This is a genomic window from Pseudorhodobacter wandonensis (assembly GCF_001202035.1).
GTDB classification, from domain to species: Bacteria; Pseudomonadota; Alphaproteobacteria; order Rhodobacterales; family Rhodobacteraceae; genus Pseudorhodobacter; species Pseudorhodobacter wandonensis.
Genome location: NZ_LGHT01000004.1, coordinates 55,973 through 112,561, shown reverse-complemented (window position 1 = coordinate 112,561; position 56,589 = coordinate 55,973). Strand labels below are relative to the sequence as shown.

The window sequence follows — 56,589 nt, the reverse complement described above, 5'->3', positions numbered from 1 at the left end:
GCTTCGCAGCTTTCCCGCAACAATAGGCGCTAGAACGGCAAGAAAACGCAAGTTTTGCCTGCCCAACGGCCGAATTTGGTCTTTGCGCATGGGCGCAGGTCAATCCTCTGCGGCGCCGTATTGCCCATATTCACCGTAATATCCGCTCTGTCTGCCTTCACGCTCCTCCATGTTCAAAAGCCCGAGGTAAATGGCATCTTTCCTTAGGAATTCACGCAATTGCGTTGCCGCCTCGCGCAGTTCGCCCTGCGTGGTCGAGCCGTAGCGCACAACATGAACCACGGCATCGGCAAAGCGCGCAAGATAGCGTGTATCCACCACCGGCAAAAGCGGTGGGCTGTCGATTATAACGATATCAAAGCCAGCGATTGCCGAGTCCATCAATCCTTGGAATGAGGCGCCATTTAGCAACTGATCAGTCGGCACATTGCTGCGCTGACCGGCACTAATGACTGTCAGCGGGGACAGCGTATCGTCAAAAGTCGCAATCGGCAGAGAAGCCTCTTTGGCCTGCGGGGCAAGAAAATCAATCAGGCCGGTAGTGGATTGATTTCCCAATCTCGCCGCAACTGCGGGGCGCCGCAAATCTGCATCTATCAATAGCGTAGAAACCCCCGACAGTGCGTAGGTCCGCGCCAAAGCGATCGCCGTCGTCGTCTTGCCTTCGGCCGGAATCGCCGATGACACTAGAATTACCTTGCCTTGCTTTAGGGGCGAGGTTGTTGTGTCGGTGTTCATTAGGCCCCGATCGATCACAGCACGCAGCTTGCGAAAGGATTCAGCATAAAAAGACATTGGTGCCGTCAGAATGGATTCAGCCGGATCCTGACCCGATCTGCCCGAGCTAAATGTCGCCAAAGAGACAGGGACTTGGGTTTGCATGACATTCTCTAGCTGACTGGCCGAGACAATGCCCCCAAAGAAGTATTCCTTTAGAAAAGCGCAGAGCGCACCGGCCCCAAGCCCGCCGATCAGCGCAAGCGCTAGGATCAGCTGACGTTTCGGGGCCAGAGGCGTATTGGAGGGCAGGGCCTCGGATACAACACGTGCATCTGCAATTTGCAGGTTTGCCAAAGCGCCCAGATCCTGCTCTCTGGCTAAAAGGGTTTGGTACTGATTGCGGGCGATAGTCGCGCTTTGCTGCAGATTGAAAAGCTTGGCCAACATTTCCGCCGACAGATCGGAACGCAGCAACTGGCTCCGCAAAAGGTCGCGGGTTTCGCGCTCACGATCCTGCATGGCCCCCATATCGGCACGCACAGTTGTCAGCGTCGCATCCGAAGCACGGGCAAGGTCGCCGTCAAGTCGCGCCATTTCTGCTGCAACATCGAAGGCTTCGGTCGACCCTGATATGGTATCGCCAAGCCTGTCCTGTAGCGCTTTGCGCTGCCGGGCAAGTTCGGCGATGGCTTGATCACCCAATGAACTGGCCACAGCGTCCCAGTTCTGGCTTGAAATCGCGGACTCGGCGGAAAGCACTTGCGCACGCGTCCGTGCCTGGGTTTCAACTGCACCGTCCAACCTGCGGCGCAGGTCTGCAATCGCAGGGTCACCGCTTTCCTTTTCCAGACGGGATAGATTGGTTTCGATAAAGTTATTCACGGCCCGCTCTGACGCTGCGAGATCGGCCTCGGCATTGTCGATTTGTCGGCGCAAAACGTCCCGCGCCGAAATCGCTGCTTTGGTTTTGGCCCCTACCTGCCGCTCGATATAGGTTTGTGCATATGTATTGGCGATTTCCGCCGCGCGTTTTGGCGTTTCAGATGCCACCGAAATGCCGATCAGATATGTTAACCCGCGTCGACGGATTTCAACAGCGTCCTGCAGGTTTTTCAGGGTTCCGTTGACCAATGCCTCTTGGTCATCGATGGCAGCTTGCTGCATTCCGACCAAACGCCGTAGGGCGTTGCCATCACATTCCATGCCAATCGCGATGCAGAATTTGTTGATCCAGCTCAGTTTTGGGCCAAATTCCTGGTCGCTTACCAAATTGGCCGCGTATACCACAGCCAAGGCCGTCGCTTGCGAGCTGAGAATCTCAACCTCACTGTCCACGCGCGCGTTAAGGATAGCACTTTGCTCTAGGCCCGTGCCTGATGGGTCCAGCAAGTTCGAACTGCGACCATCAACTTGCAAGAGAACGGTAGATTGGTAAATCGGGATAGCCAAAATGACGTAGCCGAAAGCCAAGCTCAGTACCAAGCTGGCTGTAAGCAGCATCAGGCGCTTTTGACGGCGCAAAATTGCAATGGTTGCTTTTAGGTCTAATTGATCGCCGCCCAAGTTTACACCTTTAGTCAGCCCTAGATTGCATAATCAATCCAGAGTAGTTTTATAAATTTGTCACTCGCTATAACACACAAGCCTTGGTGAACAGCCTGAAACGAGACAGAGTGCAGAAAGTTTGCCTGTTCGCCACGCTCCTGTATCAATTTGGATGCGTTGCCGGGTGGGATCAGGCGTGCGAACGATTTTGTGGCCCTGAACGCAACGAATTCCGAAAGCATCGGGGTTTGAATTGCTTGCGGGTTGGCGGCCCCAAATGACCACCTCTTCCTGCTGCGCATTGTCTGGCAGGCTTAGGTCATATCCCGCGTGGACCAACACAAAATCTTCGGCATTCAAGTGAAAGCGGTATCCGTGCGGTAGGGATGCGATCCAATCGAGATGGGCCTGTGGCACATGGGCGTCCAGCATCTGCATCAGCCGCCGCAGTGGCATGTCTGCTGCGACTTGTGGCATCAGGCTAAGGCCATATGAACGCAGAGTTTCAAACCCGCCCTGTTCAAGCCAAGCCAGATTTCGCTTGGGGGCCGCGAAAAAAGCCTGCATCATCCGTTCGTGGTTGCCAAGAATTGACCGAACAGGTTTTGCGTACTGCTGGTTAGTAAGAAAATCCAGCACGCCTGCGCTATCAGGTCCGCGGTCAACAACATCGCCAAGCAGGACAATCTCGGCAGTGCCGACTAGATTTTTCGCGTCTTGCCGGATCATGTTAATAAGGCCATGCAAGTGCGTCTTGCAGCCGTGAACATCGCCGACAGCGTAAACCGGCCCATTGTGCGCATCAAGCGGCAGGATGCGGCAGGTGCTGCGACCCGAGCTAGGCGCCTTCATACGGCCCAAAAGCTGCGAAAACCCGATCATAGCTGTACTTCTGTGTGTTGGCAGGGCGTTCTTTGTCGCCGCAACCCAAGGCCCAAGCCGATAATCGTGACAAACAGGTAAACATTTGCCGGGATTTCAAGGCTGAAATCACCCAGTGAATGCACAGCCCCAAGTACCAAAACGCCAATTCCGGCCAACGCAAGGCCGGGATAGCCCGCTGTTGCCTTCATTCGCTGCCATAGCACCACAGCCGATGCAGCCAAAAGCAAAGGCGGGATGGACCCTATAACTACGCCAAACTCGGCCCATAGCATCAGATAGCTGTTATGGGCCAAATCAAAATTTCCTACACCGAGAAGAGGCGGCGCACGAAAAGCCTCAAACGCAAAGCCGAAGCTGTCCATGCCAAACCCTGTCAAAGGTCGCTGCGCAATCATCCCAAGGATCTGAGAGTAGAGCGCAAGACGTGTCTGCCCCTCGTAGCTGGAAAACAGGAAGCGTGACATGACGCCATCACCGCCTGCCAGAACCACAATCCCCATTCCGACAATGACCAAAAAGACCAGCGACTCGCCAAGCAGCCGGAATATTGGCGTTCCGGCACGACGTCGGGCCAGCAGAACTGTCGCGATCATGGCGATCACCGTTGAAGCCAACCCCAGCCGCGATTGGGTTTCAAGCAAAGCGGCAAGTTGCAGGGCGATTCCCAAAACGACAAAGGCACCGGTAAAACCCGTTTGTGCCACAAGGGATGGCGGCTGCGATGCGCGGATCTGAAACCGATTGGTACGCTCAACTAAAATTCCAATTCCTAAAATAGCACCGAAGCCCAGAAAGGTTGCCAGCGAGTTGCGGTTGACAAAGCTACCCGTGGCCACACCCTCATAGGCGGTTTTTGCGCCGGCAAAAGAATAATCATCCAGAAAATTCAGGGCAACAATCGCCCAGATCGCCTGCGCCACCACACCGAAAAAGACAATCGTCGCCAGCCGCAAAGCTCTTTCACCGCGCGAAGACACTTCGATAACCAGTGCCAGCAATAGGATGTATCCCATGAACCGCAGAATGCCGACCATTGCAACATCCGGCTGGATTGAAACCCTAGACCCCGCCAGATCGCATATGCCTGCCCGCGCACCTAACCATCCACTCGGCAAGAAATCCCCCAAAGGCAAGGTTTGCATCAGGGCCCACACAGGCAACAGCAAGGCCAGAATAAAGCCCACGCGAAACCGCAGAAAACCAGGCTTATAGCCCCGCTCTCGCCCCGGGCCGCGCAAGAGGTGATAGATAGTCAGTAGTGCAAACAGCATTGTCCAAAGCAACCACCATGTAGCCCTGTTCGAAGCCAAGGGGATAGCGGTCAACGGAACGCAAAGCGCCAAGACCAGAGCAAGCCGGTCATGGGCAAGGCTTGATGGATGACGACGAATGCCCATGCTAGCCATCTAAACCGCACCTGCCAGGGTTTGTCGGACAAGCCGGATAAAGTTTGCCTGCTCGGTTGGTGCGATTGCTGTCAATGCATCCTGAATGACGGGGCGCAGTGCCGGCTTTTCGGAATAGAGTTTGACCATCTCGGTCCGACCCCAAAAAGATTGAAGCGCCCGTGCAAAATCTGTTTTGGCAAGTGCCTCGCTGGCCGCGTCAAGGTTGGCACTTGCGGCAATGGCTGAAAGGCGCGTGGCCAAAGGCCAAGGCTCATACAGGGCAAGCTTTTGTGCATTAGCAAGATCAGCAGCCGAAAATTTGGGGTCCATAAGCAGCGCAAGGGCGCGCGCGCGTGCGTTGGCGGGAGAAGTTGCAAGTATACCTGCCGCCAAATCTGCGCAGCGCCCCTTGATAATCTGTGCCAACGCATGATCGGCCTTTAGAGCTGGTGCCAATAGTGTCAGATTTGCACAGTTGCTGACAAGGTCGCGAAGGGTCCGCGCACTTGCGGCAGACACAGGCACATAATTTGCGTCGCCTAGGTATACGATTTGGTCATTTGTCGTGCCTTGCAAAAAAAATGCCGCCCGGTATTCCTGGACGAACAGGGCTGCGGACGATGTTAGCACCCCAACGCAACAAAGCATGATCAAAGCGCGTAAAAGCATTTTATCCAAAGCGCAGACCGAGCGGCTTCCAAGTTATCTCTAAGGTTGTGTAAGTCAAATCTGGCTAGGTTCCAAGTAAGGAATACGCGAAAAAGTGCGTCTACGCAAAAATTTAAACCACTTCATCTCTAAGTTGTTAACTATTTGTTAGCTAATAGCACGCTAAACGACATTTTGAAAACTGTGTGCAGAGAAAGCTTGATCCTCCAATTTCTGTGCGCCAATAAACTAGGATAATTTAAATGAGCAGTGGTTTTTCAAGATTCTTTGGGCTTTCGGGCGCGGCGTTAATCGTTGCCGTCGCATTGGGTTCTGCACGGGCCCAGGATGTTGCTGTTGATATTGGTCTTGCAGAAATCTTAACTCTTTCAGAAGGTTGCGGGTCTGGCCCTGCCTGCGATCTGGCTTTGAAAGCACTGATCGCAAAAGTTATGGCTGCAAATCCTGGCCTGACATTTGAGAGAGCTTTGGCATCTGTGGTGGCATCAATTTCCGCCGAGTATAACGCAGGCAAGGCGCCAGCTGCCGCTGTTAAGGCCGTTCTCAACGGTGCAACGAAAGAGGCCAATACTCAAGGTTTAACATCCTTGAGTAGATCAATATCGATCGCGGCGAATGGGGTAGAGCGTGGCGAGCCGATTGAGCTCGAGGCGGTTGCTGAAGCGTCTGCAAGCCCGACGTAAAACAACTTTAGGTAGAAGTTATTTCAGTTGGTAATTGGTAAGCCCTGCAAAATGTGGGGCAACAGATTGTTATGGGTAAAATCATATGGCTCACACAGACCGAACCTTTGATCCAAACACGTCTACGCAAAAGCGACACTCTTCGTTTTTGCAAGGCTATTTCGGTGGCACCTCTCGGAATGTCGGCGCGGGTTCACTGTATATGCGGTATGGCAAGCGTGCTTTGGACATTGCATTGGTCACAATATCTTTGCCAGTGCTTATTCCGGTCACTCTGCTGATCGCAGGCTTGGTTGCCTGTGATGGCGGATCGCCAATTTTTGGGCACTCCAGAATTGGCCGCAACGGCAATGCATTCAGGTGCTGGAAGCTTCGGTCTATGGTGGTAGAGGCCGAGGAAAAGCTGCGAGATCATCTTGCAAACGATCCAGCAGCGCGCCGAGAGTGGGAAGCAGGTTTCAAGCTAAAGCAAGACCCTCGCATAACGAGAATCGGAAAAGTCTTGCGCCGTTTGAGTTTGGATGAGTTACCGCAACTTTGGAATGTTCTTTTGGGGGAAATGAGCCTTGTCGGGCCGCGCCCTGTAACCGAAGTGGAACTGGACCGCTATGGCGAGAACCTTCCTATTTACCTGAGGCAAACGCCCGGTCTTACCGGGAAGTGGCAGGTTTACGGGCGAAATGCGGTCAGCTACGAATCCCGGATAAAAATGGATGCGCAATATGCCGAAGAGTGCTCAGTTTTGACCGACATTCGACTGATCGCCGCGACGGTTCTGGTTGTTTTGCGTAAAACCGGGATGTAGCTGGCGAAATGGCCTCAACCGATTGGCCAGTGATTTGTCACCTATGTTTCTGTGCATGGCCTTGCCCCCATCGCGATCGCCTGCGTGCCGGAAATCGTGTAGTAACTGCCGGTTCGCATCCGGGCCTGAGACATAAACCACTTCCGTATTTTGCCGGGGTAATAGGTCGCCATCTGACGCGAAATCCGTTCAAATTCCTGTCGGGGAAGGGGGATGCTTTTGAGTCGGGTGCTCGGGCCGTGAAAGCCAAGCCGCGCCGAGGTTGCTACGCAGGTATTCGGCAAACCGAGGTACAAAGTGCATGCCGAAACGCAAGTTCCCAAAATTCTGACCTGTATACCGGCGGCCCGCAACTGTTCGACCTTGGCGATACGTGAAGAAACGGCCCCGCCCAGATCATTGCGAATATCTAGGGCCGAGGCTGATTTCGGGATGGCGAGGGCGACCACAAAGGCGACAAACAAAACTAGCGTGCAAAGATAGCTTTGCATAATTTTGCGTGTGCAGGTTTGCACATTGATTTTGCTCATGATCAGGTTGCTCCGGTTGGTTCAAACCATACCAAAGCAACGAACTAGCCCGGCATGATTGACCTAATTCATCAAGACAGCCAGCCATGTTTGCGCCCAATTGGCGTCTGGATTTTGGCATAATCCATTACTTTTATTCAATTTTTTGTAAATGCTGCGCGCGCTGCCGCCCAGTGGCACCAATACTTAGGAGCAAAAGACTGGGCCGAAACCGATTTCGTCCGGCGCGACGGCAGCATTTATCGCGGCGCAGCTTGTACCAAATATTTTTTTGGCAAGTCACCGCAGCCAACCACCGAGCTGCGACAGCCGTGCTATGCTAGGATCGGTAAGTCGCAGGGCCGAGGGCCGTTTCAAGAGCAGATTGGCTACCTTGGCCCTGAAATGACCTCTGTCGGCAATTAGGACAAAAGGCCTCTTAAATAGGTGCCGTATTCGTTCTTACGAAACATGTCTGCACGCACAGCCAAGGCCTCAGCATCTATCCAGTGGTTTTTATAGGCGATCTCTTCCAAACAACCTGTCTGCAAGCCCTGCCGACTTTCCAGCGTGCGGACAAAGTTTCCGGCGTCCAGCAAACTGGCATGGGTACCTGTATCAAGCCAGGCAAAACCACGGCCCATTTGCTTTACGTCCAGCAGATCCTCGGAAAGATACATCTCGAGCAGGGTAACAATTTCCAATTCGCCGCGTGCTGAAGGTTGTACCTGGCGCGCACGATTGGGGGCATCGGCATCAAGAAAATACAACCCTGTCACCGCAAAATTCGATTTCGGTTTTTCCGGCTTTTCAATGATGCTTAGGGCACGGTTGTTTTCGTCGAAATCCACCACGCCATAGCGTTCGGGGTCAGCGACATGATAACCGAAAACCGTACCGCCAGAGGTTTTCTTATCGGCATCGGCCAGCAGCTCCGGTAAGCCGTGGCCGAAAAAGATGTTGTCACCCAGTACCATAGCCGAAGGTGCACCTGCCAGAAAATCCTCGGCCAAAAGATAGGCCTGCGCTAGCCCGTCGGGTGATGGCTGAATAATATAGGTTAACGAGATGCCCCACTGGCTGCCATCACCCAAGGTGCGCTTGAACTGGTCTTGGTCTTGGGGGGTGGTAATCATCGCGATCTCGCGGATGCCGGCCAGCATAAGAACCGAAATGGGATAGTAGATCATCGGTTTGTCATAGATTGGCAGCAGTTGCTTTGAGACGCCCATCGTAATGGGGTACAGCCGCGTACCCGAGCCACCGGCCAAAATGATGCCTTTACGCTGTGTCATGCATATGCCCCAGTTCCGTTAGAATTTGTGTCACAGTGTTTGCCCACTCGGGGCGCATAATGCCAAAGACGGTCGTCGTGCTGGTACAGTCCAGACGCGAATTATGCGGCCGTACAGCAGGGGTCGGATATTGCGATGAGGGGATGTCGGACACACTGCATTGTAGGCCTGCACGGACAAAAATAGCGCGGGCAAAATCAGCCCAGCTGCAATCAGGGCCGCCCGAGAAATGGTAGATACCGCTTTTCTTGCTGTCGGCAACAAGTTGCAATGCAATGTTGTGGCAGGCCGCCGCAATGTCACGCGCGCCTGTTGGCCCACCGATTTGGTCGTTGACGACATTCAGGCCGTCACGCTCGGCGCCAAGGCGTAGCATGGTTTTAACGAAGTTATTGCCATGTGCCGAAACAACCCAGGATGTGCGCAGTATGGCATAGGTTCCGCCCGCAGCCTGCACACCCAGTTCGCCCGCCAGCTTTGTACGGCCATAGGCACCGAGAGGGCCGGCTGGCGCATTAGGGACCCAAGGCTTATCGCCGCCGCCATCAAAAACATAATCAGTTGAAATCTGTACGAACGGGATACCAAGTTCGGCACAGGCGCGGGCCATGGCGGCAGGGGAATCACCGTTGACACGCAGTGCCGTGGCCTCGTCTTCTTCGGCGCGATCAACCGCGGTATAAGCGGCAGCGTTTATGACGGCGCTAGGCCTATGGTTGTGGATGGCCGCGGCGCAAGCTGCGGGGGTATTCAGATCTGCCGTCTCACGGCCAATGCAGACAGTGTCTGGCAACAGCGCTAATTCTGTTGCGACTTGACCTGTTTTGCCAAAAACCAGAATTTTCATGCTTTGACACCCAGACGCGTGCCGACACCGCTGCGCGATTGCAACGCGCGCCACCAGCTTTCATTGTCGAGATACCACTGCACCGTACGTTCTAGCCCCTGTTCCAGCGTGACCGAGGGACGCCAGCCCAGTTCTGTCCGAATGCGGGTGGGGTCGATCGCATAGCGCATGTCATGGCCGGGGCGGTCGGTTACAAAGCGGATTTGCGCGGCATAGGGGGTGTTCTTGGGGCGCTTGGTATCAAGAATGTGGCAAATGGTCTGCACAAGGTCGATATTGCGCGCTTCGTTTTCACCGCCAATATTATAGCTGCGGCCCAATGCGCCCTTCTCTAGAACCGTCAGCAACGCTTCGGCATGGTCTTCGACATAAAGCCAATCGCGCACGTTTTCTCCGGCGCCGTAGACAGGAATGTCTTCACCAGCCAAAGCACGCAAAATAACGACAGGCACCAGCTTTTCTGGAAAGTGAAACGGCCCGTAGTTGTTCGAACAATTGGTCATCACCACGGGCAGGCCATAGGTTTCATGCCAAGCCCGCACCAAGTGATCGCTCGACGCCTTGGACGCAGAATAGGGCGAGCGTGGATCATATGGCGTATCTTCGGTAAACAGGCCGGTTTCCCCCAGCGAGCCAAATACCTCATCGGTCGAGATGTGGTGAAAGCGGAAGGTATCCGGCTTGCCCTCGGCCAGCCAATAACTGCGTGCGGCCTCTAGCATATTATAGGTGCCGGTGATGTTGGTCTCAATGAAGTCGCCTGGCCCGTCGATCGAACGGTCGACATGCGATTCGGCTGCCAAATGCATGACAGTATCGGGGCGGTGGCTTTGGAAAACAGTGTCCAATGCCGCGCGATTGCGGATATCTACCTGTTCAAACGCATAGTCAGCATGGTCAGCAACGCTGGCGACATTATCTAGGCACGCCGCATAAGTCAGCGCATCAAGGTTAACCACTGAATGGCCCCGCGCGATGGCCAAACGCACCACAGCCGAACCGATAAAGCCGGCGCCACCTGTTACAAGAATTTTCATGCTGCGCCCTCCCACACAAAGGGGCTAACGAAATCGCGCAAATAGGGGGCTGCTGCGTCCTTGCCGGACAAAGTCGGGGCACCGGTCAGCTGCCAGTCGATCGCGATATCGGGGTCATCAAACCGCACAGCCCCGTCGCATTCGGGTGAATAGTAATCGCTGCATTTGTAAATGATTTCGGTATCAGGCAGGCGGGTGACAAAGCCGTGCAAAAAGCCCGCGGGAATCAGCAATTGCAGACCATTTTCAAAGCTCAGCTCTTGCCCCACCCACTGGCCATAAGTCGGGCTGCCTTTGCGTATATCTACCGCGACGTCAAACAAAGCCCCTTTTCCGCAGCGCACCAGTTTTGCTTGCGCGTGGGGCGGGGATTGAAAATGAAGCCCGCGTACCGTGCCCACAGCTTGCGACAGCGAATGGTTATCCTGCACAAAATCGAGGCTTATGCCGTGGTCTGCAAAGGTTTTACGGTTCCAGCTTTCCGAAAAGAATCCACGGTCGTCGCCAAAGCGATTTGGCTGTAACAACAATACATCGGGTATTTTGGTTTGAGAGACTTTCACATCGGGGCCTTTGTGCTGACAACTCTCATTGCATTATCAGCCCTTAAGAGGATTGTCACGTTTTGCGGCAAGGGCTTTGTGTTGGCTTTGGTACGGTGGCGGGGATGCCAAATTGGGCCAAGCAGAGATACTAACGCAACGTACGCTATGGTCGCTGCCTGTAAACCTTGAACGACAAAGCTAGCCCCCGATACACAACAGTTCGTGAGGGGTAATTCATGTCCATCAACTCGGCCCGGCTTGGGCTGCCTTTTCTTATGCCGGCGCAGGCGCAAAAACACGTCACGCACAACGAGGCGCTGCAACATCTTGATGTTTTGACCCAGTTGGTTGTCGAAGCGCTGGGCGCGACTGTCCCACCAGCATTCCCCGCAAATGGGGCCGTTTACGCCCTTGGCGCGGCCCCTACAAACGCTTGGACCGGTCATACCAATCAACTCGCCTGTTGGGTCGAAGCGGCCTGGCTGTTTTTTGACCCGTCCGAGGGTTGGCAGGCATGGGACAAAGCGACAAATGCGCTCTATGTCTTTCAGGGCGGACAATGGGCCGCGCCGACGCCTTTGTTGCAAAACCTGCCCGGCGTCGGCATTGGCACCTCATCTGATGCCACGAACAAGCTGTCGGTTTCGGCCGATGCCACCTTGCTGAACAACGCAGGGGCAGGGCACCAACTGAAACTGAACAAGGCGGCAACGGGCGATACGGCATCGCTGCTGTATCAATCCGGCTTTGTCGGCCATGCCGAGATGGGTTTGACCGGCGATAACAGCTTTCACGTCAAGGTCTCGGCCGATGGCAGCAGTTGGGCCGATGCGTTGGTTCTGAACTCGGCGACAGGGCTTGCTAGCGGTGCGGCGGTGCAATCTGATGCGCAGGATATGACACCGGGGCGGCTAGCACGGACTGATTTCACCTATGGTCCGGCGTCATTGTTGGGGGCGGTTGGAATGTCCGGTGGTCTGCCAACCGGTGCTGTGATCGAGCATGGCAACAATGCCAATGGTCAGTTTACGCGGTTTGCCGATGGCACCCAGATCTGTTGGTCTGCCGCATCTGTTGGCGGGGTGACAACTGCGGATGGTGCCATGTTCACCACCGCCGCGAACCAAATCTGGACCTTTCCGGCAGCGTTTGCCACGGCACCTCAGGTCATCGGAGCGGGGCAAAGTGGCGGCGGCGCTTGTGGTGTTGCCATGCGCGCCACCCCTACGGCGACCTCGGTCGGTTGGCGGCCATGGGCAACGGTTTCCACATCGGGCGCATATGGAAATGCGCTGGTGGCCATCGGTCGCTGGGTCTAGGGCCGCGCCCATTGTCGAAAAAAGTCGAGGGCGCAGCCTTGTGCCTTCGATCTTGCAACGCGTTCAGCTGCGGGCGTAAATATCCTCATAGCGGATGATGTCGTCTTCGCCCAGATACGCCCCGGTTTGCACTTCAACCAGAACCATCGGCACTTTGCCCGGGTTTTCCAGCCGGTGAACAGCGCCAAGCGGAATATAGACCGATTGGTTTTCGGTGAGAAGTTTGACCTCATGGTCTATCGTCACCTTGGCGGTGCCTGCCACAACAATCCAGTGTTCCGATCTGTGGTGATGCGATTGCAGGCTTAGCGCCGCGCCAGGATGGACGTGAATGCGTTTGACCTGAAAACGTCTGCCCAGCACCAGGCTTTCTGACCACCCCCAAGGCCGGTGATCAATCGGAAATTCGGTTGCCTGTTGCGCGCGCTTGGCCTTAAGCGCCGCTACAGCCAGTTTGACATCTTGCGCGCGGTTGGCATCGGCAACCAGCACCGCGTCAGGCATCGCAACAACGATGATATTATTCAGGCCAATCCCGACGACTTCCAGCGTTTCGTCCTCGGATCGAAGCAAAGAATTGTCACAATCAATCGCCGTGCCATGGCCCGAAATTGCAACGCCGCGTGCGTCTTGTGTGGTTTCGCGCCAAACCGCATCCCAGCCACCCAGATCAGACCACCCCGCCGAGAATGGCACAACCGACAGATTGTCTGCGCGTTCCATCACCGCATAATCGATCGAGATATTCTGCACCTCGGCCCAAGACGCAGGGTCGAGCCGCAAGAACCCCAAGTCAGGCTTGGCCTTGCTGACAGCCTGCGATACCGGGGCGATCAGGTCTGGGGCATGCGTGTGAAAGGCCTCAAGAATCGTTTTTGCAGTGAACAAAAAGATGCCTGCGTTCCACAGATAATTGCCCGATGTGATCATCTTGCTTGCCTGCGCGGCATCAGGTTTTTCGACAAATCGTTTCAGGGGCAATGGCGCCAATGACCCTGCCTCGGGGGCCGAGGGCGATTCAAGATAGCCATAACCGGTTTCGGCATAGCCAGGCGTTATGCCAAAGGTAACAAGTTGGCCCGCCCGCGCGGCCTCAACGCCTGCAGTCACCGCATCACGAAAAGCAGGCCCGTTCGGCACCACATGGTCCGATGGCGCAACCAGCATTAGCGCATCCGGGTCGCTTTGCTCTAGCCACAGGGCCGCCGCCAGAATTGCTGGCGCGGTATTGCGGCCATCTGGTTCAATCAAAATGGCGCCGGGGTCTATTGCCGAAGTTGCCAATTGCTCGGTTACGATAAACCTGAAATCCGAATTGGTCACAACGACAGGGCGTTCAAAATTCGGGCCAAACATCCGTTCGGCCGAGGCCTGAAAGAGGGTCTTTTCCCCCATCAACGGAACAAATTGTTTTGGATAGCTTTTCCGGCTAAGCGGCCAAAGCCGCGTGCCCGAGCCGCCACAAAGCAATACCGGAGTAATCATAATTAGCCTCAAATTCGTTAAGCGTTGTTCGGCGATTGTCTTGTTTTTATCAGGATGTAGCTGGTTCCGCTAACCGATACAAAGGCTTTAAGCCAATTTTATGACCAATTTTCAACTTGGGGTTGAGTGCGGCATAACCCTGATAAACCTAGCCCTATGGACTGCAGGCAAACGGCTGGCCAATGCGTGCGCCAAAGCATCTGCTCTCATGTCTGGCCCTTCGCTTTGACGGGGCTTTTCACTGGTCTCAGGTGCGTCTTATCGTTAAATCAGGTCCAAACGTGATAGGCAAAAAGGTGATTTACAATGTCCAAGCATATAATAGCTGTTGCCGGTATCGGCTATGTCGGTCTGTCAAATGCCGTTTTGTTGTCGCAAAACCATATTGTGCGGGCCTATGACGTGTCGGCTGAGCGAGTAGCCTTGGTTAATGCGCGCAAAAGCCCGATTGGCGACCCGCTGATTGAGGAATACCTAAGTAACAAGGTTTTGGACCTGACCGCCACGAATGACGCCGCCCAAGCCTTTACGGGCGCCGATTTCGTGGTAGTTGCCACACCAACGAACTATGACCCTGACACCAACTCGTTTGACACGTCTTCGGTCGAGGCGGTGATCAAGCAGGTTATCGCGCTTAACCCGACAGCGACGATTGTGATCAAATCCACAATTCCGGTGGGCTATACCGTGGCGCTATGCGCGCAATTGCAGACAAAACAGGTCATCTTCAGCCCCGAATTCCTGCGCGAGGGCCGTGCCCTTTACGACAACTTGCACCCTTCGCGGATCGTTGTGGGCGAGCGTTCAGGCCGTGCAAGGAACTTTGCGCAGTTGCTGGCCCAAGGGGCGCTCGACCAAGACGTGCCAATCTTGTTTACCGACCCGTCCGAGGCCGAGGCGATCAAGCTATTCGCCAATACCTACCTCGCCATGCGCGTCGCGTTTTTTAACGAGCTGGACAGCTATGCGATGAATTTGGGTATGGATACACGCCAAATCATCGATGGTGTCGGGTTAGACCCGCGCATCGGCAAACATTACAACAACCCATCCTTTGGTTATGGCGGTTATTGCCTGCCAAAAGACAGCAAGCAACTGCTGGCCAACTACGCAGATGTGCCCCAAAACCTGATGCGCGCCATCGTTGATGCCAACCGCACCCGCAAAGATGTGATAGCCGACCATATTCTGGCACGCCGGCCCAAGAAAGTTGGCATCTTTCGCTTGGTGATGAAGGCCGGTTCGGACAATTTCCGCCAAAGCTCGATTCAAGGGGTGATGAAACGGATCAAGGCCAAGGGTATTGAGGTTGTCGTCTTTGAACCTGCGATTACCGAAGACAGTTTTTTCGGGTCGAAAGTGATGCGTGATCTGGCAGAGTTCAAAGCCGACTGTGATGTCATCGTCGCCAACCGCGCCACGAACGAGCTGCAAGATGTTGCCGACAAAGTGTTCACCCGTGATCTGTTCGGGTCTGATTAGGCAGGCCCGCCAAACAGCCAGCAGGCTGCCCTTGGCATTGCGCCACGCGCCTGCCTATAAGCGCCGAAACCGCTACCGACGAAAGCAATGCATATGACCATCCACCTTTATCAAAACGATTTGCCCGACGGGCTGGATCTTGGCACCGTCGTGGCGATCGATACCGAGACCATGGGTCTTGACCCGCGCCGCGACAGGCTGTGTGTGGTGCAGCTATCCTCGGGCGATGGCAACGCGCATCTGGTGCAGATTGCCAAAGGCCAAACATCGGCCCCGAATTTGGAACGCCTGCTGACAGATCCCGCAGTGACCAAATTGTTCCACTTTGGCCGCTTTGATATTGCTGCTTTGAAAAACGCGTTTGGCGTGGTCACGGCCCCAGTCTGGTGCACAAAAATTGCATCCCGCTTGGTGCGCACTTTTACTGACCGCCATGGCTTGAAATATCTGCTGTCCGAATTGGTGGGCGTCGATGTGTCGAAACAGCAACAAACGTCGGATTGGGGCGCGGCCACCCTTACCGAGGCGCAAAAGGATTACGCGGCGTCGGACGTGCTGTATCTGCACCGGCTAAAGGCGGCGCTCGAGGTGCGTTTGATCCGTGAAGGCCGGATGGACCTTGCAAACCGTTTGTTCCACTTTCTGCCCACCCGGGCCGAGCTGGACTTGATGGGCTATAACGAGCCGCTGGATATTTACCACCATTGAACGGGCCTCTCGGCGAAACTGCGCCGTGTTTTCGGGCGTGGCTTGGCGATTTCTGCTAAAATGCTTATGTTAAACGAAATTACGACTGGCCCGAATTAACACCGGCCCGAGGGCACAATGAACGAACACGACAATTTCCATTCTACAGCGGTCGCTTGGCTAAAAGTTGCCTTGCCATTGCTGGCGCTTGCGATTTTGTCGACGCTTTTCCTTGTGTCGCGAACCATCGACCCCTCTGATGCCATCCCCTTTGCCGAGGTTGATATTGCCGACCGCCTGCGCGAACCGCGTTTGACTGCCCCCACCTGGGCCGGCGTCACCGATGACGGTGCCGCAATGACCGTCACCGCAGATGAGGCCAGACCCGAGCAAAACGGCCGCACAAGCGCCGACGCATCGGCCCTTGTTGTGGAACTGGATATGCCGAACGGCGGCAGCTCAAAGCTGGTAGCGGCCCAAGGCGTGCTGGATAGCGCAAAGCAGATGCTGACCGTTTCGGGGAACGTGACAATTACCACCTCTACCGGATATGAACTGACATCCGACGCGATGACCGCCGCATTGGACCGCACGTCACTGGTCAGTGAAACGGCGGTTGCAGGGAATGGCCCAGTTGGTACATTGTCAGGCGGCGCGATGGAGCTGCGCAAGGCTGACGACGGCTCAGATAGTTATGTTCTTATTTTGAAAAATGGCGTTAAACTGGTATATCAACCTTCAGGGCAATAAAGAATTCAGGACCGGGCATGTTACAGGTATTTCGGCTTTCCACAGTTATGGCTTTTTTTGCGCTTGCCCCGGCTTTGGGCAATGCACAAGGCGCCAGTGTTGCCTTTGGCGGATTGAAACAAGATACATCCCTTCCGGTCGAAGTGTCTTCTGATCAGCTGAATGTTAATCAAGCTGACGGGACGGCTGTGTTTACCGGCAACGTTCTGGTTGGCCAAGGCGAGATGCGCCTCGCGGCCGAGCGGGTAAAAGTCGAATATACTGCCGATGGTGGTGGCATTTCTAAACTGTTCGCCAGCGGCGGAGTGACCCTGACAAACGCAACCGACGCGGCCGAGTCGCGTGAGGCCGTCTATACGATTGACAGCGGCAATGTGGTGATGACGGGGGATGTCTTGTTAACCCAGAGCGGCAGCGCGCTGTCGGGCCAAAAGCTGGTGATAGACCTGAAGGCCGGAACGGGCGTGATGGAGGGGCGCGTGCAAACCGTCTTTCAGCCTGGGAGCGCAAAAAACTGATGCCAGATCTGAAGGTGACGGCAGGCGATGCAGGGCTGCATATCGAAAACCTGCGCAAAAGTTATAAAAAACGGCCGGTCATTCGTGATGTGTCGATGCGGTTGAACCGCGGCGAAGTGGTGGCACTTCTGGGCCCGAACGGGTCGGGCAAAACCACTTGTTTTTATGCTGTTGCCGGATTGGTGTCGCCCGAGGGCGGTAAGGTCTTGATTGACGGCTTGGACGTTACATCCCTGCCCATGTACCGCCGTGCACGGCTTGGCATTGGCTATTTGCCGCAAGAGGTCAGCATTTTTCGGGGGCTGTCAGTTGAAGATAACATCCTCGCCGTGCTGGAAATCACCCTCGATGATCGCCATAAACGGCGTGAGCGGCTGGAAGAATTGCTGTCCGAATTTTCGATAACCCACTTGCGTCGCGCCCCCGCGCTCGCGCTGTCGGGCGGTGAACGGCGGCGGGTAGAGATTGCGCGCTGTTTGGCCGCTGATCCGAAATATCTGCTGCTGGATGAGCCATTTGCCGGTGTAGACCCTATCGCCGTTGGTGAAATCCGGCACTTGGTCAGCGATCTGAAACGGCGTGGAATCGGCGTTCTGATTACCGATCACAATGTTCGCGAAACGCTGGAAATTGTTGACCGCGCCTATATCTTGCACGACGGCACCGTATTGATGAGCGGCACCACGGATGAGGTTGTGCGCGACGAAAACGTGCGCCGTGTCTATCTTGGGCAGAACTTCCGGATCAGCTAGGCCTTTGCCTGACCTGCCATTAACGGGTTCTAAGTTTTTTCACTGCAACGTGACAGTGTGCGAAGTTTCCGCAAGTAACCATTGACAAGGCGGCCCAGTGTATCGCCAAATACTATTGATGCTAGCACGAACCGAACCAGTCGAACATCTCTGCGTCTTTGGCTTAACCGCTGATGATAAAAAGGTTTTATTGTATCGGTTTGGTGTCTAACACCCATCGGCGGGGCCCCCTGCAGGGTGCGGGGTGCCCTTTGTCGGACCACGAAGGAGGAATTATGCGGTATCAGATCAGCGGGAAGCAAATTGACATTGGTGATGCACTCCAGACCCATGTAAAGTCTGAGCTCGGCGAAACGGTTGAGAAATATGCACTGCGTCCAACCGAAGCTGTCATCATCTTCTCGCGCAGCGGCCATGAAATTGTTTGCGAATCCACGATCCATTTGTCGACCGGCTTGAACGCCCAAGCCAAAGGCCATGCAAATGACATTTACGCCGCGTTCGAATCCTGCCGCGAGAAAATGGATAAGCAGCTGCGCCGCTACAAGCGCCGTTTGCGCGACCATCACCGCGATCGCGTAACCCCGGTTGAATTCGATGGCGGTTCCTCTTATATCCTCGCGGCGAATGAGGAACACGGGGATAACGAGCCCGAGTCACTTCAGCCGATGATTATCGCCGAGATGGAAACCAAGGTTCCCACCGTCTCTGTTGGCGAAGCGGTCATGCAGCTGGAATTGGCAGGGCAGCGTATGCTGGTGTTTCGCAACTCGAAACATGGCGGGGTGAACGTCGTTTATCGTCGTGATGATGGTAACGTCGGCTGGATTGACCCGCGCAACACCAAGTAAAACGCCAGCGGCGTGGGAAAAAGCAGACCATGGAACTTTCCGAACTCTTGGCGCCAGGTGCCGTGCGCATCGTTAGCCATCTGACCAGCAAGAAACGCCTCTTTCAAGAAATTGGCGAGGTTTTCTCCTCGGTCCACGGTTTGAACGCCTCCATCGCCGTTGATGGTTTGCAAGAACGCGAAAGCCTTGGCCCAACCGGTGTGGGCCATGGCATTGCATTGCCGCATGCGCGGTTGCAAGAATTGGAAAAGATCATCGGTGTGTTCTTGCGGCTGGAAAAGCCGTTGGATTACGACTCGGTTGATCGTCAGCCCGTCGATTTGGTCTTTGCCCTTTTCGCACCCAAGGATTCCGGCGTCGATCACCTAAAGGCGCTTGCCCTTGTGTCGCGCACCATGCGGGATACCAATGTCGTAGCCAAGCTGCGCGCCAACGCCGATCCGGCCAAGCTCTACGCAATTCTAACCGAAGCGCGCGCGCCTCAGGCCGCCTGAGGTCGGGCCGGTGGATACCGCTGCCTTTCGTGACGCGCTGAACGCCCGCGCACTGGATGAGGGCTTCTCGGCCATGGGCATCTGCGCACCCGATGCCACGCCACAAACCGCAGGGCGCCTGTCTGAATATGTCGATCTCGGTCGCCACGGCCAGATGGGTTGGATGGCCGAGCGTATGGCGTGGCGCGGATCGGCCGCCGCGCTTTGGCCGCAGGCAAGGTCAGTCATCATGCTGGCCGAGGTTTACACCCCGGAAAACAACCCGCTTGATGTGCTGGACCAGCGTGACCGCGCTGCTGTGTCGGTTTACGCTCAGGGGCGCGATTACCACGATATTGTGAAAAAACGCCTTAAACGGTTGGGGCGCTGGATGGTCGAACAAACCGGCGCTGAGATCAAGGTGTTCGTTGATACCGCCCCCGTGATGGAAAAACCGCTGGCACAGGCGGCGGGCTTGGGCTGGCAAGGCAAGCATACCAACCTGTTGTCGCGTGATCTGGGCAATTGGTTTTTCCTCGGCTCCATCTTTACCACGCTGGACTTGCCCAAGGATGCACCCGAGACCAGCCATTGTGGCAATTGCACCGCCTGTCTTGATATCTGCCCCACAAACGCATTCCCCGCGCCGTATCAACTGGATGCGCGGCGTTGTATTTCCTACCTGACGATCGAACACAAAGGCCCTATTGACCCCGATTTGCGGCCGTTGCTGGGGAATCGCATCTATGGCTGCGATGATTGCCTTGCCGCGTGCCCGTGGAATAAATTTGCTGTTGCCGCATCGGAAATCGGCTATGCCCGCCGTGTTGGTGCGCCACCTTTGGCCGAGCTTGCAGCCTTGGATGATGCCGCCTTTCGTGCCTTGTTTTCGGGCAGCCCTGTCAAACGGATAGGCCGAGACAGGTTTATTCGTAACGTATTGTACGCCATTGGAAATTCCGGAAACAAAGCGCTTGTATCTGCCGCAAGCCCGCACCTGAACGACCCGGATATTGCGGTGGCTGATGCTGCCGCTTGGGCCATTCACCGCCTGTCATAACCGGCAAACCTTGGCCTACCCTGCAACTTGCAGGCGACTCGGCCCGGTTTTCATGGTATGGTCAGGTTCGTTAAACCTGTGGGAGGACCCAATGACCAAGCACCTTGCAGATCATCGCAGCGCCCCTGACATGGCCCGTAAAAAGCATTTCTGGGCGCTTGTACGGCGTGGAAATCAGGATACGCCTCATCCGACAATTCGCACCCTGAACCAGCGGCCCAAAAACCATAGTGACGGCCAGCGGGTTCAGCATTTCCTGCGTATCGACCGCGGTGTCACGGCCTAACCAATGGTTGGCCCGGACAGCAAAGCCCGGGCCGGTTTTTGATCAACGGCGTACCAACGCCTCATACTCTGTCGAAATATCGCGTGTCAGCTGGCCGACCTCAAAGTTGTAGTCGCCAATCTGGCCAACGGGGGTAATTTCGGCGGCAGTTCCTGTCAGCCAGCATTGCTGCATGGCTTCCAGCTCGCCCGCCTCGATCCGGCGTTCCTGCACCTCGATGCCTTTTTCCTTTAGCATCCCGATTACGGTTTGGCGAGTGATGCCGTTCAAAATGCCATCGGCAAGCGGTGTATGCACCACGCCATCCTTAACAAAAAAGATATTTGCGCCAGTCGCTTCGGCCACATACCCGCGGTAGTCAAACATCATCGCGTCTGAACAGCCCTTAGCCTCGGCCGCGTGTTTCGACATGGTGCAAATCATGTAAAGCCCCGCCGCTTTGGCCGCATGCGGGATGGTTTCGGGGCTGGGGCGCTTCCACTTTGCGATGTCCAGTTTGGCGCCCCGCGTTTTGGCGTCGCCATAGTAATTGCCCCATTCCCACACTGCGATGGCCAGATGGATCGGGTTGCGTTTGCTTGCCACGCCCATATCTTCACCGGCCCCGCGCCAGGCAACAGGGCGTACATAGGCGTTGGTCAGCCCGTTGGCCTTTAAAGTGGCCTCTTTTGCCGCCTCAATTTCCGCCACTGACCAAGGCAGTTCCATATCCAGCAGCGCGCCCGAGTTGCGCAGTCGCTCCGAGTGTTCAACTGATTTGAAGATCTTGCCATTATAACAGCGCTCACCCTCAAACACCGATGAGGCATAGTGCATGGCATGGGTCAGAATATGGACTTTGGCACTGCGCCAATCGACCAATTCACCATCCATCCAGATTTTCCCGTCGCGATCATCATAGCCAGTCATATCGGTTTTCCCTCGTAGAATTTCCACATATTGCGCAAAATGGTTCGAATCCGGTTACAAAGTTGCGCAAATTCGTAAAATCGCTAACAGTGGGGGCTTGGAAAGTCAACAAGGCTGACATAAAATCCCTGAAAATAGCAGGTATGGTTCAGAAGATGGAAAACTCTCAGGGCGGCGCAAGCCATAGCGAAAGCTTACTGTTTCTAACCGATGATCAGTTGCGCAAGGGCATCGAGGCGATGTTTTTTGCCTATCGCGGTTTTACGGCCGATCCCGACCGCATTCTTGAAGGGATGGATTACGGCCGCGCCCATCACCGCGCATTGCACTTTATCCACCGCAGCCCCGGCACGACTGTCAACAATTTGCTGGCAATTCTGGGTGTTACGAAACAGTCGCTAAACCGTGTCTTGCGCGGCTTGATCGAGGATGATTTGGTAGAGAGCCGCGTGGGCCGCAGCGACAAACGCGAACGTCACTTGTTTCTAACCAAAAAAGGTGCGGAGTTGGAGCGCAGCCTATCCGACGCCCAACGCGCCCGTATGCGTGCCGCCTATCGCGCCGCAGGGCCCGGGGCGGTACAAGGGTTCCGGCAGGTGCTAGAGGCAATGATGGACGAACAAGCGCGGCGGCAGTATCAAAGCCTGAAGGAGAATGCCCAATGATACCCGAACCTCAGGCCCACTTGCTGGTTGTTGATGATGATGAACGTATTCGCGGCCTACTGCAAAAATTCCTGATGCGGAACGGCTTTTTGGTAACCATCGCGCGGGATGGTGCCCAAGCGCGGCGGCTGCTGGACGGGCTGGAATTTGATATGATCATCATGGACGTGATGATGCCCGGCATTGATGGCATCGCGTTGACGCGCGAGTTCCGGGAAAAACTATCGGCGCCGATCATGTTGCTTACCGCGCGCGGCGAAACCAACAGCCGGATTGAGGGGTTAGAGGCCGGGGCAGATGACTATCTGTCCAAGCCGTTTGAGCCGAAAGAGCTATTGCTGCGCATCAACGCCATTTTGCGCCGCGTGCCACAGGCCCAATCCGAAGTCGGGCCGAAAATGCTGCACCTCGGTATGGTCCGCTATGATGTTGATCGTGGAGAGCTTTGGCAAGGCGGCGACCCCGTTCGCCTAACCGCAACCGAGGCGCAGTTGATGCGCATTTTTGCCGCCCAGCCGGGCCAGCCGATTGCCCGAGAGACGCTTGCAGGCGATTTGGGCCGCGACAGCACCGCCGAGGAAAAAACCGGTCAGGAACGTGCAGTCGATGTTCAAATCACCCGTTTGCGGCGCAAAATCGAGAATGACCCCAAGCAACCGCGCTACCTGCAAACCGTGCGTGGGGCGGGCTATATGCTCGCGCCTGACTAGCCTATGGTTACCGCGCTGTTCACCCACCCAGATTCTGACCAACACCGCGAGCCTGCCGGCCACCCCGAGCAAGCCGCGCGTTTGGCCGCAGTCGCGCATGGGCTGGCCAGCCTGGACCTGCTGCGTCTGGATGCCCCCTTGGCCACCGAGGCCGATATTCTGCGCTGCCATCCGCAGGCCTATATTGATCGCATCCGTGCCGCCATTCCTGCAAAGGGCTGGGCGCAAATTGATGGCGACACCTATCTTGCCCCCGGCAGCTACAGGGCGGCTTTGCGCGGGGTAGGCGCGGCCTGTGCGGCGGTTGATTTGGTCCTGTCAGGCGGCGCCTGCAATGCCTTTATCGCCACGCGCCCACCTGGCCACCACGCGGAAACCGATACGGCGATGGGCTTTTGCCTGTTTGGCACCATCGCTATTGCCGCCAAACATGCTCTCGATCATCATGGGTTGAAGCGTGTGGCGATTGTCGATTTCGACGTGCATCACGGCAATGGCACCCAAGATCTCTTGTGGGATGAGCCTCGCGTGCTTTTCGCCTCTTCGCAGCAAATGCCGCTGTATCCCGGCACAGGGGCCGCGCATGAGACCGGTGCGCAAGGCCAGATCATCAACATACCCTTGCGCCCACACAGCACGGGCGCCGACATGCGCGCCGCCTACAACGCCCATATCCTGCCGCAGATTGACGCCTTTGCCCCTGAATTGATTCTGGTTTCCGCCGGTTTTGATGCCCATCGCGATGACCCATTGGCCAATCTGAACTGGTCTGCCGATGATTTCGCATGGCTCGGCGAACGTATTTGCGACCTGGCCGATCGCCATTGCGCAGGGCGGGTGGTATCGGCCCTTGAGGGCGGTTATGATCTTCCGGCACTCGCGGCCTCTGCCGCCGCCTATGTGACAGTATTAAAGGAACGCGGACATGCCTGATAAAGCAAACGATAAACCAGTGGCCGAGATGAGCTTTGAAGAAGCGATGGGTGCGCTTGAACAGGTTGTCTCATCCTTGGAACGTGGTGAGGTGCCGCTAGAGGCGTCGATTGCTTTGTATGAACGCGGCGCGGCGCTTAAGGCGCATTGCGCGTCCAAGCTGAAAGAGGCCGAAGATAAAGTCGAAATGATTCGCGCCAAGGATGGCCAGGCCATCGGCACCACCCCGGCGGAGGGGATGTGACTTTTCCCGGCTTGCTTGCCACATCAAGCGGCTTGGTAAAGGCCCGGCTTGATCAGGCATTGATCGGAATGGATGATGAACCCGTAATCCACGCCATGCGCTATGCCGTGCAAGGCGGCAAATGTTTGCGCGGGTTTTTTGTGCTGGAATCGGCGGCACTGCACGGTATTGCGCCCGCAAACGCCGTGGCAGCGGCAGCGGCGATTGAGGCGATGCATGCCTATTCTTTGGTGCATGATGATTTGCCCTGTATGGATGATGATGATCTGCGCCGCGGCCTACCCACCGTTCACCGCAAATGGGATGAGGCGGTTGCCGTGCTGGCAGGTGACGCATTGCAGTCGCTTGCCTTTGAATTGCTGACCGATGCGGCCCTTGGCCCCCACCGGCTGGCATTGATCGCGGGTATGGCGCAAGCCGCCGGCGCGCGCGGTATGGTGCTGGGCCAAGCTTTGGACATTGCTGCCGAAACTGCCGCCTCGCCTTTGACGCTGGCACAAATCACTCGACTGCAAGCAGGCAAAACCGGCGCATTGTTTGAATGGTCGGTTACGGCGGGTGCCGTTCTGGCCGGCGCCGATACTGCCCCCTTGGGGCGATATGCCGCCGCGATTGGCCTTGCCTTTCAAATCGCCGATGACATCTTGGATGTAACTGGCGATGCCACCAAGGCAGGCAAGCGCCTTGGCAAGGATGCCGAGGCTGGCAAAGCCACCTTTGTCTCGCTTCTGGGGCTAGAGGGCGCAAAAGCCCGTGCCACTGCCCTGATTGATGAGGCTACAACCGCCCTTGCGCCCTATGGCGCGCGGGCCGAAAATTTGACTGCGGCGGCACGGTTCGTGATCGCCCGCGACAGCTGACCTTAGGGGGCAGAACGATGGACCGACCCAAAACCCTGATGCTCGACCGCGTGACCTTGATGCTCGACCGCGTGACCTTGCCGTCTGATCTGAAAGGCATGTCTGACCGCGAATTGCGGCAAGTGGCCGACGAGCTGCGGGCCGAGACGATTTCGGCGGTGTCGGTTACGGGCGGCCATCTGGGCGCGGGCCTTGGCGTGGTAGAATTGACCGTCGCGCTGCACGCGATTTTTGACACCCCCCGTGACAAGATTATTTGGGACGTGGGCCACCAATGCTATCCCCATAAAATCCTGACCGGGCGGCGTGATCGTATCCGCACCCTACGGGCAGAGGGCGGGCTGTCGGGTTTTACCAAGCGTTCGGAGTCGCCTTACGATCCCTTTGGCGCGGCGCATAGTTCCACCTCAATTTCCGCCGCGCTGGGCTTTGCTGTGGCCGCCGATCTGGGCGGCGACCCAGGCGATGCCGTGGCCGTGATCGGTGACGGCTCGATGAGCGCGGGCATGGCGTTTGAGGCAATGAACAATGCGGGCCACCTGAAAAAGCGGCTGTTTGTGGTGCTGAATGACAATGAAATGTCGATCGCCCCGCCTGTGGGCGCGATGTCGTCCTATCTTTCGCGGCTCTATGCCGGCGCGCCGTTTCAGGATTTGAAAGCCGTCGCCAAAGGCGCCGTCAGTTTCCTGCCAGAGCCGTTTCAGGAAGGGGCGCGTCGGGCCAAAGAAATGCTGAAAGGCATGACCATTGGCGGCACGCTGTTTGAAGAGCTGGGCTTCAGCTATGTCGGCCCGATTGATGGCCACGACCTTGACCTTTTGCTGCCGGTTTTGCGCACCGTACATGATCGCGCCAAAGGGCCGATGCTGATCCATGTGATTACCAAAAAAGGCAAGGGTTACGCGCCTGCGGAAAAGGCCCGCGACAAGGGCCACGCCACCGCCAAGTTTGACGTGCTGACCGGCGAGCAAAAGAAAAGCCCGTCGAACGCGCCCAGCTATACCTCGGTTTTTGCCAAGGCTTTGATGGAGGAAGCCAGCCGGGACGATAAAATCGTCGCAGTGACTGCAGCGATGCCGGATGGCACGGGGCTGAATCTTTTTGCCGAGCGCTTTCCGCGCCGGTGCTTTGATGTGGGTATTGCCGAGCAGCATGCCGTGACCTTTTCGGCTGGCATGGCGGCGGGGGGCTTGAAACCATTTTGCGCGCTTTATTCGACCTTCCTGCAGCGCGGTTATGATCAGGTAGTGCATGACGTGGCGATTCAGCGGTTGCCGGTGCGGTTCGCGATTGATCGGGCGGGGCTTGTTGGTGCCGATGGGGCGACGCATGCCGGTGCGTTTGATGTGGCCTTTCTGGCCAACCTGCCCGGCATGGTCGTGATGGCTGCGGCTGATGAGGCCGAGCTGGTCCATATGGTTGCCACGGCCGCCGCGCATGAGGATGGGCCGATCGCTTTCCGCTTTCCACGCGGCGAAGGCGTGGGCGTCGAGATGCCCGAGCGTGGCATTCCGCTGGAAATCGGCAAGGGGCGGATTGTGCAAAAAGGCGCGCGGGTCGCGATTTTATCCTTTGGTACGCGGCTGGCCGAGGTACGCAAAGCGGCCGAAAATCTGGCTTTGCGGGGCATATCGCCGACGGTTGCGGATGCCCGGTTTGCCAAGCCTTTGGACCGCGACATGATCCTTGATCTGGCCGCGAAACATGAGGTTTTGATCACGGTTGAGGAAGGCGCGGTGGGTGGCTTTGGCAGCCATGTGGCCCAGCTTTTGGCCGATGAAGGCGTGTTTGATGCGGGCCTGAAATACCGGTCGATGGTACTGCCGGATATTTTTATCGATCAGGCCAGCCCTGAACGGATGTATGAAATTGCGGGGATGGATGCGGCCCAGATAGAGGCGCGCGTGCTTGAGGTTTTGGGCGTTTCAGTTGTGGGTAAGCGGGCGTGAGGTTGTGTAGCTGACCGCGCGCGGACGTTCTAGTAAGATATTGTAATATATAGGTTTTTGGTTTTTTGTTAACCGGATTTTAACGTGTGCTTGCTGGCCATTGGGGTGGTTTAAGAGTCGGGGTGAACCCCGACCTACGGTGATGCCGGTTTTTGGTTTGCAAGCGATGGTGCTGCGTTTTTTCTGGAAAACAGCTGCTGATGGCAATGGGCTATGGCACGGTTGATGAAGATTATTTCGGTGATGCGGGGTTTTAGGGGGGCGCAGGGGGGGTGCGCTGAAGCGCACCCTACGGGGTTAGTCTATAGGGGCCACATCGACGGTTTGCTCGGCTATGGGCGCGCCAGAGGAGCGGAGGTGGCCCAAGATAGGGCTGACATCGGCGTAATCGCGACCGAAGCCCACGGTGATATGGTCGGTGCCGGCCAATGTGGCGTTGGTCGGGTCGTATTCTATCCAGCCCATTTCCTTGCCGCACCACGCCTTTACCCATGCGTGCATGGCATCGACGCCGACAAGGCGGGGTTGGCCGGGGGGTGGCAAGGTGCGCAGGTAGCCGCTGACATAGCCTGCCGGAATGCCCAATGATCGCAGCGCGACAATCATGATATGGCTGAAATCCTGACACACGCCGCTGCGCTGGGCAAAGGCCTGTGCGGCGGTGGTATCGACGGTCGTGGCCTTGGCGTCAAAGCGCATTTCATCGTGCAGCGCCTTACCCAGCCGGATGATGGTTTGTGCCACGCCCGTCTCGGGGCCGGTTATGTTTTGGGTCACGCTTTGGGCAAAGGCGGCAATGTCACTGTCGGGTTTCAGCCTGTAGGACGGGCCAAGAAAATGCACAGGCGACGCGGGCGAGAGATCTTTGCAGTTGCGGATTTGCGTCTGCAGGTTGCCAAGGCTGACCGAGCGGTCGTTCCACGGCAGCGGCTGCGCCATGGCGACGCGGCAGGTCATGGTGATGGACATATCCGGATGCGGATCGGAATGGGTGAGCGCGGTGACGGCTGTGCCGAAAAAATCAAAGCGGTCATGGCGGGTATCGGGCAGTGGCATGGCAGTTATCTGATGGACGGTAACGGTTTGGCGGGCCAGCGTTTGCGGCAACAGCCGCAGCAGGTGGCGGCTGTTGCCGGCGGGCTGCGCGTAGGTATGGGTAAGCGTCAGGCGGATGTCATAGAGCATGGCTATACCAGATGTGTGGCCGTCAGCGTATCGGCCAATGCCCAGATGTCATAGGTCATTTGCGTCAGGCTTTCGGGGGGCAGGCTGTTGGCATCGGCGGTGGCAAGTTGGGTTTCCAGCAGCAGCACTTGGCGGGCGGTTCGGGTCAGGCGATGGTTTTCGGCATGGCCCGGCAGTTCGGCGATATGGCGGCGCGCGCGGCTGATGTGGTAGCGGATGGAACGCGGGTTCTGGTCATCCAGCGCCAGCAGATCCAGGACCGAGGTGGGATCGGCAAAGATGGAAAAGCGGGTATGATGGGTAATCACGCTGTCGCCGATTTCAAGCGCGAGGTCGAGCGCGCCTTCGGGTGCATCGGGCGCGGTAAGATGTGACAGGGTTTTGGCCATCGAGCTGGCGCGTTCCAGCGACATGCCGAGGCTGAGAAAGCGCCAGCCGTCCGAGTTATACATGTTTTCGTGGACGAGGCCCGCAAAGCCCGCGATCTGGCGCAACAGGATGCTGACTTCGCGCGGCAGTTCCTCGGGCGGGGTGATGCGGCTGCTAAAGCTGTCGCTTTGCGCCACAAGGTCGCGCAGGGCCATCATGCCATCGGTCGAAAAGCGGTCGCCGATTTTGGCGGCGGCGCGCAGCGCTTGGGTCAGCGGGTCGCCAAAGCGCAGGGCGAATTTGGAGGGCGCGGTATTGTCCATCGGGCCCGCCCGCAAAAAGCGCAGCAGGGCCGAGGCATCGGTTGTGCCATCGTTGATGCGGGCGAAATAGGCGCGGAACAGGCGCATGTTCAGCTCGGCCCGTTCGACGTAGCGGCCAAGCCAGAACAGGTTATCGGCGGCGCGGCTGGGCAGGGCCCTGTTAGCGGTTTGGCGCAGTGACTGGGCGGTTGGCAGCAAGGTGGGCTTTTGCACCGGTTGTTCGCCGACCACCCAGACATCGGCCACTTTGCCGCCTTGTTGCATGGCAAAGGCTTTGGCGTCATGGCCCGCGCTGACGCGTGCATAGCCGCCGGGCATCACTTGCCAGCCGCTGGTGGTGCGCGCCATAAAGATGCGCAGGCTAAGGGGGCGGGCGACGAGCTGGCCGTTTTCAATGGTCGGCGTGGTCGAGAGCGTGACCGCCTCTTGCCCGACCAGTTGGGCACCCGAGGCGTTCAGCAATTCGGGCAGGCCTGTCTGTTGCGGGGCAATGGCGGTGCTTTCGGGGCTGGACATGAGGGGCAGCGTGGAAAAGGCCGAGCCGATCATCATCCGGTTGCGGTTGGCCAGCACATAGTCGCGCGCGCTTTGCTGGCCGCACCACCAGGTCGCGATATTGGGCATGGCCAGCGGCTCGCCCAGCAGTTTGGGGGCGAATTTCGGCAAGAACGCCATGAGCGCGCGGGTTTCCAGCACGCCGCTGCCCAGCATGTTGACCATCCGCAGGTTTTGGTTGCGCAGCGCCTCGAGCAGGCCGGGGGTGCCAAGCAAGGAGTCGGGGTCAAGCTCTAGCGGGTCACACAAAGCGCCGGGCAAGCGGTTCCAAAGCAGCGTCACCGGTTTTGGCCCGGCCACGGTACGCACCATCGCGCGGCCGTTCTGGACGGTCAGATCCTCGCCCTCGACCAGCAACAGGCCCAGATAGCGGGCGATATAGGCGTGCTCGGCATAGTTCTGGTTCATCTGGCCGGGCGAGAGGATTGCAATCTCGCCATCGGTTTTGCTGCGCATGGCAAACAGGGTTTTCTGAAACTCCTGAAAAAAGCCGGCGAGGCGGTGGATATTGGCCTCGGCGAAATGGTTGGGAAAAGCGCGGGTCATCGCCATGCGGTTTTCCAGCGCAAAGCCGGCGGTGCTGGGTGCCTCGATCAGATCGCTTATCACCCACCAGTTGTTGTCAGGGCCGCGCCCGATTTCAAAGGACAGCAGGTTCAGCCAATGGCGGGCTGCGGGCTTTACCCCGACCAGCGGGCGCAACCATGCAGGGTTTTGCGCCAGCAAGGTTGCGGGCAGGTCACCATCGGCAACCAGTTGGTTATCGCCGTAAAGGTCGCGCACCACCAATTCCAGAAGATTGGCACGTTGGGTCAGGCCTTTGGCGATATGCGCCCATTCTGCCTCGGTCAGGATGACCGGAATATGGCTGAGCGGCCATTCGCGTTCAGTTGAAACGGATTCGTCATACTGGCGATAGAGCACCCCTGCGTCGCGCAGATACTGGTTGCCGCGCGCAAAGCGTTTGGTCAGCTCATCCGTGCCAAGGCTGCAAATATGCGACATGAAGCCCGCCCAGACCGGCTTTACCCGGCCTTGAGCATCCAGCATTTCGTCGCGCCCGCCAGAGGCATTCGCATAATTTGCCAATAAGGCGGGCGTGACCTTAGGCAGCATCGGTCACAGACCCGGTCTGCGCCGCAGATCGAGCGTCATTGGAAACTCGGGGTGCGGTGCCTCGGGGGCGGGCGCATAGGCGCCCGTGGTGTGGCCCATCGGTTCAAAGCGGCTTAGGCGGCGCGCCTCGGCCTCGTTCCCGTTCACGGGAAAGGTATCAAAGTTGCGGCCGCCGGGGTGAGCAACGTGATAGCGGCAACCGCCAAGCGAACGCCCTGTCCAAGTGTCGTAGATGTCAAAGGTCAGGGGTGCGTCCACCTCTAGCACGGGGTGCATCGACATTGCGGGTTTCCATGCCTTGAAGCGCACAGCCCCAACGGTTTCACCGGTTTTGCCGGTTTTATGCAGCGGTACCATGCGTTGATTGGCGGTCACGCGGTACCTGTCGGGGTTGGCACCTGACAGTTTGACCTGAAGCCGTTCAACCGAGCTGTCTGTATAGCGCACAGTTCCCCCAATCGCCCCGGTTTCGCCCATCACATGCCACGGCTCTAACGCCTGCCGCAATTCCAGTGTGACACCTTCATAAGTCACCTCACCGCAGAAGGGGAAGCGGAATTCGGCCTGCGCGGCAAACCATGCGGGGTCAAGGTTCATATCATGGGCCTTTAGGTCGCCCAGAACATCAAGGAAATCATCCCAGATAAAGGCGGGCAGCATGAAACGGTCATGCAGCGTGGTGCCCCAGCGGGTCAGGTTGCCGCTGATAGGGCTTTCCCAACACCGCGCGATAATGGCGCGCAGCAGTACCTGTTGTGCAAGGCTCATGCGCGGGTTTGGCGGCATCTCGAAGCCGCGAAACTCGACCAGCCCAAGGCGGCCAGTCGGGCCATCGGGCGAGAACAGTTTGTCGATGCAAATTTCTGTGCGGTGGGTGTTGCCGGTCACATCAATCAGGCTGTTGCGCAGCAAGCGGTCGGTCAGCCATGGCGGCGGCGGAGTGCCATCGGTGGGCGGCCAGATCTGGTCGAGCGCGATTTCCAGCTCGTATAGCGCATCATGGCGGGCCTCATCTATCCGTGGGGCTTGGCTGGTCGGGCCGACAAAGGTGCCTGCAAACAGATAGGACAGGCTGGGGTGGCGCTGCCAGAACAAGATCAGGCTTTTCAGCAAGTCGGGCCGACGCAGGAAGGGGCTGTCGAGCACGGTCGCGCCGCCCACAACCACATGGTTGCCGCCGCCGGTGCCGGTATGGCGACCGTCGATCATGAATTTATCGGTGCCAAGGCGGCATTGGCGGGCCTGTTCATACACGGTTTCCGTGGTGCGCACGCAGTCGGCCCAAGTGGCGGCGGGGTGGATGTTTACCTCAATCACGCCCGGATCGGGGGCGATGCGCATCACCTCGATGCGCGGGTCGCTGGGTGGGCTGTAGCCTTCGATCAGCACTTTGCGGCCAGTGGAATTGGCAGCCGCCTCAATCGCGGCGATCAGTTCAAGGTAATCTTCAAGCGTTTCCACCGGTGGCAGAAAAACACATAGCTTGCCATCGCGCGGTTCAACGGAAATGGCGGTGCGGACGCGGCCATCCAGCGGGTACAAGGATTGCTGCATGACCTCTTGCCCGGCGGGCGTGTCGCTGCGGCTGGCGATGTTTTGGGCGCGGGGGGCGATTGCATCCGGATCGGGCAGGGGTGTGCGCTGGATGGTCGGGTCTTGGGGGTTGATGAACGGGTAGGCGGCTGCGGGAATATGCGGCAGCGTGCCAAGCGGCAGGCGATAGCCGACGGGACTGTCACCGGGCACAAGGAACACCTTGCCACGGCGCATTTTCCACACCTCGGACAGCCAGCCTTTGGCAGCACGGGCCTGCCAGCGTTGCACGGGCAGCACATAGCCCGCCGCTGTGGTCAGCCCGCGGTCAAACACACGGGCGATGCGGGCGCGTTCCTCGGGGTCTTTCAGCTTGGAGTTTTCGGGCGTCACGTTTTCGGGCAGATTGGCCTCGCGGATGATCCATTCGGCGGGGTCTTCAAACGCGGGCAGCACGTTTTCGGCTGGCACCTCAAGGTTGCGGGCAATGGCGGTTAGCAGGGCTTGGGCATCATCGGGGCCGACATCTTCATGGGTGTCTTCGCGCGCCAGCAGGTCAGGGTTGCGCCAGATCGGCTTGCCATCCTTGCGCCAGAACAGCGAGAACGTCCAACGCGGCAGGGTTTCGCCGGGGTACCATTTGCCTTGGCCGTAATGCAGCAGGCCACCGGTGGAAAACTTATCCTGAAGGCGGCGGATCAGCGTATCGGCCAGCTTGCGTTTTGTTGGGCCTACGGCGGCCGAGTTCCACTCGTCGCCTTCAAAATCGTCGATGGAAACGAATGTCGGCTCGCCGCCCATGGTCAGGCGCACATCGCCGGCCGTCAGGCGTTTGTCGATGCTGTGGCCAAGGGCGTTCAGCGCGGCCCACGCATCATCGGAAAAGGGTTTGGTGATGCGTGGATGTTCAGCCGTGCGCTTGACCTGCATGTCAAAGGAAAAATCCACCTCGGCAAAGCTGGCGAGGCCGGAAATTGGCGCGGCGTTTTGGTAATGCGGCGTGGCGGCAAGGGGCACATGGCTTTCGCCCGCCAGTAGGCCCGAGGTTGGGTCAAGCCCGACCCAGCCGGCACCGGGCAGATACACCTCGACCCAGGCGTGCAGATCGGTGAAATCGTGGTCGGTGCCTGCGGGGCCATCAATCGCCACCAGATCAGGTTTCAGCTGGATCAGATAGCCCGACACAAATCTGGCTGCGAGGCCGAGGTTGCGCAGCACCTGCACCAACAGCCAGCTGGTATCACGGCAAGACCCTGCGGCGCGTTTCAGCGTGGTTTCCGGCGTTTGCACACCGGGTTCCATGCGGATTTCATAATTGATCTCGGTCGCCAGACGGCTGTTCAGCATTACCAAGAAATCAACCGTCACCATCGGTTCGCGCGAAATGGTTTTCAGCAGGGCGTCAAGCAGCGGGCCGACGGGTTCGGGTTGCAGGTAGATGCTTAGATCCGGCGCGATGTCGTCGCCGTAAGTGAAGGGGAACTTGGTCGCGGAGTCTTCGACAAAGAAATCAAAGGGGTTATAGACCGACATGTCTGCGACCAGATCGACCTCGATCTTGAATTCGCGCACGGGCTCGGGAAATACAAAGCGGGCCAGCCAGTTGCCGTAGGGGTCTTGCTGATGGTTCACGAAATGCGGTTCTGGCGACACGCGCAGCGCATGTGAAATCACGCGGGTGCGCGAATGCGGCGCGGGGCGCAGACGGATAACCTGCGGGCCAAGCGTGACCGGGCGGTCATATTTGTAATGCGTGAGGTGGTAGATACTGGCGGTGATTGACATGATTTGGATCTCCTGCCCGTGGACTATGCCGAGGGGGGCAGGGTGCAGCAACCGGAATAAGGGCGAAACCGGTGCTGGGCGGTGTTTGCCCGCACGTTTGCGTGGCAAGTGCCTAGAGATTGGGCAAGGCGCGGGTTGTTTTGGGGTTTCGGCCTCGGGGCGCCTTTGATCAGCCCGCAGGGGCGCGGGCCTGCCATGCCGACCACGGCCCGATGCCAAAGCCGGGGTCGGGCGCATCGGGCAACACATGGATACATTCGAGCGAGTGGCCGTCGGGGTCTTTGAAATACAGCGATACTGCCGGCATCCAACCCAGAACCACGGGTTCGGTAACCGGCTCGCCGTGAAAACCCAGCGGCTGCACGCCAGCATTGCGCAGGGTGGCAGGCGCGTCCAGCACACCTTGGCGTGACATGCGAAAGGCAAAATGGCCCAGCATTTGCAGCGGGCCATGGCTGCCTTGCCACAGGCCCAGCATCCCCTGTTCGCGCGCGCCGACCCAGAAAAATGCGATGCCGCGGCTTGGCACCTCATGCGCCAGTTCCAGCCCCAATACATCGCGGTAAAACGCGACCGCGCGCGGCAGGTCGGCCACGGTCAGGTGGGTTTCATAGATGCCGGAAATCTGGGGGGGCAAGCCTTGGGTCATAGGGCCACGATGCCTGCCCGCGCGCCGCAAATCAAGGGCTTGCCTTTGGGGGCGGGGCGCAGGATTATCGGCCTATCCATGTATGAGGTAGCCAGTGCTCGCGCGTATTATCGAAGGGATTGACCGCCGTTGGCAGGCCTATGCGGCGCGCAGGCGTGTGGCGCGTAGCACGGTGCTGGTGCATGGGGCTGGCCGTGTCGATCTGGCCGAGGGTGAGGTGGGCGTGGTCTGCCTGATGCGCGATGCGGCCTATTTTGTCGGGCCGTTCATTGCCCATCATCGCGCGCTGGGTGTCCGCCATATTGTCATCATTGATAACGGGTCACGCGACGATACGGTGACGATTGCTGCCGGTTTTGACGGTGTAACCGTTTTGCGCAATACCTTGCCCGCCAAGCGCTATGAGGTGTTATTACGCAATCAGGCCGCGCGGGTGTTTCGCGGGGGGTGGGTGCTGTTTGCCGATGGGGATGAGATGTTCGAGCTGCCTTTGGGCGGCACATTGGCGCAACTGACCGCCTATCTGAATGCGCGCGGGTTCAGCGCGATGGTGGCGCAGATGCTCGATCTGTTTTCGCCGCGGCCTTATGGGGCGGGCAAAGGGTTGGCCTATGAACAGGCGATTGCCGAGGCTGACCGCTATAGTCTGGGGCAGGTAATGTCTGTGCCCTACCACGACCGCGAACACATCGGTTTTAGCTGGTATCTAGAGGGCAACACCGGTGATGTGGCGCTGAAAATCGGTGGCGTGCGGGCCGAAGTGTTTGGCGAGGCGTGCTTTTTGTCCAAGCATTCGCTGCTGCGCAATAGGTCGGGGGCGCAGTTGATGACGCATCCGCATTGTAGCAGCGGGGTAAAGGTGGCCGATGTGACGGGTCTGTTGCGGCATTATAAGCTGGCGGGCGACTATCTGGCGCGGGATCGGGCCTCGGTGGCGGCCGGGACCTGGGACCATGCCGAGGATGCCAAGCGTTTGGCGGCGGCACAGGGCGGCGATGCCTTTGCCATCAGCCCTGCCACCCCACAGGTTTACCGTGGAACGGCGGCTTTGGTTGACCAAGGGTTTTTGCAAGCCTCCGATGCCTATCGCAGGTTTATCGGGTCAGAGACCTAAGACATCCATCATATCATATTCGCCCGGCTTTTGCCCGATGCCCCAAAGCGCTGCCCGCAACGCGCCACGGGCAAAGATGCTGCGGTCGGTTGCAAGGTGGCGCAGCACGATGCGTTCGCCATCGGCGGCAAAGATCACGTCATGTTCACCCACCACATCGCCGCCACGAATGGCCGCAAAGCCGATGTCGCCACGCTTGCGCGCGCCGGTAATGCCATCGCGGCCGGAATCGCGCACATCTTTTAACGCGACACCGCGCCCTTGCGCTGCGGCCTCGCCCAGCATCAGGGCGGTGCCCGAAGGCGCATCGACCTTCATGCGGTGATGGGCCTCGACGATTTCAATATCCCAATCGGCATCAAGGGCGGCGGCGACTTTTTGGGTCAGGCGGATCAGCAGGTTAACGCCCAGCGACATATTGCCTGCCCGCACAATAACGGCATGGCGGGCAGCAGGGCCGAGTTTGGCAATGTCGGCAGGCTCCATCCCTGTGGTGCCGATAACATGTACCAAACGCGCCTGTGCGGCCAGTGCGGCAAATTCGACTGTCGCAGAGGGGGCGGTGAAATCAATCACAGCCTGGGCCACGGCAAAGGCTGCAAGCGGGTCATCGGTCACGGTGACGCCAAGGGCAGCACCGCCCATCGCCTCGCCAATATCCCGGCCAACCCAGGCATGGCCCGCGCGTTCCACGCAGCCAACCAGCCGTGCCTTATCTGACGCCGTAATCGTGCGGATCAGCATTTGGCCCATGCGGCCCGATGCGCCTGTAATGACAATTCCCGGAAGGTCGGCCATGATCTGTTCCTCTTTGTGTTTGCGCCTGTTTAGCGCGAAGCGGCGCGATGCGCAAAGCCCCATGATGGGCCGCAACATCGCGTGCAACTGCGCGCAGAGGGGCATATTCGGCGGGGGGCGGACAGGGCGTGAAACGCTTTCGGCGAAAACACGCGCGATTCTGGGTGCGGCCCCCGTTGCGGGGAGCGCAATAAGCGCCTATGTGGGGCCTATGGCAAACAAAAGCTTTACCTCGGCCAAGGGGCCAACGCAGCGCCAACTTCGTGTTGGTGAATTGATCCGCCGGATTTTATCCGAGGTGCTTTCGCGTGGCGATGTGCATGACCCGGATTTGAACCGCCTGTATATCACCGTGGGTGAGGTGCAGATGTCGGCTGACTTGCGCGTGGCCACGGTGCATGTGATGCCGCTGGGCGGCAATGATGTCGAAGGCGCGATTGCGCTTTTGGCACGCCATCAAGGCGAGCTGCGCCACCATGTCAGCAAAGGCATGATTATCAAGCATGTGCCCGAGCTGCGCTTTCGCCGCGATATTACCTTTGACCAGCTGGATGAAACCCGCCGTTTGCTGGATGATGAACGGGTGCGCCGCGATGTCGATGCACCGCCTCGCGAAGATGATGACGCTTAGGGCGCTGATTGCGTTTTTGGTTTTGGCAGCGCCTGCCGGTGCCGCCACTTGCCGCGACATGGAATTCGAGACCACGCCCTATACGGTTTGCGAAGTATCGGCCGATCAGGATCTGCGCATTTTTCACGCCGATGCTGCGGGTGCCGTTTTGGGCAGCTTTGGCCGCGTCGATGCGCAGTTGCAGCCCGAAGGCAAAAAGCTGCAATTCGCGATGAATGCGGGGATGTATCACCCTGATCGCGGACCAGTCGGTTTGTTGGTGACGAACGGGCATGAGCAACACCGGATCATCACTGCCGAAGGGCCGGGGAATTTTGGCCTGCTGCCAAATGGCGTGTTCTGCATTCGTGAGGGGCGCTTTGCCGTGATCGAATCGCGCCGGTTCAAGACGCGGCCGCCGTCTTGCCGCTTTGCCACGCAATCGGGGCCGATGCTGGTGATCGATGCCGCGCTTCACCCGCGCTTTTTGCCAGACAGCGACAGCCGCTATATCCGCAACGGGGTTGGGGTCTCGGCCGATGGCAATACGGCCTATTTTGTTGTCTCGGGCCGGGCGGTGAATTTTTATGACTTTGGCCGCCTGTTCAAGGACGGGCTGAAAACCCCCAATGCGCTGTATTTTGATGGCAAGATCAGCAGGCTTTATGCGCCCGAACTGGGGCGTGACGATTTCGGCTTTCAGATGGGGCCGATTGTGGGGCTGGTGGTTGACGGCGAATAGCCTGTCTTGACGCGCCAGCCGACCCGCGTTAGCCAATCGTTTTTTCACCCAAGGGGGCATCATCATGGCACGCAAACGCAAAGGCCGCGCGATTTCGGGCTGGTTGGTGGTGGATAAACCCGCAGGCATCACATCGACCACTGTGGTGAACAAGGTGAAATGGGCGTTTGACGCGCAAAAGGCGGGGCATGCGGGGACGCTCGACCCCGATGCGACAGGCGTTTTGGCGATTGCGCTGGGCGAGGCTACGAAAACCGTGCCCTACATCACGGATGCGTTGAAATGCTACCGCTTTATGGTGCACCTCGGCGTGTCTACGCGTACCGATGACGCCGAGGGCGAGGTTATTGAGACACGCGCGCTGCGCCCCACGGATGATGAGATCGCAGCGGCGCTGGCCGCGTTTCGTGGCAATATCATGCAGGTGCCGCCCCAGTTTTCAGCCGTAAAGGTTGATGGCGAACGTGCCTATGACATTGCGCGCGGTGGCGGCGAGATGGACCTTGTGGCGCGGCCTTTGTGGGTGGAAAGCCTGGAGGTGATTTCGCGCCCCGATGCCGACCATGTCGAGTTGGAGATGGTTTGCGGCAAGGGCGGCTATGTGCGGTCTGTCGCGCGCGATCTGGGCGAGGCTTTGGGCTGTCTTGGGCATGTGCAATGGCTGCGGCGTACATGGTCGGGGCCGTTTGACGCGACGCAAGGCGTGACGCTGGAAAAGATTGACGAACTGGCCAAGACCGATGCGCTGGATGCGCTTCTTTTGCCGCTGGAAATCGGGTTGGCCGATTTGCCCGAATTGCCAACAACGCCCGAAGGCGCGACACGGATGAAACACGGCAATCCCGGCATGGTTCTGGCGTCAAACGCCGAATATGGTGATGAGGCCTGGGCCAGTTACCTGGGCCGCGCGGTGGCTGTTGGCGTCTATATGGCAGGCGAATTGCACCCGTCGCGCGTGTTCAACGACTGACGGGGGGCCGCCTGTCGGGGCATCGAACCCCGCCATGCGGGTGGCCAAGCCACACCCCCGGCTTGAACCGCAGGGCCGTTAACCAAGTCTTAAGATTTTGGCCGGATTGTACCGTCAATTGCTGGCGATAAGACGCAGATGATGAAATCATGGCCGATAGTCGCCCAATCGTAACGGTTACTTAATCCAAGCCGCGTTTAACTGTTGCAGCACTTTACAGGGCATTTGCACGGGGGCAGTCGCCATGCTGGGACTATTGGGTATTTTCGGCGCGCTTTTCGCGGGCATCATGGCGGATGGCGTTGTGGCAAACATGGCGAAAGCAAGCTCTGACGCTGGCTCTGACGATGGGGGGGCTTTGGATGCCGAGCAGGACGATCAGGCCCCCGAAAGCACGGATGCGCCAAGCGTGGATCTGCTTGCTTTGGCCAGCAACGATGCCGGTCCGGTAACCGAAGATGAATTGGATATTTCAAATACCGATTCTACTGATACCCCGCCGCCCCCTGAGGCAGACCAGTTGATTTCGGGCGAAAGCAGCGACGACATTCTGACGGGGAATGGCGGTGCAGATACCATAACTGGCGGCGATGGTGTTGACCTGTTGGGGGGGCGCGGCGGCGATGATCTGATCAGCGGCGAAAACGGCGGGGATTATATCGACGGTGGCGCCGGCAACGATACGTTGCTTGGCGGTGCCGACGATGATGTCGAGCAAGGCAATGACGGCGATGATTTGCTGATGGGCGGCACAGGCAACGATTCTCTGGCCGGTCATATGGATGACGATTGCCTGAAAGGCGAGGAGGGCGACGATACTTTGCTGGGCGGATCGGGCGACGATACGCTAGAGGGTGGCGATGGCGCCGATTGGCTTTCTGGCGGGTATGGCGATGACGTGCTGTCTGGCGGCAGTGGCGCGGATACGCTGGATGGTTGTGCGGGCAATGATACGCTATGGGGCTTTGACGACCAAGACGGAACCGACCATGCAGATTTTTTGAATGGCGGCAGCGGTGACGACACGTTGATGATCGGTGCCGATGATTGCGCGCATGGCGGTGAAGGTGCCGATGATTTCGTCATTGGCGACTGGATAGGCAAGGGCGAATTTGCCCATATTTCGGATTATGACCCGAAGGAAGATGATATTTTCGTGCTTTATGATGCCACAACGCACCCGGACCCGCAGATCGAACTGATCACCATGGAAGGTTCGGGCGATGCGACTGTGGTGCTGGATGGCATTCCGCTGGCGGTCATTGCCAATGGTGCGGGGCTGTCGCTGGATGCGCTTACGCTGATGCCGTCGAGCAATTTCTAGCACGCCGCGCGATTTTTCCGAACCCGGCAGTGCTGCTTTGAAACCGGCATTTCCGGTGCCTTCTACATTAAGGTTGGTCCGAAAGGCTGTTACCTTTTTGAAAGAACGGCAAGAACGCTGCAAGCACCGCCTTGGGGTTTTCTTCCATCACGAAATGCCCGCTGTCACAGGCCTCGGCCGAGACTTGCGTGGCCCAGTTGCGCCACAACCCAACGGGGTCGCCTGTGTGGGCCGGAAAGCCGTGATGCCCATACAGAAAATGCAGCGGCGCAGAAATGCGGTTGCCCGCCGCACGATCTGTCTCATCATGGCGGCGGTCGGTTGTGGCACCTGCGCGATAGTCGGCACACATGGCATGGATGCGCGCGGGGTCACGGGCCTGCTGACGGTAGCTTTCCAAGGCATCCTCGGCAAAGGTTGTCAGTGAATGCTGCTTGACCCAAGAGGCCAGTGTCCATTCCACATAACCCACCGGATCAGCGTTAATCATCCGTTCGGGCAATGGCGCGGGCTGTGCCAGAAACGTCCAATGATAGGCCGCCATCGCCAATTCGGCGCCCCAAGCGGCCCAATACTCGGCCGTTGGTGCAATCTCGATAATCCCCAACCGCGTCACCCGCGCCGGATGGTCCAACGCAAGGCGATAGCCGACCCGCGCGCCCCGATCATGGCCCAAAACCATAGCGCTTTGCAAACCCAGCGCATCCATCAAGCCGACAATATCGCGCGCCATAACCCGCTTGGAATAGGCATCATGCCCGGCATCATCGGGCGGTGCGTCGCTTTGCCCATAACCGCGTAAGTCTAGAATAACCACCTGAAATTCCTTGGCAAATTCTGGTGCGACCCGCGCCCAACACATGCCGTTTTGTGGATAGCCATGCAGGCAGATCAGCGTGGGCATCTGGCCCGAAATCTGCCCCGAAACCTGGACCGAAAGCGTAACCTCGCCGCAGTCAATCCGCCTCCGCGTGAACCCGGCAATCTCTGGCATCACTCACTCCCACAGCTCGGGCTGTCGATCATAGCCGATGTACAAAGGGTGCTTCGGTTGCCCCGCTTTGGTCAAGCCCAGTTGAAACAAGCTCTGCCCGGTTCCGCGCAACACCCGCTCTACCGCGGCCCCACGGTTCAAATGCGCTCCGTGGCTGCCCCAAGCGCAAACAACCTTATCCGCCCAATCCGCCGCTGCCAGAATCGCGGCATCATTGGCCGCGCCAACCGGATCACCCTGCGCCCGCATCACCCGAGGGTCGGTCGCGCGAAACGCAAAAATATTCACCACCCGAAATGCACCAAACCCCAAGGCCCGCGCCCGCCGTTCACAACGCTCGACCGTCGGGTCATTCTGCACCTCGGTCGCCGTCGAAGGGTTCAGCATCACAAAAGCAACCTTTCCCCCAGCAGCGTCCCATACCCGCGTCAAAGCATAGCGATAGGCCTCACAATCCGAATATTCGGCAACACTTTCGGCATCACCTTTGGTGAAACGTTTAACAATCATCCAGCGCTTCCTTTCTTCCCCCCATCATCTATTCAAAAATATCTCGGGGAAAGGGTTTTTGCGCCTTGCAAAAACCCTTGGGGCAGCGCCCCCTTCTTACCAATCAGGCTTATGCCGAAGGCATTCCGCTTATCAAGCAAAAGGCCCCGGCGTTTCCACCGGGGCCTCTGCTTTTTCAACCTAGTCAGATCAACCTTCGGCAGGGGCCTCGGTGATCTCAGCGCCGGTTTCTTGGTCAACCATCTTCATGCCAAGGCGAACCTTGCCGCGATCGTCAAAGCCAAGCAGTTTTACTTTCACTTCCTGACCTTCTTTCAGCGCCTCATTCGGGTGCTGCAAACGCTTGTTGGCGATTTGGGACACGTGGACCAAACCGTCACGCTTGCCAAAGAAGTTCACGAAGGCGCCGAAATCGACCAGTTTTACAACCTTGCCGGTGTAGATTTTGCCTTCTTCCGGCTCGGCCACGATCGACCAGATCATGTCATAGGCTTTCTTGATTGCATCCGCGTTGTTCGACGCGATTTTGATCACGCCGTCATCGTTGATATCAACCTTGGCACCCGACACTTCAACGATCTCACGGATCACCTTGCCGCCCGAACCGATCACTTCACGGATCTTATCGGTTGGTACAGTCATGGTTTCGATCTTTGGCGCATAGGCCGAGAACGCCTGCGCCGAAGTCAGCGCTTTGCCCATTTCGCCAAGGATGTGCATCCGGCCGTCTTTGGCCTGTGCAAGTGCCTTTTCCATGATTGCGGGCGTGATACCTGCAACTTTGATGTCCATCTGCAAGGATGTGATGCCGTTTTCAGTACCTGCAACCTTGAAATCCATGTCGCCAAGGTGGTCTTCGTCACCCAGGATGTCGGAGAGGATCGCGAACTTGCCATCTTCTTCCAGGATCAAGCCCATGGCAACGCCTGCAACCGGTGCTTTCAAAGGAACGCCTGCATCCATCATCGACAAAGAGCCACCGCAAACCGATGCCATCGAGCTGGAGCCGTTCGATTCCGTGATCTCGGACACAACGCGGATGGTGTAAGGGAAGTCGGTTGCAGCAGGCAAAACAGCCTGAAGCGCGCGCCATGCCAGCTTGCCGTGACCGATTTCGCGACGGCCGGGGGGGCCGAAACGACCCACTTCACCCACCGAGTAGGGAGGGAAGTTATAATGCAGCAAGAAGTTCGATTTCGACGTACCGGTCAGCGCGTCGATGAACTGCTCATCCTCGCCTGTGCCCAGTGTGGTCACAACCAGACCTTGGGTTTCGCCACGGGTAAACAGCGCCGAACCGTGGGTCCGTGGCAGAATACCGGTTTCCGAGATGATCGGGCGGATGGTGGTGGTATCGCGGCCATCAATACGGGGCGAACCGTTGATGATGTCGCCACGCAGCACGCTTGCTTCCAGCTTTTTGATCGCCGAACCAAGGTTTTCGTCTGCTTGGTCTTCTTCGGAAATCGCGGCTTTGATCGCGTCAACAGCGGCGGAAATCGCAGCGGTACGCTCTTGCTTGTCGCGGATTGCGAAAGCGGCGCGCATTTGGGTTTCACCAGCCGATTTTACGCGGGCATACAGGTCCGAGTAGTCTGGCGGGGTGAAAGCAAAGGGCTCTTTCGCGCAATCTTCGGCGAAATCAACGATCAGGTCGATGACAGGCTGAATGCTGTCATGCGCGAATTTCACCGCGCCCAGCATTTCCTCTTCGGAAAGCTCATAAGCCTCGGATTCAACCATCATCACGGCGTCTTTGGTGCCTGCTACAACCAGATCGAGGCGCTGCTCGGGGTTGTTGCGCAGGGTCATCATGTCGTCGCAAGACGGGTTCAGAACGTATTTGCCATCAACAAAACCAACGCGGGCACCAGCGATCGGGCCCATGAACGGCGCGCCCGAGATTGTCAGCGCAGCCGAGGCGGCGATCATCGCCAGCACGTCAGGCTCGTTTTCAAGGTCGTGCGACAACACGGTCACAATCACCAGAACTTCGTTTTTAAAGCCATCAACGAACAGCGGGCGGATCGGACGGTCGATCAGGCGCGATGTCAGGGTTTCTTTTTCCGAAGGCCGCGCTTCGCGCTTGAAGAAGCCACCCGGAACTTTACCAGCAGCGTAGTAACGCTCTTGGTAGTGAACTGTCAGAGGAAAGAAGTCCTGGCCCGGCTTTTGCGCTTTGGCAAAGGTCACGTTGGCCATGACCGAAGTTTCGCCCAATGTGGCGATGACCGAACCGTCGGCCTGACGGGCAACCTTGCCGGTTTCCAGCGTCAGCGTTTCACCGCCCCATTCGATCGATTTTTTAGTTACGTTAAACATTCATCGTTTCCTATATAGAGGCATCCCGGCGTTCCGGGCCCCCCGTTACATAGCGGCCCCATTGCCGCCGCCCCCCATCCTTTGCATGCGGCCGGGGGCAGGCCTCACGTCACAGATGTGTGGCCCTTACAGGAAAATAAGGGGTTTGGGAAGGGGTGGGGCAGGGGGGCGTTGCGGAGGCAACTGCCTTTGATGCAGGATTGACCGATGACGGCTGGGGATATCAAAGCAAAGGCTTGGGCGTTCAACAAACGGTGGTTATGGCAATTGTTATGTTTGGCGCACCGGATATGATGGTTCCTGCGGACTTGGATAATGAGAAGTTAGGATTTAGGCGATGCAAGTGAGATGTGATTGTGGGGCTTTTCAAGCCGAGTTGACAAATTTTCCGAACCACACCCCAGGCCGCCTTATGTGCTATTGCAGCGATTGTCAGCGCTATCTGGAAAAGTTGGGTCGGCAGGATCTACTCGATGCCTTTGGCGGGACTGAGGTCATCCCCGTGTACCCGAGCGAGATTAGAATTATCAAAGGTCAAGAACAGTTGGTCTGCAACCAGCTAAGCCCCGATGGGCTGTTTCGCTGGTCTACGCGCTGCTGCAATGCGCCAGTCGGAAATATTCGGGCCAAGTTCCCTTGGTTTGGCATTCTCTGCAATGCCTACCTAGCAGCTGACCCTGATTGCCTGGAGCGATTGGGTCCTGTGCGCAGCCGGATTTACGGCCGTGATGCAAAAGGCGCGCCGCCTTTTCACATTTCCCAAAAGATTGGCTTCAAGGATATGCTGACTGTGCTGCCTTTTCTGGTTCGGGGTGGGTTCGGCGGCAAATCCAAGAACTCTCCCTTTTTCAAGGCAGATAATGTCTCGCCAATTGTCCCGCCTCGGCTGCTCTGACGCGGCCGAAGCCTGCTAGTCGCAGTGGGCAATAAACGCACGATTGTTGGAACGCGCTGTGACGGGTCTTTTTTGTCGCCAACAGCCCCCCACCAAACCAAAACGCCCGCAGCTTGCGCTACGGGCGTTTGGCATCCGAGAACGGATAAAATTAGCGGCGGATGCCCAAGCGGGTGATCAGCGACTGGTAACGCTCTTCGTTTTTGCCTTTGACGTAGTCCAGCAGCTTGCGGCGCTGTGCAACCATCATCAACAAACCACGACGCGAGTGGTTGTCTTTTTTGTGGTCTTTGAAATGCTCGGTCAGGGTCGCGATGCGCGAGGACAGAATAGCAACCTGTACTTCGGGCGAACCGGTGTCACCTGCTTTGGTGGCATATTCTTTGATCAGTTGGGCTTTTAGTTCTGGCGTAATCGACATCGGGTTCTCCATAGTTGAATGTGACGGCACGTGCCGGGATGTCGTCCAGCAAGGCCCTTGATGCCCCGACATGGTCGGGATCGAGCGCGTATAAGGGGATTCTGTGTAAAAGGAAAGCATCAAGTTGCAGGCGGCAAGCGGGGCGGCAAAAGCAGGCGCAGGGCCGAAAAAATTTAGACGGAAAGTTTAGCTAGTTACGTATCACTTGGAATTGAACGCGCGTGATAAGGGAAAACCTATGACCTACCAACAAACTGCCAAATGGCTGGTGATGGCCGCAGCACTTGCTGTGCCAAGCCTTGCCTTCGCCCATTCCGAGGCCGAAGAACTGCAAGAGATCACGGCGTTTTTCGCAGGCGCCCAGCTGGTCGAGGCCCCGAAAATCGTCGATTGCACGCTGTCGGCGGGTACCAAAACGCGCTGCTTTTCGGTGACGGTAAAGGCCGAACCGACCAGCTATGCCCCCGGCCCGTGGTGCCCGACCAACATTGCCGATGGCGCCGACAAGGCAGGCATCTGGTTGGATGGTGGCAAGGTTTTCGCTGCCGATGGGGCCTTTATGGAAAAGCTGGCCGAGTTTTATGAGGATAAAGGCTGGAGCGTGTTCGACCCAGAAACCGGCAAGATCAACGTGACGGATAGTCTTGAGGCCTGTTTGGCGGCGGCCCGCCCCGATGTTGACCCGAAGTACAATAATTACTGCGTGCAATGCCTGCCCGAATACATTGCCGAAGATGTCACGCAAACCTACGTGATCCCGATTGACCCGCAGCCGTTGATCATAGGCCGCGACATCCGTTTTATCGGGTCAGGGATTGCGGCAAATGGGGTGCGGCTGGATGCGCCCGCACCGGTTGACGCGATTTTGGGCGCGCACACGATTGCGCCGTTTGACAAATGCGGTGGCCATGTGAATCCGCATGAAGGCTATCACTATCACGCTGTAACCGATTGTCTGGAAACGCCCGTCGGCGCAGAGCCGCAGCAGATCGGCATCGCGATGGATGGCTATGCCATCTTGACCCATCTTTTGGCCGATGGCACCGCGCCCGAGGGGCTTGATCGTTGCAATGGTCATGAAGGCGAGGGGCTGGGCTATCACTATCACGCAGGCGAAGTTGGCGCGAACGCGATCCTTGGCTGTCTGAGTGCCGAATTTGGTTGCCATTCGGATGACCCGACGGCGGTATGCGATGCCTCGGCCCCGCCGCCCCGCCCCTGAACAATTGCCCCACTCGGTCTTGTCTGGCGTCAAGACCGAAGTGGCCGATGTTGCAAACACCAATCAGGCCCTTATTCGTTGCGAAAAAGGGGCAAAAGCTGTACCGTTTTCTATGTGCAGTTTCTTATGTGTTGAATGCAGTAACCGAACCCATTCACGATTTCGATTGGAGGTTAAAGTGTTTCGTCAAATTGGTTTTTCGATTGTTGTCTTCCTTTTCGCGTCGCCCCTTTTCGCCCAAGAGTGGAACCAGCTTGCCTATTACCTTGCCTATATTGGCCCCGAGGATATGCGCTCATCCAAAGGCCAGCCGGTGACGTCTCTTGGCGGGGTACTTCAACAAGACCGTGCCAACGTCCACAGATTCGGCATTCGCCACGCCCAAGATGACTATGACCCGATCTTTGCCAATCAGGCCTTGCGGGCCCGCATTCCGCAAATGGTGGCAGCAGGGGGCAACCAAAACGGCAGCTTTGCCAGCATGGCGCGCAATGGCCAGCCGTTCTTGGTGAATGTGTTTGTATGTGGCTATGGCCGTACGCCTTCGGTCATCTATTTGGCCGGCGCGGGCGAGGACCACTCGGGCTGTTACTAAGGCGGCTGCGGGCAGGCCCAATAAAGAAAGGCCCCAAGGATGCTTGGGGCCTTTTGTCAGTATCGGCGCAGATTACTTCGGCGCTTTGGCATAACGCAGGTAGGGCAGCTTGATGTCCAGCGCGCCGAATTTTTCCTCGGCAGCTTTGTTGTCGAGGGATAGTGCGACGATAACATCCTCGCCCGGGACCCAGTTTGCCGGGGTGGCGATTGGCACGCCATCGGTGGCCTGCACAGCATCAAGCGCGCGCAGAATTTCGGCAAAGTTGCGGCCGACGCTCATTGGATAGGTCATGGTCAGGCGGACTTTTTTATCCGGCCCGATGATATAGACACTGCGCACGGTTGCGGTGTTGGCAGGCGTGCGGTTTGCTTCGGGCAAGTAAAATTCGGCGGGCAGCATGTCGAACGCTTTGGAAACGGTCAGCGAGGTGTCATCGATGATCGGGAAATCGGCAGGCGCACCGGCAAAGGCGGCAATGTCGTTTTTCCATTTCACATGCTCTTCAACCGAATCGACCGAGACGCCCATCACCTTGGTTTTGCGCTTGGCAAACTCGGGTGCCAATTGTGCGACGGCACCAAATTCAGTTGTGCAGACCGGCGTAAAATCGCGCGGGTGGCTAAAGATGATCGCATAGCTGTCACCGACCCAGTCGTGAAACTTGATCTGGCCTGCGGTGCTGTCAGCCGTGAAGTCGGGGGCTACGTCGTTGATCCGTACAGACATTGCTGTCTCCTCTTTGGTTAGCGTTGCCTATGACATATGCGAGGCCGCGCATGTTTGCACCCCCCTGCGACAGTGTGGCCGCAAAAAGAAACGGTCTTCTGCGATGTCACGCAGCGCCAAACCAAATTCCCACCGTGACTGCCCTTGCAGGTCGCCCGTTCCGGTGCCAGTTTGATGGAAAGCAAATCCCGGAGGCTTAAATGCTCGATAAACGTAAATTTTATATCAACGGCCAGTGGGTCATGCCCAGCAGCCCCCGCGACTGCGACGTGATCAACCCTTCGAATGAAGATGTTTGCGCGGTCATTTCCTTGGGGTCCGAGGCCGATACCAACGCCGCCGTTGCTGCCGCAAAAGCCGCCTTTGACAGTTGGTCGGTAACGCCACCTGCCGAGCGCCGCGCCGTTGTGGCGGGCATTCTGGAACAGTTCAAAGCGCGGGCCGGGGAAATGGCCCAGGCGATCAGCATCGAGATGGGTGCGCCGATTGATATGGCGCTGACCGATCAAGCGGCCTGCCTGCCGTGGCATCTGGAAAACTTTTTGACCGCCTTTGACGAAATGGAATGGATCCGCCCGCTTGGCCCCCACGCACCCAATGACCGTATCGCGATGGAGCCGATTGGCGTTGTTGGCCTGATCACACCGTGGAACTGGCCGATGAACCAGGTGACGCTAAAGGTTATTCCTGCGCTGCTTGCAGGCTGTACCTGCGTGCTGAAACCATCCGAGGAAAGCCCTTTGTCCTCGATGCTGTTTGCCGAGTTTTGCCATGACGCAGGCGTGCCTGCGGGGGTGTTCAACCTTGTGAATGGTGACGGCATGGGCGTTGGCTCGCAGCTGTCCAAGCATCCGGATATCGAGATGATTTCCTTTACCGGTTCAACCCGCGCAGGCCGTGCAATTTCGATTGCGGCGGCGGAAACGATGAAACGGGTGACGCTGGAACTGGGCGGCAAGGGTGCGAACCTGATATTCGCCGATGCCGATGACAAAGCCGTAAAACGCGGCGTGCTGCATATGATGAATAACTCGGGCCAATCGTGCAACGCGCCCAGCCGGATGTTGGTAGAACGCAGCATCTATGACAAAGCGGTCGAAGTTGCCGCCGAAGTTGCCAGCAGCATCAAGGTTGGCCCCGCATCCGAGGAAGGCCGCCATATCGGCCCCGTGGTCAACCGCCGCCAGTGGGACCAGATTCAGGGCTATATCCAGAAAGGCATTGATGAAGGCGCGCGGCTGGTGGCCGGCGGGCCGGGCCTGCCCGAAGGCATGAACAAGGGCTTTTATGTGCGCCCGACCGTGTTTGCCGATGTCGTACCCGGCATGACGATCGAGCGTGAAGAGATTTTTGGCCCTGTGCTGTCGATCATTCCGTTTGATACCGAAGAAGACGCGGTGCGCATTGCCAATGACACGCCTTATGGGTTGACCAACTATGTTCAATCCGGCGACGGCGTGCGTCGTAACCGCCTTGCCCGCCGCTTGCGGTCAGGGATGGTGGAAATGAACGGCAAGTCGCGCGGCGCGGGTTCGCCCTTTGGCGGGGTGAAAGCCTCGGGGAGGGCGCGCGAAGGCGGGCATTGGGGGCTGGAAGAGTTCCTGGAAGCCAAAGCGATTTCGGGCTGGGATTCGGGCGCCGAGTAAGGCTTGGCAGTGTAAGCAGGCAGCCATCGAAGCGGGCATCGAGCCCCCTTCGATGGCGCTGACGCGTCTTATTTTGAAATATCGGGATTGATTGGTGGGGGTGCGGCCCTTGGACGTACTTTATGGTTTGCCACAAGGTAATGTTGGTGCCCGCCGACCCTGAAAATGCGGTACTACCGATCTGTTATGGCTTTCGTATTCTGCCTGCACGCGGCCGGAATTGCCTTTGAGAATCAACCTTTAGACCCACCTGCCAGCAGCATGGTAATTCAAAAAATTATATATGTTTTTGTATTTTCTATGAAATATTTTTGGTTCCTGCCGTTTGGATTGACCTAGATCAAGACACCCCTTTGATGCTTCTGCGAAGAACGCCCCATGAAAACCATGTGGTCCCATATCGGAGCAATTCTCCTTTGCGTTTGCGTCAGCCTCTACAGTGGCGCACTGAATGCTGCTGCGCCGATGGGATCTGGCCTGATGGAAATGGTGATTTGCGCCGATGGTGGCGCCAAGACGATCACCGTGGATGCGAATGGCCAGCCGGTTTCGCCTTCTGCCGCTTGCTGCGATTGCTTGGTCTGCAATGCGCCGACCACAGTTTTCCCAAGCGCCGCGTTCGAATTTGGCGTGGCCCCAAGCCAGTTTAGCAAACTGACGGTTTTGGCGCTGCACCAAACCCCTGCACCCATCATCATATCCCGCCCGCAAGCGCGGGGCCCCCCGCCTGCAAGCAATGTATACGGTGTTCGCACCGCGCCGCGCTGTGGGCTGGCCACCAAGGACACCACAGTATGACACGTACTCAAACCTGTATCCGAATCTTCTTTGGGTTCCTTGTAGCGCTGTTCTTTGCGCTTCCTGCCTCGGCCGAGTCGGTTTTGGCCAAACTGCTGCCAACGATTGTCGCGGGCGATGTGGTTGAGGGGGCAGATGCCTTTGGTCCCATTCGCGCCGATACACCGGTTGCCCCCGTTCTAAAGCAGGGTGCGCAGATCGGTTGGGCCTATGTCACGTCGGATTTCGTTTCGACGACGGGCTATTCGGGCAAGCCCATTCACACGATGGTCGCACTGGACGATGCGGCGCATATCATCGGTGTGCAGCTTATCAAACATTCCGAGCCGATTGTGTTGATCGGTATTCCCGACAGCAAAGTTAAGGCGTTGGTTGCCAAATACCGTGGCCTCGATCTGGTGGCCGAGGCCGAGGCCGGCGGTACCGGGCACAAGCTGGATATTATTTCGGGTGCCACGGTGACGATCATGGTGATCGATGATTCGATCACGCGGTCGGGGATCAAGGTCGCGCGGGAATTGGGCCTGGGCGGTTTGGCCGTGGCCGATGCCCCCACCGGCCCGCAGTTTGAGATTAACCCCGAGGCAGCCGCGCCAAGCGATTGGTTGACGCTGGAAGGTGATGGCACCCTGCGCCGTTTGTCGCTGGATGTCGGCCAGATTAACGCGGCCTTTGCTGCGATGGAAGACCCGCGCGCAGGCCAACGCCCGCTGGAAGAAGCACCGGAAACCACCTTTATCGAAATGCAGGCGGCCCTTGTGTCGCCCCCCGGTATCGCAAAGTCGATTCTGGGCGAGGCCGAGGCCGCGAACCTTGCCGCTTGGTTGAAACCGGGCGATCAGGCGGTCGCGATTGTCGGGCGGGGGCTTTATTCGTTCAAAGGCTCGGGCTATGTGCGTGGCGGCATTTTTGACCGGATTGTTCTGATACAGGACGATGTCTCTGTGCGTTTCCGCGACAAGATGCACCGCCGTATCAACACGATCGAGGCCGAAGGTGTCCCGGTGTTTGCCGAGGCGGATCTGTTCAAGATTCCGGCTGAAACCGGCTTTGACCCAACCAAGCCTTTCCGCATTCAACTGTTGGTTCACCGCGATGTCGGTGCGATTGAAAAGGTGTTTACCACTTTTGATCTGGGGTATCAGTTGCCCAGCCAGTACCTGCGCGCCATCGCCCCGCCACCCGCAGCCGAAGTGCCCGCTGCTGTGGCCGACGTGACCACGCAATCCGAACAATCGGCGCAGCAAGCGTTGTGGCAGCGGATCTGGCAAGGCAAGAAAGTTGAAATTGCCGTGTTGGGTACAATGCTGGCCGTATTGACGCTGGTGTTCTTTTTCCAAGGCATTGCCACCCGTAACGCCCGCGCCTTTTACTGGTTCCGCATCGGGTTTCTGACGGTCACACTGGTGTTTCTTGGCTGGTATGCGAATGCGCAGCTGTCGGTGGTGAACCTGATGGCACTGTTCGGGGCCTTGATAAACGGCTTTAGCTGGCAGGCGTTCTTGCTTGATCCGCTGACGTTCATCCTGTGGTTCTCGGTCGCGGCGGCCCTGCTGTTTTGGGGGCGCGGGGCCTATTGCGGCTGGCTTTGCCCCTTTGGCGCGCTGCAAGAATTGCTGGCCCAGATCGCCAAGGCGCTGCACATCCCGCAATGGACCCTGCCTTGGGGCCTGCATGAACGGTTGTGGCCGCTGAAATACATGATCTTTCTGGGCCTGTTCGGCGTGTCTTTGATGAGCATCGAACAAGCCGAGCATCTGGCCGAGGTTGAGCCGTTCAAAACCGCGATCATCCTGAAATTTGTGCGCGCCTGGCCGTTCGTGGCCTATGTTGCCGCGCTGTTGATTGCGGGTCTGTTCGTGGAACGGTTCTATTGCCGCTATCTTTGCCCCTTGGGCGCGGCACTGGCCATTCCGGCGCGTCTGCGGATGTTTGACTGGCTGAAACGCTACAAGGAATGCGGCAACCCGTGCCAGACATGCGCCAACCAATGCCCAGTTCAGGCCATCCACCCCACGGGTGAGATTAACCCGAACGAGTGCGTGAACTGCCTGCATTGCCAGGTGTTGTACCAGTCGAAAACCACCTGCCCTGTTGTGATCAAAAAACTGAAACGGCGCGAGAAAGTGGGCGATGTGCCCGATCTTGGCCTCGTTTCCGATCGTGGCTTTATGGGGCATCCTAACCAATTGAAACCGAAGACTTGAAAGGAAAAAATCATGTCTGAAGATCTGAAAATGAAACTGACCCGCCGTGGGTTGTTGGGCGCAACGGCCGGTGGCGCAGCGCTTGCTGGCGGTTTAGGCACCCGTGCGATTCTGGCCGGTGGCGCGCTGGGCGCAGCCTCGGTTGCCGCGACCACTGCGGCCAACGCATCCGAGGCGGCAAATGTTGCGCCGGGGCAGTTGGATGAATATTACGGCTTCTGGTCCTCGGGCCAGTCGGGCGAAATGCGCATTCTCGGCATTCCCTCGATGCGTGAATTCATGCGCGTGCCGGTGTTCAACATCTGCTCGGCCACCGGTTGGGGCATCACCAACGAATCCAAGAAAATCCTGACCGAAGGTCTGTTGCCGAAAACCAAGGCTTACCTGGCCGCCAATGGTCTGGAATTCCCGCGCAACGGCGATTTGCACCACGTCCACATGTCGTTCACCGAAGGCACCTATGACGGGCGCTTCCTGTTCATGAACGACAAGGCCAACACCCGCGTTGCCCGTGTGCGCTGCGATGTGATGAAATGCGATAAGATCACCGAAATTCCAAACGCCAAAGGCATCCATGGTCTGCGCCCGCAACGCTGGCCACGTACCAACTATGTCTTCTGTAACGGCGAAGACGAAGTGCCGATGATCAATGACGGCAAGATTCTGGACAAGCCCGAGGAATACGTAAACTTCTACACCGCGCTGAACGCCGATGACATGACGATTGCATGGCAGGTGATGGTGTCGGGCAACCTTGACAACACCGATGCCGATTATGAAGGCAAATACGCGTTTTCGACCTGCTACAACTCGGAAATGGGGATGACGCTTGCCGATATGACGGCGGCTGATATGGACCACGTTGTTGTCTATAACATTGCCGAAATCGAAAAAGGCATTGCCGAGGGTGATTTTATCGAGCTGAACGGCGTCAAGGTAATTGATGGCCGCAAAGGCAAGAACAAGAAATACACCCGCTATATCCCTGTGCCGAACAACCCGCATGGTTGCAACATGGCGCCAGACAAGATCCACCTGTGCATTGCGGGCAAGCTGTCGCCAACCGTATCGGTGATCGATGTGCGCAAACTTGACGCTGTGTTCGCCGACGAGATCGAGCCGCGCGCGGCTGTTGTGGCCGAACCGGAACTGGGCCTTGGGCCATTGCACACCTGCTTTGACGGCACCGGTAACGCCATGACCACCTTGTTCCTTGACAGCCAGGTCGTGCGTTGGAACATCGAAGACGCGATCAAAGCCTTTAATGGCGAAAACGTTGACCCGATCCGTTCGAAAACCGACGTGCATTACCAGCCCGGCCACAACTCGACCGCGATGGGCGAAACGCTGGATGCCAACGGCAAATACTACCTGTCGATGAACAAGTTTTCCAAAGACCGCTTCTTGAACGTCGGCCCGTTGAAGCCGGAGAACGAGCAGCTGTTCGCGATTGATGGCGACAAGCTGACCTTGATCCACGACGGTCCAACCTTTGCTGAACCGCATGACAGCATTCTCGTTGACCCAAGCAAGGTGAACCCGCTGTCGGTCTGGAACCGCGACGACCGCATGTGGGCCGATACCCGCAAGCAGGCCGAGGTAGATGGCATTGATCTGGATGACTATCAGGATACAGTCATCCGCGATGGCAACAAGGTGCGGGTCTATATGTCCTCGCAGGCGCCAAACTTTGCGATCGAAAGCTTTACCGTGAAGGAAGGCGATGAGGTCACGGTGATCGTTACCAACCTTGATGACATCGACGATTTGACCCACGGCTTTACCATGGGCAACCATGGCGTTGCGATGGAAATCGGGCCGCAGGCAACGTCTTCGGTTACGTTCATTGCTGCGCAGCCGGGGGTTTACTGGTACTATTGCCAGTGGTTCTGCCACGCACTTCACATGGAAATGCGCGGCCGGATGTTCGTTGAACCGAAAGACGCCTAAAATGCTGCGTGCCCTGATCCTTTTGCTTTTGGCTGCCTCGCCCGCTTTGGCGCGCGATGTGGCTGTGGTGCCGGGTCAGGGCACGCTTGCCAATGCCATCGCCGGGGCCGATCCCGGCGATGTGCTGCACCTTTCCGCCGGCGTTTACGGCGGGGCGGTGGTTATTGACCGCCCGTTGGCCATCATTGGCCCGGCCGGGGCGGTGGTTGACGGGCTGGGTCACGGCACTGTCATCACGATTGACGCAGCCGATGTGTCGGTCAAAGGCATTACTGTAACCGGTTCGGGTATGCGCAGCCCCGATCTGGACGCAGGTATCAAGATTTTGAAAAAGGCCGACCGCGCGCATGTCGAGGGCAATCACGTGCTGGGCAATCTGCACGGCATCGATGTGCATGGCGGGTTTGATGCGCTGGTGCGCGGCAATACCATTGAAGGCACGCAAAACCCGCGGATGAATGATCGCGGCAACGGAATTTATGTCTGGAACGCGCCCGGAACGGTGGTCGAAGGCAACTCGGTGCGCTGGGGTCGTGACGGGATTTTCTCGAACACGTCGCGCAAGGGCACCTATCGCAACAACCTGTTTCGTGACCTGCGCTTTGCCGTGCATTACATGTATACCAACGATTCCGAAGTGTCGGGGAATGTGTCGATTGGCAACCATCTGGGCTATGCCATCATGTTTTCCAACAAGGTTATCCTGCGCGATAACCAAAGCCTTGGCGACCGCAGCCACGGCGTGATGCTGAACTATACCAACAGCTCGGATATCTCTGGCAATCTGGTGCGGGGCGGGGCGAACCGCTGCACCTTTATCTATAACGCGCATAAGAACCTGATCTATGATAACCGCTTTGAGGGCTGCGCGATTGGCATCCATTTCACCGCCGGCTCTGAACGTAACGTGCTGACAGGCAACAGTTTTATCGGCAATCGCGAGCAGGTGAAATATGTCGGCACCCGCGATGTGGAGTGGAGCTTTGAAGGCCGTGGCAATTACTGGTCGGACCATCCGGCCTTTGATCTGAACGGCGACGGAATTGCCGATAGCGCGTTTCGCCCCAATGACCTGATGGATCACATCTTGTGGTCGCAACCTGCCGCTGCCTTGCTTATGGGTGCGCCGGCGGTGCAACTGATACGCTGGTCGCAATCCAGCTTTCCGGCGACATTGCCGGGCGGTGTTGTCGATTCCGCGCCCCTTATGGCGCCAATCACGATTACCGTTTCCCCCGAATTTGCCGCGTTAGAGGCGACTGCCGCCGCCAACCGGCCCAAAGGACTGAATGATGACCTCGACCTTGACGATCTCGGCACTCACTAAAACCTTTGACGGGGCCAAGGCCTTGTCGGATGTGTCGCTGCATGTTGCCGCGGGCGAGCGTGTGGCCTTGCTTGGCCATAATGGCGCGGGCAAATCGACCCTGATGAAAATCATTCTGGGCCTGATCGCGGCAGATGCGGGCAGCGTTTCGGTATGCGGTGCGGCACCGGGCAGTGCGCAGGCGCGTGCAGCCGTGGCCTATCTGCCGGAAAACGCCGCCTTTCATCCGGCGCTGACGGGCTTGGAACAAATCAGCCACTACCTGCGCCTGCGCGGCGAATCCGCTGGCAAGGCGATGGAATTTCTGGACCGTGTGGGCCTTGGCCATGCCGCCAAGCGCCGCATCGGCACTTATTCCAAAGGGATGCGGCAACGCGTCGGCCTTGCGCAAACCCTGATTGGCGCGCCGAAATTGCTGGTGTTGGACGAGCCGACCTCTGGCCTCGACCCTGTGTCGCGCCGCGATTTCTACAGCCTGCTGGACGGGCTTGCCGCCGATGGCGCCGCGATTCTGCTCTCCAGCCACGCGCTGACCGAGGTCGAGGCCCGTACCGACCGGCTGCTGATCCTGTCTGGCGGGCGGATGGTGGCGCAAGGCACGCTGGCCGATCTGCGGCGCGAGGCAGCTTTGCCCGTGGTGATGAATTTGACCGCCCGCAACGGCTACACCTCTGATCTGATGGCGGCACTGCCGGCGGCAATTCAGTTTGCCGAAGGTCTGCGCATTTCATGCCGTCAACAGGACAAGCTGGCGACGCTGGCACAGATTGCTGTGCTGGAAAGCAAGATCGCCGATATTGATGTCATGCCGCCCAGTCTGGAAGACATCTACAGCCATTTCAGCCGGAGGGACGGCCAATGATTGACCGCATTCTTGCCACTGCAATCACCGAGGCGCATATCGCGCGGCGTAACCGCTGGGTTGCGATTGCGGTTGCCTTGATGGTCGTGTTTTCGCTGGTTCTGGCGGCGGCTGGTTCGGCCGCGACAGGGGCCTTGGGGGCCGACCGTCTGTCGGTGACAGTGGCGTCATTGACCT

Annotated in this window: 54 protein-coding genes (1 of these 54 running past the window's edge); 33 read left to right on the top strand and 21 right to left on the bottom strand. The window is 57.7% G+C overall.

All coding sequences use genetic code 11. The features are described from left to right. Positions 1-99: 99 nt before the first annotated feature. The 4 genes from AKU79_RS00660 to AKU79_RS00645 form a co-directional block, all read right to left on the bottom strand. On the bottom strand, positions 100-2,283 hold the full coding sequence (locus tag AKU79_RS00660) for a GumC family protein (protein WP_050521657.1): 2,184 nt from the start codon (positions 2,281-2,283) through the stop codon (positions 100-102). Between the two features lie 60 nt (positions 2,284-2,343). Continuing rightward, positions 2,344-3,117: a metallophosphoesterase gene (locus tag AKU79_RS00655; RefSeq protein WP_231580064.1), complete on the bottom strand. Its 774-nt coding sequence runs from the start codon at positions 3,115-3,117 to the stop codon at positions 2,344-2,346. A gap of 26 nt (positions 3,118-3,143) precedes the next feature. Next, on the bottom strand, positions 3,144-4,421 hold the full coding sequence (locus tag AKU79_RS00650) for an O-antigen ligase family protein (RefSeq protein WP_231580063.1): 1,278 nt from the start codon (positions 4,419-4,421) through the stop codon (positions 3,144-3,146). Positions 4,422-4,556: 135 nt separating this feature from the next. Continuing rightward, on the bottom strand, positions 4,557-4,868 hold the full coding sequence (locus AKU79_RS00645; protein WP_197087157.1) for a hypothetical protein: 312 nt from the start codon (positions 4,866-4,868) through the stop codon (positions 4,557-4,559). Positions 4,869-5,449: 581 nt separating this feature from the next. On the opposite strand from AKU79_RS00645, the gene AKU79_RS00640 reads away from it, so the two are divergent. Both AKU79_RS00640 and AKU79_RS00635 read left to right on the top strand, forming a co-directional pair. Beyond that, positions 5,450-5,890 (top strand): hypothetical protein, encoded by a 441-nt coding sequence (locus AKU79_RS00640; RefSeq protein WP_050521653.1) that lies wholly within the window; start codon positions 5,450-5,452, stop codon positions 5,888-5,890. A 256-nt stretch (positions 5,891-6,146) separates the two neighbouring features. Beyond that, positions 6,147-6,695: a sugar transferase gene (locus AKU79_RS00635; protein WP_231580062.1), complete on the top strand. Its 549-nt coding sequence runs from the start codon at positions 6,147-6,149 to the stop codon at positions 6,693-6,695. Positions 6,696-6,736: 41 nt separating this feature from the next. Here AKU79_RS00635 and AKU79_RS00630 read toward each other — a convergent pair whose 3' ends face one another. The 5 genes from AKU79_RS00630 to rfbC form a co-directional block, all read right to left on the bottom strand. Beyond that, the gene (locus AKU79_RS00630) at positions 6,737-7,225 is read right to left on the bottom strand and encodes a hypothetical protein (protein WP_050521652.1); all 489 of its coding nucleotides are present in this window, start codon (positions 7,223-7,225) and stop codon (positions 6,737-6,739) included. Positions 7,226-7,626: 401 nt separating this feature from the next. Further along, entirely contained in the window at positions 7,627-8,499 is an 873-nt protein-coding gene (rfbA, locus tag AKU79_RS00625) for a glucose-1-phosphate thymidylyltransferase RfbA (protein WP_050521651.1), read from the bottom strand. After that, a complete protein-coding gene (rfbD, locus tag AKU79_RS00620) occupies positions 8,486-9,346 on the bottom strand; it encodes a dTDP-4-dehydrorhamnose reductase (RefSeq protein WP_050521650.1) in 861 nt (286 codons plus the stop codon). The genes rfbA and rfbD overlap by 14 nt, the downstream gene beginning before the upstream one ends. Then, complete coding sequence (rfbB, locus tag AKU79_RS00615) at positions 9,343-10,383, bottom strand: dTDP-glucose 4,6-dehydratase (RefSeq protein WP_050521649.1); 1,041 nt, start codon at positions 10,381-10,383, stop codon at positions 9,343-9,345. Before rfbB ends, rfbD begins: the two co-directional genes overlap by 4 nt. Continuing rightward, positions 10,380-10,946, bottom strand: coding sequence for a dTDP-4-dehydrorhamnose 3,5-epimerase (gene rfbC, locus AKU79_RS00610; protein WP_050521648.1), 567 nt, complete (start codon positions 10,944-10,946; stop codon positions 10,380-10,382). Before rfbC ends, rfbB begins: the two co-directional genes overlap by 4 nt. A gap of 218 nt (positions 10,947-11,164) precedes the next feature. Here rfbC and AKU79_RS00605 point away from each other — a divergent pair, with 218 nt between their 5' ends. Further along, on the top strand, positions 11,165-12,247 hold the full coding sequence (locus tag AKU79_RS00605; protein WP_050521647.1) for a DUF2793 domain-containing protein: 1,083 nt from the start codon (positions 11,165-11,167) through the stop codon (positions 12,245-12,247). 63 nt (positions 12,248-12,310) lie between these two features. Here the strand turns inward: AKU79_RS00605 and AKU79_RS00600 are convergent, their stop codons facing one another. Continuing rightward, entirely contained in the window at positions 12,311-13,732 is a 1,422-nt protein-coding gene (locus tag AKU79_RS00600; protein ID WP_050521646.1) for a mannose-1-phosphate guanylyltransferase/mannose-6-phosphate isomerase, read from the bottom strand. 306 nt (positions 13,733-14,038) lie between these two features. Between AKU79_RS00600 and AKU79_RS00595 the strand changes: the two genes are divergently transcribed. The 9 genes from AKU79_RS00595 to AKU79_RS00555 all read left to right on the top strand — a co-directional run bounded on the left by AKU79_RS00595 (position 14,039) and on the right by AKU79_RS00555 (position 20,591). Continuing rightward, on the top strand, positions 14,039-15,214 hold the full coding sequence (locus tag AKU79_RS00595) for a nucleotide sugar dehydrogenase (protein WP_050521645.1): 1,176 nt from the start codon (positions 14,039-14,041) through the stop codon (positions 15,212-15,214). A gap of 93 nt (positions 15,215-15,307) precedes the next feature. Beyond that, the gene (locus AKU79_RS00590; protein ID WP_050521722.1) at positions 15,308-15,922 is read left to right on the top strand and encodes a ribonuclease D; all 615 of its coding nucleotides are present in this window, start codon (positions 15,308-15,310) and stop codon (positions 15,920-15,922) included. A 117-nt stretch (positions 15,923-16,039) separates the two neighbouring features. Next, a complete protein-coding gene (gene lptC, locus AKU79_RS00585; protein WP_050521644.1) occupies positions 16,040-16,651 on the top strand; it encodes an LPS export ABC transporter periplasmic protein LptC in 612 nt (203 codons plus the stop codon). A gap of 47 nt (positions 16,652-16,698) precedes the next feature. After that, positions 16,699-17,169 (top strand): lipopolysaccharide transport periplasmic protein LptA, encoded by a 471-nt coding sequence (lptA, locus tag AKU79_RS00580; RefSeq protein ID WP_050521643.1) that lies wholly within the window; start codon positions 16,699-16,701, stop codon positions 17,167-17,169. After that, positions 17,169-17,921 (top strand): LPS export ABC transporter ATP-binding protein, encoded by a 753-nt coding sequence (lptB, locus tag AKU79_RS00575; protein ID WP_050521642.1) that lies wholly within the window; start codon positions 17,169-17,171, stop codon positions 17,919-17,921. The genes lptA and lptB overlap by 1 nt, the downstream gene beginning before the upstream one ends. A 275-nt stretch (positions 17,922-18,196) precedes the next feature. Next, entirely contained in the window at positions 18,197-18,772 is a 576-nt protein-coding gene (gene hpf / locus AKU79_RS00570; protein ID WP_050521641.1) for a ribosome hibernation-promoting factor, HPF/YfiA family, read from the top strand. Between the two features lie 29 nt (positions 18,773-18,801). Further along, positions 18,802-19,266 (top strand): PTS sugar transporter subunit IIA, encoded by a 465-nt coding sequence (locus AKU79_RS00565; RefSeq protein WP_050521640.1) that lies wholly within the window; start codon positions 18,802-18,804, stop codon positions 19,264-19,266. 10 nt (positions 19,267-19,276) lie between these two features. Then, positions 19,277-20,305 carry a tRNA epoxyqueuosine(34) reductase QueG gene (queG, locus tag AKU79_RS00560; protein WP_050521639.1) on the top strand — a complete coding sequence of 343 codons (1,029 nt, stop codon included), beginning with the start codon at positions 19,277-19,279 and terminating at the stop codon, positions 20,303-20,305. Between the two features lie 91 nt (positions 20,306-20,396). Further along, positions 20,397-20,591: a hypothetical protein gene (locus tag AKU79_RS00555; protein WP_156209358.1), complete on the top strand. Its 195-nt coding sequence runs from the start codon at positions 20,397-20,399 to the stop codon at positions 20,589-20,591. A gap of 42 nt (positions 20,592-20,633) precedes the next feature. Here AKU79_RS00555 and AKU79_RS00550 read toward each other — a convergent pair whose 3' ends face one another. Next, positions 20,634-21,500, bottom strand: a complete 867-nt coding sequence (locus tag AKU79_RS00550; protein WP_050521637.1) for a branched-chain amino acid aminotransferase — start codon at positions 21,498-21,500, stop codon at positions 20,634-20,636. Positions 21,501-21,655: 155 nt separating this feature from the next. On the opposite strand from AKU79_RS00550, the gene AKU79_RS00545 reads away from it, so the two are divergent. The 6 genes from AKU79_RS00545 to dxs are packed head-to-tail and all read left to right on the top strand — an operon-like array spanning position 21,656 to position 26,861. Then, positions 21,656-22,165 carry a MarR family winged helix-turn-helix transcriptional regulator gene (locus tag AKU79_RS00545; RefSeq protein WP_050521721.1) on the top strand — a complete coding sequence of 170 codons (510 nt, stop codon included), beginning with the start codon at positions 21,656-21,658 and terminating at the stop codon, positions 22,163-22,165. After that, entirely contained in the window at positions 22,165-22,875 is a 711-nt protein-coding gene (locus AKU79_RS00540; protein ID WP_050521720.1) for a response regulator, read from the top strand. The genes AKU79_RS00545 and AKU79_RS00540 overlap by 1 nt, the downstream gene beginning before the upstream one ends. A 3-nt stretch (positions 22,876-22,878) precedes the next feature. Beyond that, positions 22,879-23,808 (top strand): histone deacetylase family protein, encoded by a 930-nt coding sequence (locus AKU79_RS00535; RefSeq protein WP_050521636.1) that lies wholly within the window; start codon positions 22,879-22,881, stop codon positions 23,806-23,808. Next, positions 23,801-24,052, top strand: coding sequence for an exodeoxyribonuclease VII small subunit (locus AKU79_RS00530; protein WP_082223854.1), 252 nt, complete (start codon positions 23,801-23,803; stop codon positions 24,050-24,052). Before AKU79_RS00535 ends, AKU79_RS00530 begins: the two co-directional genes overlap by 8 nt. Before the next feature lie 32 nt (positions 24,053-24,084). After that, on the top strand, positions 24,085-24,912 hold the full coding sequence (locus AKU79_RS00525; RefSeq protein ID WP_408002824.1) for a polyprenyl synthetase family protein: 828 nt from the start codon (positions 24,085-24,087) through the stop codon (positions 24,910-24,912). A gap of 38 nt (positions 24,913-24,950) precedes the next feature. Then, a complete protein-coding gene (gene dxs / locus AKU79_RS00520; protein WP_197087160.1) occupies positions 24,951-26,861 on the top strand; it encodes a 1-deoxy-D-xylulose-5-phosphate synthase in 1,911 nt (636 codons plus the stop codon). 297 nt (positions 26,862-27,158) lie between these two features. Here the strand turns inward: dxs and AKU79_RS00515 are convergent, their stop codons facing one another. The 4 genes from AKU79_RS00515 to AKU79_RS00500 all read right to left on the bottom strand — a co-directional run bounded on the left by AKU79_RS00515 (position 27,159) and on the right by AKU79_RS00500 (position 34,376). Then, positions 27,159-28,046, bottom strand: coding sequence for a transglutaminase family protein (locus AKU79_RS00515; protein WP_050521633.1), 888 nt, complete (start codon positions 28,044-28,046; stop codon positions 27,159-27,161). Positions 28,047-28,048: 2 nt separating this feature from the next. Next, complete coding sequence (locus AKU79_RS00510; RefSeq protein ID WP_050521632.1) at positions 28,049-30,409, bottom strand: circularly permuted type 2 ATP-grasp protein; 2,361 nt, start codon at positions 30,407-30,409, stop codon at positions 28,049-28,051. 3 nt (positions 30,410-30,412) lie between these two features. Beyond that, a complete protein-coding gene (locus tag AKU79_RS00505; protein ID WP_050521631.1) occupies positions 30,413-33,727 on the bottom strand; it encodes a transglutaminase family protein in 3,315 nt (1,104 codons plus the stop codon). A 169-nt stretch (positions 33,728-33,896) separates the two neighbouring features. After that, a complete protein-coding gene (locus AKU79_RS00500; protein WP_050521630.1) occupies positions 33,897-34,376 on the bottom strand; it encodes a VOC family protein in 480 nt (159 codons plus the stop codon). A gap of 94 nt (positions 34,377-34,470) precedes the next feature. On the opposite strand from AKU79_RS00500, the gene AKU79_RS00495 reads away from it, so the two are divergent. Next, complete coding sequence (locus AKU79_RS00495; protein WP_050521629.1) at positions 34,471-35,490, top strand: glycosyltransferase family 2 protein; 1,020 nt, start codon at positions 34,471-34,473, stop codon at positions 35,488-35,490. On the opposite strand, the gene dapB is transcribed toward AKU79_RS00495, so the two are convergent. Continuing rightward, positions 35,479-36,288 carry a 4-hydroxy-tetrahydrodipicolinate reductase gene (dapB, locus tag AKU79_RS00490; protein ID WP_050521628.1) on the bottom strand — a complete coding sequence of 270 codons (810 nt, stop codon included), beginning with the start codon at positions 36,286-36,288 and terminating at the stop codon, positions 35,479-35,481. The two genes, AKU79_RS00495 and dapB, sit on opposite strands and share 12 nt — an antisense overlap. 211 nt (positions 36,289-36,499) lie before the next feature. Between dapB and rbfA the strand changes: the two genes are divergently transcribed. The 4 genes from rbfA to AKU79_RS00470 all read left to right on the top strand — a co-directional run bounded on the left by rbfA (position 36,500) and on the right by AKU79_RS00470 (position 39,934). Further along, on the top strand, positions 36,500-36,919 hold the full coding sequence (rbfA, locus tag AKU79_RS00485; RefSeq protein WP_050521718.1) for a 30S ribosome-binding factor RbfA: 420 nt from the start codon (positions 36,500-36,502) through the stop codon (positions 36,917-36,919). Continuing rightward, complete coding sequence (locus AKU79_RS00480; RefSeq protein WP_082223861.1) at positions 36,906-37,640, top strand: phosphodiester glycosidase family protein; 735 nt, start codon at positions 36,906-36,908, stop codon at positions 37,638-37,640. The genes rbfA and AKU79_RS00480 overlap by 14 nt, the downstream gene beginning before the upstream one ends. 64 nt (positions 37,641-37,704) lie before the next feature. Beyond that, complete coding sequence (truB, locus tag AKU79_RS00475; RefSeq protein ID WP_050521627.1) at positions 37,705-38,610, top strand: tRNA pseudouridine(55) synthase TruB; 906 nt, start codon at positions 37,705-37,707, stop codon at positions 38,608-38,610. Between the two features lie 244 nt (positions 38,611-38,854). Beyond that, the gene (locus AKU79_RS00470; protein ID WP_050521626.1) at positions 38,855-39,934 is read left to right on the top strand and encodes a calcium-binding protein; all 1,080 of its coding nucleotides are present in this window, start codon (positions 38,855-38,857) and stop codon (positions 39,932-39,934) included. Positions 39,935-40,001: 67 nt separating this feature from the next. Here AKU79_RS00470 and AKU79_RS00465 read toward each other — a convergent pair whose 3' ends face one another. The 3 genes from AKU79_RS00465 to pnp all read right to left on the bottom strand — a co-directional run bounded on the left by AKU79_RS00465 (position 40,002) and on the right by pnp (position 43,760). Then, the gene (locus tag AKU79_RS00465) at positions 40,002-40,928 is read right to left on the bottom strand and encodes an alpha/beta fold hydrolase (protein WP_050521625.1); all 927 of its coding nucleotides are present in this window, start codon (positions 40,926-40,928) and stop codon (positions 40,002-40,004) included. A gap of 3 nt (positions 40,929-40,931) precedes the next feature. Further along, on the bottom strand, positions 40,932-41,438 hold the full coding sequence (locus tag AKU79_RS00460) for a DUF1643 domain-containing protein (RefSeq protein ID WP_050521624.1): 507 nt from the start codon (positions 41,436-41,438) through the stop codon (positions 40,932-40,934). Positions 41,439-41,627: 189 nt separating this feature from the next. Then, positions 41,628-43,760, bottom strand: coding sequence for a polyribonucleotide nucleotidyltransferase (gene pnp / locus AKU79_RS00455; protein WP_050521623.1), 2,133 nt, complete (start codon positions 43,758-43,760; stop codon positions 41,628-41,630). A 337-nt stretch (positions 43,761-44,097) separates the two neighbouring features. Here pnp and AKU79_RS19970 point away from each other — a divergent pair, with 337 nt between their 5' ends. Then, positions 44,098-44,655 (top strand): DUF6151 family protein, encoded by a 558-nt coding sequence (locus AKU79_RS19970; protein ID WP_408002823.1) that lies wholly within the window; start codon positions 44,098-44,100, stop codon positions 44,653-44,655. A gap of 151 nt (positions 44,656-44,806) precedes the next feature. On the opposite strand, the gene rpsO is transcribed toward AKU79_RS19970, so the two are convergent. Then, positions 44,807-45,076 (bottom strand): 30S ribosomal protein S15, encoded by a 270-nt coding sequence (gene rpsO / locus AKU79_RS00440; protein ID WP_050521716.1) that lies wholly within the window; start codon positions 45,074-45,076, stop codon positions 44,807-44,809. A 238-nt stretch (positions 45,077-45,314) separates the two neighbouring features. Here rpsO and AKU79_RS00435 point away from each other — a divergent pair, with 238 nt between their 5' ends. Beyond that, complete coding sequence (locus tag AKU79_RS00435) at positions 45,315-46,298, top strand: YHYH protein (protein WP_050521620.1); 984 nt, start codon at positions 45,315-45,317, stop codon at positions 46,296-46,298. Between the two features lie 178 nt (positions 46,299-46,476). Next, the gene (locus tag AKU79_RS00430) at positions 46,477-46,893 is read left to right on the top strand and encodes a hypothetical protein (protein ID WP_156209357.1); all 417 of its coding nucleotides are present in this window, start codon (positions 46,477-46,479) and stop codon (positions 46,891-46,893) included. Between the two features lie 72 nt (positions 46,894-46,965). Here AKU79_RS00430 and AKU79_RS00425 read toward each other — a convergent pair whose 3' ends face one another. Beyond that, positions 46,966-47,622 (bottom strand): peroxiredoxin, encoded by a 657-nt coding sequence (locus AKU79_RS00425; protein WP_050521618.1) that lies wholly within the window; start codon positions 47,620-47,622, stop codon positions 46,966-46,968. 200 nt (positions 47,623-47,822) lie between these two features. On the opposite strand from AKU79_RS00425, the gene AKU79_RS00420 reads away from it, so the two are divergent. The 7 genes from AKU79_RS00420 to AKU79_RS00390 all read left to right on the top strand — a co-directional run. Then, positions 47,823-49,268, top strand: coding sequence for an aldehyde dehydrogenase family protein (locus AKU79_RS00420; RefSeq protein WP_050521617.1), 1,446 nt, complete (start codon positions 47,823-47,825; stop codon positions 49,266-49,268). A gap of 378 nt (positions 49,269-49,646) precedes the next feature. Next, positions 49,647-50,066 (top strand): hypothetical protein, encoded by a 420-nt coding sequence (locus tag AKU79_RS00415; RefSeq protein WP_156209356.1) that lies wholly within the window; start codon positions 49,647-49,649, stop codon positions 50,064-50,066. Then, positions 50,063-52,273, top strand: coding sequence for a NosR/NirI family protein (locus AKU79_RS00410; RefSeq protein ID WP_050521615.1), 2,211 nt, complete (start codon positions 50,063-50,065; stop codon positions 52,271-52,273). The genes AKU79_RS00415 and AKU79_RS00410 overlap by 4 nt, the downstream gene beginning before the upstream one ends. A gap of 12 nt (positions 52,274-52,285) precedes the next feature. Beyond that, entirely contained in the window at positions 52,286-54,223 is a 1,938-nt protein-coding gene (nosZ, locus tag AKU79_RS00405) for a TAT-dependent nitrous-oxide reductase (protein ID WP_050521614.1), read from the top strand. A gap of 1 nt (position 54,224) precedes the next feature. Next, entirely contained in the window at positions 54,225-55,550 is a 1,326-nt protein-coding gene (locus AKU79_RS00400; RefSeq protein WP_050521613.1) for a nitrous oxide reductase family maturation protein NosD, read from the top strand. Next, positions 55,516-56,412, top strand: a complete 897-nt coding sequence (locus AKU79_RS00395; RefSeq protein ID WP_050521612.1) for an ABC transporter ATP-binding protein — start codon at positions 55,516-55,518, stop codon at positions 56,410-56,412. Before AKU79_RS00400 ends, AKU79_RS00395 begins: the two co-directional genes overlap by 35 nt. After that, a protein-coding gene (locus AKU79_RS00390; RefSeq protein ID WP_050521611.1) for an ABC transporter permease crosses the window boundary here: on the top strand, positions 56,409-56,589 show its 5' end (the start). Its footprint extends 644 nt past the window's final position; the window shows 181 of its 825 coding nt (coding positions 1-181); its start codon is at positions 56,409-56,411; its stop codon lies beyond the right edge, outside the window. The genes AKU79_RS00395 and AKU79_RS00390 overlap by 4 nt, the downstream gene beginning before the upstream one ends.

Bases quoted from the DNA above. Each gene is read 5' to 3' on its own strand.
- AKU79_RS00655 (WP_231580064.1), bottom strand. From the start codon at position 3,117: ATGAAGGCGCCTAGCTCGGGTCGCAGCACCTGCCGCATCCTGCCGCTT.
- AKU79_RS00650 (WP_231580063.1), bottom strand. From the start codon at position 4,421: ATGCTGTTTGCACTACTGACTATCTATCACCTCTTGCGCGGCCCGGGG.
- AKU79_RS00645 (WP_197087157.1), bottom strand. From the start codon at position 4,868: ATGGACCCCAAATTTTCGGCTGCTGATCTTGCTAATGCACAAAAGCTT.
- AKU79_RS00640 (WP_050521653.1), top strand. From the start codon at position 5,450: ATGAGCAGTGGTTTTTCAAGATTCTTTGGGCTTTCGGGCGCGGCGTTA.
- AKU79_RS00630 (WP_050521652.1), bottom strand. From the start codon at position 7,225: ATGAGCAAAATCAATGTGCAAACCTGCACACGCAAAATTATGCAAAGC.
- rfbA (WP_050521651.1), bottom strand. From the start codon at position 8,499: ATGACACAGCGTAAAGGCATCATTTTGGCCGGTGGCTCGGGTACGCGG.
- rfbD (WP_050521650.1), bottom strand. From the start codon at position 9,346: ATGAAAATTCTGGTTTTTGGCAAAACAGGTCAAGTCGCAACAGAATTA.
- rfbB (WP_050521649.1), bottom strand. From the start codon at position 10,383: ATGAAAATTCTTGTAACAGGTGGCGCCGGCTTTATCGGTTCGGCTGTG.
- AKU79_RS00605 (WP_050521647.1), top strand. From the start codon at position 11,165: ATGTCCATCAACTCGGCCCGGCTTGGGCTGCCTTTTCTTATGCCGGCG.
- AKU79_RS00600 (WP_050521646.1), bottom strand. From the start codon at position 13,732: ATGATTACTCCGGTATTGCTTTGTGGCGGCTCGGGCACGCGGCTTTGG.
- AKU79_RS00595 (WP_050521645.1), top strand. From the start codon at position 14,039: ATGTCCAAGCATATAATAGCTGTTGCCGGTATCGGCTATGTCGGTCTG.
- AKU79_RS00590 (WP_050521722.1), top strand. From the start codon at position 15,308: ATGACCATCCACCTTTATCAAAACGATTTGCCCGACGGGCTGGATCTT.
- lptC (WP_050521644.1), top strand. From the start codon at position 16,040: ATGAACGAACACGACAATTTCCATTCTACAGCGGTCGCTTGGCTAAAA.
- lptA (WP_050521643.1), top strand. From the start codon at position 16,699: ATGGCTTTTTTTGCGCTTGCCCCGGCTTTGGGCAATGCACAAGGCGCC.
- lptB (WP_050521642.1), top strand. From the start codon at position 17,169: ATGCCAGATCTGAAGGTGACGGCAGGCGATGCAGGGCTGCATATCGAA.
- hpf (WP_050521641.1), top strand. From the start codon at position 18,197: ATGCGGTATCAGATCAGCGGGAAGCAAATTGACATTGGTGATGCACTC.
- AKU79_RS00565 (WP_050521640.1), top strand. From the start codon at position 18,802: ATGGAACTTTCCGAACTCTTGGCGCCAGGTGCCGTGCGCATCGTTAGC.
- AKU79_RS00555 (WP_156209358.1), top strand. From the start codon at position 20,397: ATGACCAAGCACCTTGCAGATCATCGCAGCGCCCCTGACATGGCCCGT.
- AKU79_RS00550 (WP_050521637.1), bottom strand. From the start codon at position 21,500: ATGACTGGCTATGATGATCGCGACGGGAAAATCTGGATGGATGGTGAA.
- AKU79_RS00545 (WP_050521721.1), top strand. From the start codon at position 21,656: ATGGAAAACTCTCAGGGCGGCGCAAGCCATAGCGAAAGCTTACTGTTT.
- AKU79_RS00535 (WP_050521636.1), top strand. From the start codon at position 22,879: ATGGTTACCGCGCTGTTCACCCACCCAGATTCTGACCAACACCGCGAG.
- AKU79_RS00530 (WP_082223854.1), top strand. From the start codon at position 23,801: ATGCCTGATAAAGCAAACGATAAACCAGTGGCCGAGATGAGCTTTGAA.
- dxs (WP_197087160.1), top strand. From the start codon at position 24,951: ATGCTCGACCGCGTGACCTTGATGCTCGACCGCGTGACCTTGCCGTCT.
- AKU79_RS00515 (WP_050521633.1), bottom strand. From the start codon at position 28,046: ATGCTCTATGACATCCGCCTGACGCTTACCCATACCTACGCGCAGCCC.
- AKU79_RS00510 (WP_050521632.1), bottom strand. From the start codon at position 30,409: ATGCTGCCTAAGGTCACGCCCGCCTTATTGGCAAATTATGCGAATGCC.
- AKU79_RS00505 (WP_050521631.1), bottom strand. From the start codon at position 33,727: ATGTCAATCACCGCCAGTATCTACCACCTCACGCATTACAAATATGAC.
- AKU79_RS00500 (WP_050521630.1), bottom strand. From the start codon at position 34,376: ATGACCCAAGGCTTGCCCCCCCAGATTTCCGGCATCTATGAAACCCAC.
- dapB (WP_050521628.1), bottom strand. From the start codon at position 36,288: ATGGCCGACCTTCCGGGAATTGTCATTACAGGCGCATCGGGCCGCATG.
- rbfA (WP_050521718.1), top strand. From the start codon at position 36,500: ATGGCAAACAAAAGCTTTACCTCGGCCAAGGGGCCAACGCAGCGCCAA.
- AKU79_RS00480 (WP_082223861.1), top strand. From the start codon at position 36,906: ATGATGACGCTTAGGGCGCTGATTGCGTTTTTGGTTTTGGCAGCGCCT.
- truB (WP_050521627.1), top strand. From the start codon at position 37,705: ATGGCACGCAAACGCAAAGGCCGCGCGATTTCGGGCTGGTTGGTGGTG.
- AKU79_RS00470 (WP_050521626.1), top strand. From the start codon at position 38,855: ATGCTGGGACTATTGGGTATTTTCGGCGCGCTTTTCGCGGGCATCATG.
- AKU79_RS00465 (WP_050521625.1), bottom strand. From the start codon at position 40,928: ATGCCAGAGATTGCCGGGTTCACGCGGAGGCGGATTGACTGCGGCGAG.
- AKU79_RS00460 (WP_050521624.1), bottom strand. From the start codon at position 41,438: ATGATTGTTAAACGTTTCACCAAAGGTGATGCCGAAAGTGTTGCCGAA.
- pnp (WP_050521623.1), bottom strand. From the start codon at position 43,760: ATGTTTAACGTAACTAAAAAATCGATCGAATGGGGCGGTGAAACGCTG.
- AKU79_RS19970 (WP_408002823.1), top strand. From the start codon at position 44,098: ATGCAAGTGAGATGTGATTGTGGGGCTTTTCAAGCCGAGTTGACAAAT.
- rpsO (WP_050521716.1), bottom strand. From the start codon at position 45,076: ATGTCGATTACGCCAGAACTAAAAGCCCAACTGATCAAAGAATATGCC.
- AKU79_RS00435 (WP_050521620.1), top strand. From the start codon at position 45,315: ATGACCTACCAACAAACTGCCAAATGGCTGGTGATGGCCGCAGCACTT.
- AKU79_RS00425 (WP_050521618.1), bottom strand. From the start codon at position 47,622: ATGTCTGTACGGATCAACGACGTAGCCCCCGACTTCACGGCTGACAGC.
- AKU79_RS00420 (WP_050521617.1), top strand. From the start codon at position 47,823: ATGCTCGATAAACGTAAATTTTATATCAACGGCCAGTGGGTCATGCCC.
- AKU79_RS00415 (WP_156209356.1), top strand. From the start codon at position 49,647: ATGAAAACCATGTGGTCCCATATCGGAGCAATTCTCCTTTGCGTTTGC.
- AKU79_RS00410 (WP_050521615.1), top strand. From the start codon at position 50,063: ATGACACGTACTCAAACCTGTATCCGAATCTTCTTTGGGTTCCTTGTA.
- nosZ (WP_050521614.1), top strand. From the start codon at position 52,286: ATGTCTGAAGATCTGAAAATGAAACTGACCCGCCGTGGGTTGTTGGGC.
- AKU79_RS00400 (WP_050521613.1), top strand. From the start codon at position 54,225: ATGCTGCGTGCCCTGATCCTTTTGCTTTTGGCTGCCTCGCCCGCTTTG.
- AKU79_RS00395 (WP_050521612.1), top strand. From the start codon at position 55,516: ATGACCTCGACCTTGACGATCTCGGCACTCACTAAAACCTTTGACGGG.